Source organism: Streptomyces sp. NPDC059255, assembly GCF_042752355.1.
Classification (GTDB): Bacteria; Actinomycetota; Actinomycetes; order Streptomycetales; family Streptomycetaceae; genus Streptomyces.
The window spans coordinates 1-57,671 of sequence record NZ_JBHYZP010000026.1 but is presented as its reverse complement, the minus strand read 5'-3'; the positions used below and the strand labels follow the sequence as shown (position 1 = coordinate 57,671).

The following is a 57,671-nucleotide window of genomic DNA, read 5'->3' as shown; positions in this document are numbered from 1 at the left end:
CGGCGGCCGGAGCCGCCCGCCCCGGACCTGGCGGCATGGGCCGGGCGGAGACCCGGGCCGGGCGGCAGGACGGGGGTGTCGCGCCGGGTCACCAGCGTCATGTTCTCGCCGGAACCGGTTCCGGAGCCGGACGCGAAGGCGGAGACCGCGCCGGCACCGGACGCCGGGCCGGTCCCCGAGGCGGCGCCCGGCCCGGAACCGTGGCCGGCGGCCGGTCCCGTCCCCGGGTGCGCGGGCTTCGACAGCCCCGGCAGCTCGGGAAGTCCGGCCGCCCGCGCCGCCGACTCCTCGTGCCGTACGGGCGGGACGGGCACGGCCGGCTTCGCCCCCGACAGCGCGGCCTCGCGGTCGGTGACCAGGGCCAGCGCCCTGCGCCCCGCGACCGTGCCGATCTTGTCGGCGAGGGCGCCGCGCATCCCGATCGACGCCTCCAGCTCGGCGCGGGCCCGGTCCAGGCTGCCGACGCAGAGCGCGAGCACGCCCAACTCGTGGTGGAAGTACGCCTCTTCCGCGACCTCTCCGGCCATCCTGGCGGCCTCGGAGCCGGCCCGCAGCGCCCGTTCCCAGGCGCCCCAGTGCAGCCCCGCGAGGAACGCGGGCGCCGCGCTGCGGGCCAGCAGGACCGCGGCGCTGGGGTGGCCCGCCTCCGTGCCGGGCACCAGCGGGCCCATCGCGGCGAGAATGGCGTCCGCCTCGGCGGCGGCGCGCTCGGGGGTGACCGAGGGGTGCCCCGCCCACCAGGCGTAGTGCTGGGCGGCGGTGAGGGCGTGGGCCACGGCGTCGTCGCCGTACCCCTGCGCCTCCAGCTGCGCGGCGACTCCGGGCGCGAGCCGGTAGCGGCCGCCGACCGGGGTGAGCAGCCCGCAGCTCATCAGCTCGCCGAGGGCGGCGTCCGCGTGGGTGTCGCCCACCAGCGCGGGCAGGTGCGCCTGGTGCGGGACCTCACCGCCGAGCGCGACCGCGAAGCGCAGTGTGGCGCGCGCGGACTCGCTCAGCCGGGCGGCGAGCGGGGCGGCGGGCGCGGCCCCCTCACCGAGGGTCGGCAGCGGGACGTCGTAACCACCGGGGACGGCCGGCCCGGCGGGCGGCGCGCTCTCGGCGCCCGGGGCGCCGGAGGTGCGCTCCGGCGTGCGCTCGAAGGGGCGCACGAAGGGCTCGAACTCGTCGACAGCGTCGGCTCCGGCGCGTACCTGGTCGCGCTGACGCAGCAGCGCGCCGGCCTGGACGAAGCGCAGCGGCAGCCCCTCGGACTCGAACCAGAGGTCACCCGCCCAGTTCGCCTCCTCGTCGGTGAGGGGCCGTTCGACGACATGCTCCAGGAGTTCCAGCGAGGAGCCGCGACCCAGACCACCGAGGACGACCTCTTCGAGGCGCGCGTCCGGCGAGGGCACGGCGGTCTCGGGGGTGGCGGCGCACAGGTAGGCGCACTCCGGGGTGGCGGCGAGGAGTTCGTCCAGCGCCTCGCCGCCCAGTTCCAGGTCGTCGAGGACCACGATCGCGCCGATGTCCCCGACGCGTGCGAGGAGTTCGGCACGGTCGGGGCGGACGAGCGGCGAGCGGTGGACGGCCGCGTACAGCTCGTACAGCAGCTCGGTGGCGGTGCGCCGGTATCCGGAGAGCCGTACGACGCCGTCGGGCGCGAGCTCCGCGCACTCCGCGCCCACCGCCTCGATCAGCGCGGTGCGCCCGGAGCCGGCGGGCCCGGTGAGCCGTACGGAACGGCCGCGTCCCAGCAGTTCCGCCAGCCTCGCGCGCTCCTCGCGCCGCTCCAGCAGCGGGAGTGCGGGTGCGGCGGGCCCCGGTGGTACGGGTGGCCGGCCGGCCCGCTGGACGTCGGCGCGCTCCTCGGCGGTGCGCCGGGCGGGGGCGGTGTGTTCCCGTCCCGGCGGGCGGAGTTCGATCTCGCTGCCGTCGACGGGGTTGACCGTCAGGAGGAGGTCGCCCGAGACCAGCTGGACCGTACGGACGGGCTGCGCCGGGGTGATGGGGCCCGCGCCCTTGATGTGGGCGACGGCCGGGGGCGCGCCGGCCGCCGGGGCCGGGGAGACGCCGGGCGTGATCTCCAGGCGGGGCGGGCGCGGCGGCTCGGCCGCCGCGCCGCCGGTCCTGGCGGATTCGCCCTCGTGCACGCTCACCACGGCGCGTTCGGCGCCGTACCGCCCGCCACCGGACAGGGGATCACCGGGCGCGCTGTCACCACGCGGGGTGTCGTTCCGCGCGCCGTCGCCGCGCCCGTCGTCGTCACGCGCGATGTCGCGCCGGCCGTGCTCCTCCGGCCCCCGGTGTATCGGGTCCATCGGGTCCATGGTGAAAAGCCCCCCAGATCATGGCGTGCCGTCGCCCCCGGCCTCACACGCCCATCTGCTGCTTCTGGTCCGGTGCCTGCTCTGTAGGGTCCGTCGATCCGCTGTCGCCCGACCCTAAACCTCCGCCCAGTATCTACGAACAGCCGGGGTGGCACCGTGTTCTGGACATCACGGTCTCGTGAGGATTGTGCGTGGGGTGGTCGCGCGTCCCGCCGGGGACCCGGCCGGTGTGGGGCCGGGTCAGACCCGAGGGAGCGATTCTGCGGCGATGCCGCCCTCGATGGCGAGGATGCGGTGCAGTCGGGTGGCCACCAGCAGACGCTGCATCTGCGGCGGGACACCCCTCAGCACAAGCCTCCGGCCACACCGCCCGGCGCGTCGGTGGGCTCCCATGATGACGCCGAGTCCGGTGGCGTCCCAGGAGTCCAGTTCGGTCAGGTCCAGCACCAGGTCGCCGGCTCCGTCGTCGACGGCCGAGTGCAGGACCGTACGGGCGTCCGCCGCGCTGCGTACGTCGAGGCGGCCCCCGACGACCAGCTCGGCGTGGTCGCCCCTGATGTGCATATGCTCTCCCCGAGGATGCTTCCGTGCTCCGGTCGGTATCTGTCTGTTCTGCTCTGGTCTGGTCTTGTCCGGTCTGATCTTGTCCGGTCTGACTTGCGGTTCTGTTCAGGTCTTCCAACAACTGACTGCGGGACGGCCCGAGAAGTTGCCGTTCGTTGGCGAACCGATACCGAATTCACCCCGTGGGGTGAGGGAAACGGCGGACCTCAGTGCTTGTAGAAGCCCTGCCCGCTCTTCCGGCCGATGTCACCGGCGTCCACCATCCGGCGCATCAGCTCCGGCGGTGCGAACTTCTCGTCCTGCGTCTCGGCGTAGATGTTGCCCGCCGCGTGGAGCAGGATGTCGATCCCGGTCAGGTCGGCGGTGGCGAGCGGGCCCATGGCGTGGCCGAAGCCCAGCCTGCACGCGGTGTCGATGTCCTCGGCGGACGCGACGCCCGACTCGTAGAGCTCCACGGCCTCCATGACGAGCGCGGAGATGAGCCGGGTGGTCACGAACCCCGCCACGTCACGGTTGACGACGACACAGGTCTTGCCGACCGACTCGGCGAACTCCCGCGCGGTGGCGAGGGTTTCGTCGCTGGTCTTGTAGCCGCGTACCAGCTCGCACAGGCGCATCATCGGCACCGGCGAGAAGAAGTGCGTACCGACGACGCGCTCCGGGCGCCCGGTGACCGCCGCGATCTTGGTGATCGGGATGGCCGAGGTGTTGGAGGCGAGGACGGCGTCCTCCCGTACGAGCTTGTCGAGCGCCCGGAAGATCTCGTGCTTGACGTCGAGCTGTTCGAAGACGGCCTCGACCACGATGTCCGCGTCGGCCACGGCGTCCAGATCGGTCGTCACGGTGATCCGCGCGAGCGCCGCGTCGGCGTCGGCCTCCTCCAGCTTGCCCTTGGCGACGAACTTGCCGTACGAGGCCCGTATGCCGGCCACGCCCTTGGCCAGGGCCCCATCGGTCACATCACGCAGGACGACGTCCCAGCCCGCCTGGGCCGAGACCTGCGCGATGCCGGACCCCATGAGTCCGGCTCCGACGACGGCGAGCTTCCTGGCCACAACGCACCCCACGTTTCCCGTTCGGCATCTGTTCAGCTTTAGCGCGTATTTACTTACGCTGTCCCTGCCGGAGGTTAGCGGTCACGGAGCGCCGTGTAACGGCGAAGAGATGCGCGTCACGTCTCACATGACGGACATCACACCGACGCGCCCCGTCCGCGCACACCGCCCTCACACTTCCGCCCGGCGTGCGCCCCCATCACGCGGCGCGCGCGGCGTACTTGAGCGCCGCCTCCCCGAGGAAGGCCGACGCCCGCGCCGGGCCGCCGCCCGCCGGGGCCGGTGGCTGATTAGGCTGGCCGAATGGTCAAACTGACGCGCATCTACACCCGTACCGGCGACCAGGGCACGACGGCGCTCGGCGACATGAGCCGTACCGCGAAGACCGATCCGCGGATCGCCGCGTACGCCGACGCCAACGAGGCCAACGCCGCCATCGGCACCGCGATCGCCCTGGGGCAGCTCCCGGAGGAGGTCGTGAAGGTCCTGGTCCGCGTCCAGAACGACCTCTTCGACGTGGGGGCCGACCTCTCGACGCCCGTGGTGGAGGCGCCGGAGTTCCCGCCGCTGCGGGTCGAGCAGGCGTACATCGACAAGCTGGAGGCGGACTGCGACCACTTCCTGGCGGGCCTGGACAAGCTCCGCAGCTTCATCCTCCCCGGCGGCACCCCCGGCGCGGCGCTGCTCCACCAGGCCTGCACCGTGGTGCGACGGGCCGAGCGCTCGACGTGGACGGCGATGGAGGCGCACGGCGAGGTGATGAACCCGCTGGCGGCGACGTATCTGAACCGCCTCTCCGACCTCCTGTTCATCCTGGCCCGCGTGGCCAACAAGGAGCTGGGGGACGTGCTCTGGGTGCCGGGCGGCGAACGCTGACGCACCCGCGGCTCAGCGTTTCGTCAACCGCTCGGGGCGCTCCGCCCGGGCCGGGTCGCCGGAGTCCGCCGGGGGCTTCTTCGGCCAGAGCGCGTACGTCAGGGCGATCACCCCGTGGATCCCGGCCGCCCGCAGCGCGGTGCCCTGCCAGGCGGTCAGGGACCCGGTGTCGTTCGCGTCGCCCACGTACGCGATCGCGAGCTGGAGCAGCCCGATCGCGATCGCGGCGGCGAGCAGCGTACGGAGCCACAGCGTGGCCTCGTGACGGGCGCGTGCCGCGCCGTACCGCGGGGGCTTCGGCGGGCGCGGGGCGCCCGCGAGACGGTGCGCGGCATGGCCGTCGAGCCATGTCACCGTGTAGTGGCCGTAGGCGACGGTGTAGCCGATGTAGAGCGCCGCGAGACCGTGTTTCCAGTCCGGTTCCGCGCCGTTCCTCAGGTCGACGGCCGTGACGACGAGCAGGACGACCTCCAGCAGCGGCTCCAGCAGCAGGACCGCCGCGCCCAGACGCCTCATCCCCGCCAGGTAGCGCAGCGCGAGCCCGCCGGCCAGCAGCACCCAGAAGCCGACCTCGCAGATGACGATCAGCGTGACGATCACGGTTGACCTCCCCTTTCCCTCGTTCTCCCCAGCCTCCCGGCGCCATCCGCGCCCCGCGTCGTCGGCGGTGACGAGAGGGAACTGCATCCTTCGGTGTACGTCGAGGGAGCGCGGGCTCCGCCGGAGTGTGGAGGCCGGGGCGCGGCGGGCCGTGTTGGATGGAGGGGTGATCGCCTCCCCGCCCCGGCTCCGCTCCCCCGGGCGCCGCGCGCCGCGTCTCCCGCGACCGCACCGCGACGACGTGCTGATCGCCGCGGCCGGGCTGTGCGGCGGGCTGGTCCTGTGGGGCATCGGGCTGGACACGAAGGCGGTGGGGCTGCTGCCTGGGGCGTGGGTGCTGGTGCCGCTGGTCGTGACGGCCGGCCTGGAGCTGCTGCGCAGGACCGCGCCGCGGGTGGCGCTGATCGCGGGGACGGTCGCCCTGGTCGCGGACCAGTTCACGGCGGGCAGCATCGCGACGGTGCTGATGTTCACGGACATCATCTACGCGGCCGTGGTGTACGGAACCCCGGCCGCCGCCCGCCGTATCCCCCGTACCACCGTGTTCGTCACGGTGGCGATGACCGTCGGGTTCACCGCCTGGCTCCAGACGGTGGAGTCCCTGCTGATCGGTGTGGCCACCGCACTGGTCGCTTTCGCCCCCGCCTCCACCGGCGCCCTCGTACGCAACCATCGCGAGGCCGCCGAGACGGCCCGGCTCCGGGCGGAGCAGACGGCGCTGCTGGCGGAGATCGACCGGACGCAGGCGGTGACCGCGGAGCGCTCGCGGATGGCGCGTGAGCTGCACGACATGGTCGCCAACCATCTCTCGGCGATCGCGATCCACTCGACCGCCGCGCTCTCCCTCGACGACGCGCGCACCAGCCGGGACGCGCTCGCCGTCATCCGGGAGAACAGCGTGGCGGGGCTCGCCGAGATGCGGCGGCTGATCGGGCTGCTGCGGGAGGGCGACGGGGAGCGGGAGCCGGCCGCCGCGCCGGCCCTGGACGCGCTGGACGCCCTGCTGGAGCAGGCCCGTACCAACGGCGCCCCCAGCGGGCTCCGCTTCACACTGACCGACCGGCGCGACGCCGGGCGGCAGGACGGAGCGGGCGCGGAGGCGGCGGGCGTGGGAGGCACCGGGTCCGGGGGCGCGCTGCCGGCACCGGTCGAGCTGGCCGCGTACCGCATCGTCCAGGAGTCGCTGACCAACGCGCTGAAGCACGCGGCGCCCGGGACCGTCGCCGTCGAACTGGGGCGCACGGGCCGCACCCTGGACGTACGGGTCACCAGCCCGTTCGGCGACCGGCCGGGGCCGCGCGCCCCGGGGTCCGGCGCCGGCCTGGTGGGGATGCGCGAGCGGGTCGCCCTGCTGGACGGGGTCTTCGAGGCGGGCCCGGTCACCACCGGGGACGGGGCGGACAAGGTCTGGGTGGTACGGGCGGAACTGCCCGTCGCACCGGCCCGGCGGGCCGGGGAAGGGAACACGACACGATGACGATCCGGGTTCTGGTCGCGGAGGACCAGTCGGCGGTACGGGCGGGGCTGGTGCTGATCCTGCGCAGCGCACCCGACATCGAGGTGGTCGGGGAGGCCGCGGACGGCGAGCGGGCGGTCGCGCTCGCCCGTGAGCTCCGCCCCGACCTGGTGCTGATGGATGTGCAGATGCCGCGCCTCGACGGGGTGTCGGCGACCCGGCGGGTGGTCGCGGAGGGGCTGGCCGACGTCCTCGTGCTGACCACGTTCGACCTGGACGAGTATGTCTTCGGGGCGCTGCGCGCGGGCGCCTCCGGCTTTCTGCTGAAGAACGCCGAGGCGGGTGAACTGCTCACCGCCGTACGGACGGTGGCGCGCGGCGAGGGGCTGATCGCGCCCGCGGTCACCCGGCGGCTGATCGCGGAGTTCGCGGCGCCCCGGCCGGTGCGGGCGCCCGGCGGGCCCGATCCCGCGATCCTGGACGTGCTGACGCGCCGTGAGCGCGAGGTGCTCTCCCGGCTGGGTGAAGGGCTGTCGAACGCGGAGATCGCACGGCGGCTCGACATGGCGGAGGCCACGGTGAAGACCCATGTGAGCCGGGTCCTCGGCAAGCTGGAGCTGCGCAGCCGGGTCCAGGCGGCCGTGCTCGCCCAGGAGTTGGGCGTCTGAGGAACCCCGGCAGGCGGATGCGCCGGGACCTCGGCTTTGGTCTGGACCTATTGACGAGTGGTCCAGACCTTCTTACTCTCACCGCACACACCGCGGTGAGCCCCGCGGTGTGAGCCCGTCCGGTACGTACTCCGGTTCTCACCCCAGGAGCGCGCCTTGAACACCCGACTCATCCGCCATCCCCACAGATCCAGAGACAGAGACCGGGGCAGAGACAGAGGCAGACGCGGTTCCCGCAGCGTCGCCGCCCTGACCGCCCTGCTGCTCCCCCTCGCGGCCCTGGTCGGTCTGGCCACCCCGGCCCAGGCCGCCACCTCCGCCACCGCCACGTACACCAAGGTCTCCGACTGGGGCACCGGCTTCGAGGGCAAGTGGACGGTGAAGAACACCGGAACCACCGCCCTCAGCTCGTGGACGGTCGAGTGGGACTTCCCCTCCGGCACCGCCGTCACCTCCGGCTGGGACGCCGACATCACCGGCTCCGGCAACCACTGGACCGCGAAGAACAAGTCCTGGAACGGGACGCTCGCGGCCGGCGCCTCGATCAGCTTCGGTTTCAACGGCTCCGGCGCCGGCTCCCCCACCGGCTGCAAGCTCAACGGCGCCTCCTGCGACGGCGGCCCCAGCGTGCCGGGCGACAACCCGCCCTCCGCCCCGGGCACCCCGACCGCGAGCGACATCACCAACACCTCGGTCAAGCTGAGCTGGAGCGCGGCCACCGACGACAAGGGCATCAAGAACTACGACGTGCTGCGCGGCGGCTCGAAGGTCGCCACCGTCACCGGCACGACGTACACGGACACCGGACTGAGCGCGGGCACGGACTACTCGTACACCGTCCAGGCGCGCGACACCGCCGACCAGACGGGCCCGGTCAGCGGCGCCCGCGCGGTCCGTACGACGGGCTCCACCGACCCGGGCAACCCGGGCGCCAAGGTCAAGCTCGGCTACTTCACCGAGTGGGGCGTCTACGACCGGAACTACCACGTCAAGAACCTGGTGACGTCGGGGTCGGCGAGCAAGATCACGCACATCAACTACTCGTTCGGCAACGTCACCGGCGGCAAGTGCGTCATGGGTGACAGCTACGCCGCGACCGACAAGGCGTACACCGCCGACCAGTCCGTCGACGGCGTCGCCGACACGTGGGACCAGCCGCTGCGCGGCAACTTCAACCAGCTGCGCAAGCTCAAGGCCAAGAACCCGAACATCAAGGTCCTCTGGTCCTTCGGCGGCTGGACCTGGTCCGGCGGCTTCGGCCAGGCCATGCAGAACCCGGCCGCCTTCGCGCAGTCCTGTTACGACCTGGTGGAGGACCCGCGCTGGGCCGACGTGTTCGACGGCATCGACCTGGACTGGGAGTACCCGAACGGGTGCGGCCTGTCCTGCGACACCAGCGGTCCGGCCGTCTTCAAGAACATGATGCAGGCGATGCGCGCCAAGTTCGGCGCGAACAACCTGGTCACCGCCGCCGTCACGGCGGACGCCTCGGCCGGCGGAAAGATCGACAAGGTCGACTACGCGGGCGCGGCCCAGTACATGGACTGGTTCAACGTCATGACGTACGACTTCTTCGGCGCCTTCTCCGCGCAGGGCCCGACGGCCCCGCACTCCCCGCTCACCTCGTACCCGGGCATCCCGCAGGCGGGCTTCAACTCCGCCGAGGCGATCGCCAAGTTCAAGGCGCAGGGCGTGCCGGCCAAGAAGCTGCTGCTCGGCATCGGCTTCTACGGACGCGGCTGGACCGGGGTCACCCAGGCCGCCCCCGGCGGCACCGCGACCGGACCGGCACCCGGCAGGTACGAGGCGGGCATCGAGGACTACAAGGTGCTCAAGACCAGCTGCCCGGCCAACGGCACGGTCGGCGGCACGGCGTACGCGTACTGCGGCACGAACTGGTGGAGCTACGACACCCCGGCGACGATCCGGTCCAAGATGACCTGGGCCAACCAGCAGAGCCTGGGCGGCGCGTTCTTCTGGGACTTCACCGGGGACACGGCCGACGGTGAACTGGTGACGGCGATCAACAGCGGACTCGGCTGACCGCTCGCTCGCACATCCGACTCACACGGATGACCACGTACCACAGGGGCGGTGCCGCGCACGCGGTGCCGCCCCTCTCCCGCGCCCATGGAGCGACGTCCGCTCAGGCGCCTTCCGCTCAGGCGATGTCTTGCTCAGGCGACGTTCACACGCTGTCCCGGCGGCGCCGCCTCCAGCCAGGCCAGAAAGCCCGTGAGCGCGTCGTCACTCATCGCCAGCTCCAGCTTGACGCCGTCGTGCGTACAGCCCAGGATCACCGCGTCGGAGAGGAGCGCCAGCTCCTCCTCGCCCTCGGGGGCGCGGCGGGCCAGCACCTCGATGGCGGAGCGCTCCAGCGTACGGCGGGGGCGCGGGGCGTACGAGAAGACCCGGAACCAGTTGATGCGGTCGCTGTTGTAGCGGGCCACCCCGTACACCCAGCCCTTGCCGGAGAGATCCGGCTCCTCGGGGACGTTCCACCGCAGACTGCAGTCGAAGGTGCCACCGGAACGCTGGATCAGCCGTCGGCGCAGCCCGAAGACGAAGAGCCCCACCGCAACCAGTACGACGACCAGTCCGCAGACAAGCAGAGCGAGGACCATCAACACCGACCTCCTCGCCTCATCCAGTTACCGGAACAGGAACCGCATACCGCTGTACCGCACCCGCATCGCCTCAGCCGCGACCCGGTCCGGAGTGGTCCGGAGCGAGCCGCGGCTGAGGGTGAATCCGTTGCGACGACCCTTAATGGGCCGCCACCGCACGCAGCCGGACGGCGGCGCGACGCTCGGCGGCGTCGTCCTCGCCCGACTTGGCACGCTCCAGCGCCAGCTCCGCGCGCTGGGTGTCGATCTCGTCCGCCAGCTCGGCGATCTCCGCGAGCAGCGACAGCTTGTTGTCGGCGAACGACAGGAAACCGCCGTGGACAGCCGCCACGACCGTTCCGCCGTCACTCGTACGAATGGTCACCGGGCCCGACTCCAGCACACCGAGCAGCGGCTGGTGACCGGGCATGACGCCGATGTCGCCGGAGGTGGTACGCGCGACGACCAGCGTGGCCTCGCCGGACCAGACCTGCCGGTCCGCGGCGACCAGCTCGACATGCAGCTCAGCAGCCATGGGTGGCTCCTCGGGTCACCACCCGGCCGTATCGCCGGGTGTTGGCTTCAATTCTATGGGGTGTCGATGAGGGCATCGGAGGGGGGCGGGACGAACCCGCCCCCCTCCCTGAACCGGAGGCTCAGGAAACGCCGAGTTCCTTGGCCTTGGCCTTCAGGTCGTCCAGGCCACCGCACATGAAGAACGCCTGCTCGGGGAAGTGGTCGTACTCCCCTTCGCAGATCGCGTTGAACGCGGCGATCGACTCGTCGAGCGGCACGTCGGAACCGTCCAGGCCGGTGAACTGCTTGGCGGCGTGGGTGTTCTGCGACAGGAAGCGCTCGACGCGACGGGCACGGTGGACAACGAGCTTGTCCTCCTCGCCCAGCTCGTCGATACCGAGGATCGCGATGATGTCCTGGAGGTCCTTGTTCTTCTGCAGGATCCCCTTGACGCGGCTGGCCGCGTCGTAGTGCTCCTGCGAGATGTACCGCGGGTCCAGGATGCGGGACGTCGAATCCAGCGGGTCCACCGCCGGGTAGATGCCCTTCTCCGAGATCGGACGCGACAGCACGGTCGTCGCGTCGAGGTGCGCGAAGGTCGTGGCCGGGGCCGGGTCGGTCAGGTCGTCCGCGGGCACGTAGATCGCCTGCATCGAGGTGATCGAGTGACCACGGGTCGACGTGATGCGCTCCTGGAGCACACCCATCTCGTCCGCCAGGGTCGGCTGGTACCCCACCGCGGACGGCATACGGCCGAGCAGCGTGGAGACCTCGGAACCGGCCTGGGTGAAGCGGAAGATGTTGTCGATGAAGAGCAGCACGTCCTGCTTCTGCACATCGCGGAAGTACTCCGCCATGGTCAGCGCGGAGAGCGCCACCCGCAGACGCGTGCCCGGCGGCTCGTCCATCTGGCCGAAGACCAGCGCGGTCTTGTCCAGCACGCCGGACTCGGTCATCTCGTCGATGAGGTCGTTGCCCTCACGCGTGCGCTCACCGACACCGGCGAACACGGAGACACCGTCGTGCAGCTTGGCCACACGCATGATCATTTCCTGGATGAGGACCGTCTTGCCGACGCCCGCACCACCGAACAGACCGATCTTGCCGCCCTTGACGTACGGGGTCAGCAGGTCGACGACCTTCAGGCCGGTCTCGAACATCTCGGTCTTGGACTCGAGCTGGTCGAAGGCCGGGGCCTTGCGGTGGATCGGCCAGCGCTCGGTGACCTGCGCCTCGCCCTCCGGGTCGTTCAGGATCTCACCGAGGGTGTTGAACACCTTGCCCTTGGTGATGTCACCGACGGGCACGGTGATGCCGTTGCCCGTGTCGGTCACCGGGGCCTGGCGGACCAGACCGTCGGTGGGCTGCATCGAGACCGCGCGGACCAGGCCCTCGCCCAGGTGCTGCGCGACTTCGAGGGTCAGCGTCTTGAGCTTGCCGTCCTCGGCCGGGTCGGCCACCTCGACGTGCAGCGCGTTGTAGATCTCCGGCATCGCGTCGACGGGGAACTCCACGTCGACGACCGGGCCGATGACCCGGGACACGCGGCCTGCGGCCGTGCTCCCCGGGGTGGCCGCCTCAACTGTGGTCGTCATTAATTTTCACTCCCCGCGGTCGCGTCGGCCAGGGCGCTCGCGCCACCGACGATCTCGCTGATTTCCTGGGTGATTTCGGCCTGGCGGGCCGCGTTGGCAAGCCGGGAGAGGCTCTTGATGAGATCCCCGGCGTTGTCGGTCGCCGACTTCATCGCGCGGCGGGTGGCAGCGTGCTTGGAAGCAGCGGCCTGGAGCAGCGCGTTGTAGATACGGCTCTCGACGTAGCGCGGCAGCAGGGCGTCGAGGACGTCCTCCGCCGACGGCTCGAAGTCGAACAGCGGCAGGACCTCGGCCCCCCGCTTGAGGACCTCGGCGGACTCCTCCGCGGTGCTCGGGGTGAGCGCCAGCGGAAGCAGCCGGTTCTCGATCGGGGTCTGCGTCATCATCGAGATGAACTCGGTGAAGACGATGTGGATCTCGTCCACCCCGCCGTGCGTCGTGTCCTTGGTGATCGCCTCGATGAGCGGGGCGGCCACCGCCTTCGCGTCGGCGTAGGTGGGGTTGTCCGTGAAGCCCGTCCACGAGTCCGCGACCGGACGCTCACGGAAGCCGTAGTACGCGACTCCCTTGCGACCCACGATGTAGGTCTCGACGTCCTTGCGCTCATTGATGAGCCGGCTCGTCAGACGCTCGGCCGCCTTGATCGCGTTCGAGGAGTAGCCGCCGGCCAGACCGCGGTCGCTCGTGATGAGCAGGACCGCGGCCCGGGTCGGACGCTCGACCTCGGTCGTCAGGGGGTGCTTGGTCGTGGAGCCGGTCGCCACCGCCGTCACCGCGCGGGTGAGCTCGGTCGCGTACGGCGTCGATGCCGCCACCTGGCGCTGCGCCTTGACGATGCGCGAGGCGGCGATCATCTCCATCGCCTTGGTGATCTTCTTGGTCGCGGTGACGGATTTGATGCGACGCTTGTAGACCCGGAGCTGGGCTCCCATGAGTCAGGTCCCTTCCGTCGTCACTTGGAGGCGTTGACGGCCGGCGCGTCGTCCCCGAGGAGCTGCCCGTCCGACGTCTCGAACTGCCGCTTGAAGGCGGCGATGGCGTCCCCGACGGACTGCAGCGTGTCGTCGGACATCTTGCCGCCCTCGGCGATGCTGGTCAGCAGCTCCTTGCGCTCACGGCGCAGGTGCTCCAGCAGCTCGCTCTCGAAGCGGCGGATGTCCTCGACCGGTACGTCGTCCATCCGACCGGTGGTGCCGGCCCAGACGGAGACGACCTGCTCCTCCATCGGGTACGGCGCGTACTGGGGCTGCTTCAGCAGCTCGACCATGCGCTTGCCACGCTCCAGCGACGCCTTCGAGGCCGCGTCCAGGTCGGAACCGAAGGACGCGAACGCCTCCAGCTCGCGGTACTGGGCGAGGTCCACGCGGAGCCGGCCGGAGACCTGCTTCATGGCCTTGTGCTGGGCGGAGCCACCGACACGGGAGACCGAGATACCGACGTTCAGCGCGGGCCGCTGGCCGGCGTTGAAGAGGTCGGACTCCAGGAAGCACTGGCCGTCGGTGATGGAGATGACGTTGGTCGGGATGAACGCGGAGACGTCGTTGGCCTTCGTCTCGACGATCGGCAGACCCGTCATCGAACCGGCGCCCAGCTCGTCGGAGAGCTTGGCGCAGCGCTCCAGCAGACGCGAGTGCAGGTAGAAGACGTCGCCCGGGTACGCCTCACGGCCCGGCGGGCGGCGCAGCAGCAGGGAGACGGCGCGGTAGGCGTCGGCCTGCTTCGAGAGGTCGTCGAAGATGATGAGGACGTGCTTGCCCTCGTACATCCAGTGCTGGCCGATGGCCGAACCGGTGTACGGCGCCAGGTACTTGAAGCCGGCCGGGTCGGACGCGGGGGCGGCGACGATGGTCGTGTACTCCAGCGCGCCGGCCTCCTCCAGCGCACCGCGTACGGACGCGATGGTGGAGCCCTTCTGGCCGATGGCGACGTAGATGCAGCGGACCTGCTTCTTCGTGTCGCCGGAGCGCCAGTTGTCACGCTGGTTGATGATCGTGTCGACGGCCAGGGCGGTCTTGCCCGTCTGGCGGTCGCCGATGATGAGCTGGCGCTGGCCGCGGCCGATCGGCACCATGGCGTCGACGGCCTTGTAGCCGGTCTGCATGGGCTCGTGGACCGACTTGCGGACCATGACGCCGGGGGCCTGCAGTTCGAGGGCGCGGCGGCCCTCGGTCGCGATCTCGCCGAGGCCGTCGATCGGGTTGCCGAGGGGGTCGACGACGCGACCGAGGTATCCCTCGCCGACCGCTACGGAGAGGACCTCGCCGGTACGCGTGACCGGCTGCCCCTCCTCGATACCGCTGAACTCACCGAGGACGATCGCACCGATCTCGCGCTCCTCAAGGTTGAGGGCGAGACCGAGGGTGCCGTCCTCGAACTTCAGCAGCTCGTTCGCCATGGCCGAGGGAAGTCCCTCGACCTTGGCGATACCGTCGCCGGCCACGCTGACCGTACCGACCTCCTCGCGCGAGGCCGCGTCCGGCTTGTACGACTGGACAAAGTTCTCCAGCGCGTCCCGGATCTCCTCCGGCCGGATCGTGAGCTCCGCCATCTGGGTTCCCTGCTCTCCTTGTTGGGCCCGAAGTTTCTTGGGGGTCTGCGTTCTTGCCTCTGGGGGCGACCCCCAGGAATCTTCTGCAATTCTCTGCACGGCCCAACCGGGCCGCTGTCCTGCTCTGTAGCTCTGTAGCTCTGAAAACCTGCCGGCGTCAGCCGGCCAGCCGCCGGGTCGCCTCGTCGAGACGCTCCGCGACCGTGCCGTTGACGACCTCGTCACCGACGCGTACCGACACCCCGCCGAGGACCTCGGGGTCCACGTCGAGGTTCAGGTGCATCGGGTGGCCGTACAGCTTGGCCAGGGCCGCGCCGAGGCGCTGCTTCTGTCCTTCGGTGAGCGGTACCGCCGAGGTGACGACCGCGACCATCCGGTCCCGGCGCGCCGCGGCGAGCCGGGAGAGGGTCTGGAGACCCGCTTCCAGGCTACGTCCCCGGGGCAGCGTCACAAGACGCACTACCAGGCGTTCCGTGGCCGGATTGGCCCGGCCGCCGAGCAGGCTGCCCAGCAGCCCGGTCTTGGCGGTGGCCGTCGCCGCCTGGTCGGTGAGCGCGGATCGCAGCGCGGGGCTGGACTCGACGATCCGGCCGAACCGGAACAGCTCGTCCTCGACATCGTCCAGACCGCCGGCCCGCTGGGCGCCGGTCAGCTCGGCGACGGAGGCCAGCTCCTCGATCGAGTCGACCAGGTCGCGCGGCTGTGACCAGCGGCTGCGGACCATGCCGGTGACCAGGTCGGCGGTGGAACCGCCCACCTGCCCGCGCAGCAGCGAGCCGGCCAGCTCGGCCTTGGACTCGCCGGTCCGCGCCGGGTCGGTCAGGACCCGGCGCAGCGACACCTCACGGTGGAGCAGCGCCGTGACCGCGGCCAGCTCGTCCGCGAGCTTCACGACGTCGACCGACGTGGAGTCGGTCAGCGCGTCGAGACGCTCACGTGCGGCGGACTGCGCCTCGCGGCTCGCCCCGCGCACCGTCATCGGGTGGCCTCGGCCTTCGAAGCGCCGTCCTCGAGCTCGTCGAGGAAGCGGTCGATGGTGCGGCTCTGCCGGGCGGAGTCCTCAAGGGACTCGCCGACGAGCTTGCCGGCCAGGTCGGTGGCGAGCTTGCCCACGTCCTGACGGAGCGCGCTGGCCGCGGCCTTGCGGTCCGCCTCGATCTGGGCGTGCCCGGCGGCGATGATCTCTTCCCGCTGCCGCTGCCCTTCCGCCTTCATCTCCTGGATGATGGCGGTGCCCTGCTCGGTCGCCTCCTGGCGGAGCCGGGCGGCCTCGTGCCGGGCTTCGGCGAGCTGGGCCTTGTACTGCTCCAGGACGCTCTGGGCCTCGGTCTTGGCGGCCTCCGCCTGCTCGATCCCGCCCTCGATGGCCTCGCGGCGCTCGTCCAGAACCTTGTTGATGTTCGGGAGGAGCTTCTTGGCGAGGAAGCCGAGGACGATGACAAAGGCGATCAGGCCGATGACAAGCTCGGGGATCGGCGGGATGAGCGGGTTTTCCGCTCCCTCCGCCGCGAGCTGAACCATGGGGTTCACATCAGTGCCTTTCGTCTAAAAGCTGGTGGTCGCGGTTTCGTCTTACGGGTAGACGAAGGGCATGACCAGACCGATGAGGGCCAGCGCCTCACAGAAGGCGAAGCCGAGGATCTGGTTGGCGCGGATCAGACCGGCAGCCTCGGGCTGACGGGCCAGGGCCTGCGTACCGTTACCGAAGATGATGCCGACGCCGACGCCGGGGCCGATGGCGGCAAGTCCGTAACCGACGGAGCTGAGGGAGCCGGTGACGGCGGCAAGGGTCTCAGTGGCAGCCATGCTGATTCTTCCTTCTCTTTCACGGACCGGTGGGGGTTGGCCACCGGACGTCTGCGGGATCTGAAGTAGTGGGCGTTCAGTGGCTCTCGGCGAGCGCGCCCTGGATGAAGCTGCACGTCAGGAGGACGAACACATAGGCCTGAACAGCCTGGATGAACAGCTCGAAGGCGGTCATCACGATGACCATCACGAACGAGACACCGGCGTAGGCGATGCCGATCCCGTTCAGCAGGTACCAACTGGCGATCGTGAAGAGCAGCAGCAGCGTGTGGCCCGCGAACATGTTGGCGAACAGTCGCACCGCGTGGGTGAACGGCCGGACGAGCAGGTTCGAGAAGAGCTCGATGGGCATCGACAGGGCCAGGACCGGGCCGAGCGACTTGTCGTAGCCGGTGAAGTTCTTGAAGGCGCCGACGAAGCCGTGCCGCTTGAAGGTCAGCGAGACCCACGTGACATAGACGATGGCGGCCAGGCCGACCGGATACGCGATGATCGATGTCACCGGGAACTGGGCGACCGGGATGACCGACCAGAGGTTCATCATCCAGACGAAGAAGAACAGCGAGACGACGAGCGGAACGTACTTCTCGCCTTCCTTCTTGCCGATCGTCTCGTAGACGACGCCGCGCCGGATGAAGTCGTAGCCGGCCTCACCGATCATCTGGAGCTTGCCGGGCACCACCTTGGGCTTGCCGAAGGCGGCCCAGAAGAAACCCACGATGATGATCGAGCCGAGCAGCGCCAGCAGCATCGTCTTGTTGAAGTACACGTTGCTGTCCGCGTTGCCGAAGATCGGCTCGAACAGGAACGAGTGCAGGCCGGGTGCCGGAAAGCCACAACCGTCGAAGATGTGGCAGTCGGTCTCGAAGGCGAGCACCTGCGTCGGGTCAGCACTCACCGCGGGCTCCTTCAGCATGGCGCATAGGTACGGCAACCTCGTTGTGTCGGCGCGGCGCGCGGCCGCGGTTCGGCACTGGACTGGTGTGACGGATGTGGGAACGGCGGTCGGGCGTTGAGCCTCGCGTAGGAACAGGCGTCAGCTCGGATGCCCGCGCCCGCAATGCCGCAGTTGGCACCGGACGATAGCAGTTTCCCGAACGGGCACTTATCCCGGCCCTACCCCTCACGCCGAGGACCCTGACTTCTCGGCCTTTCCGGCCGTCGAGGACTCGGGTTCGACGTAGAGGATCTTGGCCTTCATGTGGGCACGCGCCTGTGCGGCGATCCAGACGAGGGTCGCCACGACGAGCGTGAAGGCGAACGCCTTCGGTTCGAACAGTGTCGTGTTCTTGAACAGGCCGACAAAGATGACCAGCAACAGGAGCTGAGCCGTGTAGAGCATCAGACCCATCGCCTGGAAAAGGTGCGGAAGTGACTTGGCCGTGCGTTCGAGCACCACGAGCCCGATACCCATGAAAACGATCACCACCAGTGTGCCGACCGCGGCTCCCAGCGCCCCCTTGCCGCCCGCGACCACACCACTGACGGCCGCGGCGATGACGCCGACGGCAGCGGTGGGCACGGCGGTGTGAAGGAGGTTCCGGACGTCGTTGGACGGCATGGCGGCAGCTCCGCTGAATGGGTGGGGCAGGTGGTGTCGTCACAGACGAGCGTAGGCCCGGTCCGAGAGAGAGTTTCTCGGGCCAACGGACCGTCGCACTACGGTCCTTCGGCTCTGTCGCCGGGTCTCGTGAACAGTATCACAAACTATTTGATGAGGTCTTTACCATGGTGGTGTGCGGACCGTCACACATGAGAGTGAGCCCGCGCGTGTGTGCAGGACAACGGGTCACCTTGTCTGGTATTGGGTCCCGGCGGGGGAAATGAGGGGCAGCTCACTGCCGCGAGCCGGCCTTCCTGCGATCGGGTAGACGCGAACGAGCGCCGATGGCGGTCGCCCCGTTGACGCCGGCCGGAACGGGCGTGCGAACTTCAGCGGGCGGCTCGTGCTCGTGTGCGTGGGCACAGGCGGCTCCGACCGCCGCACCGTCCGCGCCCCCCTCCGCGCCTTCCAGGGCCTCGGGCGCCTCCACGGCCGCCGCCGTACGCCTGCGGCGCCGGTAGCGCGGCGGTACGTACGCCTGCGCCCACAGCGGCGCCCGCGGGGTGAAGCGCGGCAGCAGCAGCAGGACCAGGCCCACCGCGCTCAGCGCCACCACGACCAGCAGGATCCACATCGACGCCGAGTGCACCGAGTACGCGACCACACCGAACGCGATCAGCGCCGACCAGAAGTACATGATCAGCACCGACCTGCTGTGCGAGTGGCCGATCTCCAGCAGCCGGTGGTGCAGGTGGCCGCGGTCGGCGGCGAACGGCGACTTGCCGTTCCAGGTGCGGCGTACGACCGCCAGCACCAGGTCGGCGAACGGGATCGCGATGATCGTCAGCGGCAGCAGCAGCGGGATGAAGACCGGCAGCGCCGCGTGGGTGGCCTGGCGGGTGGAGCCCTCGAAGATCTTCAGCGCGTCCGGGTCGACCTGGCCGGTCACCGAGATCGCGCCCGCCGCGAGCACCAGGCCGATCAGCATCGACCCGGAGTCGCCCATGAAGATCCGCGCCGGATGCATGTTGTGCGGCAGGAAGCCCACGCACATGCCGATCAGGATCGCCGCGAAGAGCGTCGCGGGGGCGGCCGCCTCGATGCCGTACCCGTACCAGATCCGGTACGTGTACAGGAAGAACGCCGCGGCGGCGATGCAGACCATGCCGGCCGCGAGACCGTCGAGACCGTCCACGAAGTTGACCGCGTTGATGGTGATCACCACCAGCGCCACGGTCAGCAGGGTGCCCTGCCACGAGGTCAGCGCGACCGTGCCGACACCGGGCACCGGGATCCACAGGATCGTCAGACCCTGCATGACCATCACACCGGCGGCGATCATCTGCGCGCCGAGCTTGATCAGGGCGTCGATCTCGAACTTGTCGTCCAGGACACCGATCAGCCAGATCAGCGCGGCGCCGGAGAGCAGCGCGCGCGGCTCGTTCGACAACTCGAAGACCCCGTTGAGGTTCTGCAGGTTGTCCGCGACGAGCAGTCCGGCGCACAGGCCGAAGAACATGGCGATACCGCCGAGCCTCGGCGTCGGTTCGCGGTGCACGTCGCGGGCGCGGATCTCCGGCATCGCTCCGGTCGCGATGGCGAACTTCCGCACCGGCCCGGTCAGCAAATAGGTCACCGCGGCCGTCACGCAGAGCGTCAGCAGGTAATCACGCACGGGCTGCCCCACAGGAATCGCTGGCCATCTCAGCCCCACACATTAGCCCGCGCCGGACCTCGGGACGGAAATCCGGTCGCCTATGAGCCAGGACACGGAGGGGGAGCGGAACGGTTGCACGAGTTCCCCGTACGGAAAGTTCCATTCAGGAAACGGTCGGATACGGCGGGAAACGGCCCACCAATTCCCTGACCGTGTCACGGAGCGCGCCGCGAGCCGTAGAGGCCCCAGCGGCCCCCTGAGCGTCCTCCCGCACCGCCGAGGCGATGACGGCCCCGGCCCGCCCCATCTCGCCCTCACGCATGCCCTGAGTGGTCACGGCGGCCGTACCCAGCCGTACGCCACGCCCGTCGGCGGACGGCAGCGCGCAGGTGTCCACCACCACACCCGCCGCCGCGAGCCGGCCGCGGGCGGTTCTGCCGTCCACGCCGAGCGGCGCGGGATCGACGGTGAGCAGATGGGTGTCCGTGCCGTCCGTGGTGATCCCGAACCCCTCCTCGGCCAGCGCCTCGGCCAGCGCCCGCGCGTTGGCGACGACCTGGTGCGCGTACGTGGCGTACGCCGGCGTGGCCGCCTCCCCGAAGGCCACCGCCTTCGCGGCGATGGTGTGCATCTGCGCGCCGCCCTGCGTGAACGGGAACACGGCGCGGTCGACGCGCTCCGCGTACTCCGCGCCGCACAGGATCATCCCGCCGCGCGGACCGCGCAGCACCTTGTGCGTCGTCGCGCACACGACGTCCGCGTACGGCACGGGGCTGGGCGCCGCGCCCCCGGCGACCAGCCCGATGGGGTGCGCCGCGTCGGCGATCAGATAGGCGCCCACGTCGTCGGCGATCTCCCTGAAGGCCGCGTAGTCGATATGGCGCGGATAGGAGATCGAGCCGCACACCAGCGCCTTGGGGCGGTGCGTCCGCGCCAGGTGACGCACCTGCGCGTAGTCGATGAGCCCGGTCCGCGCGTCGACCCCGTACCCCACGAAGTCGAACCAGCGTCCCGAGAAGTTGACGGGAGAGCCGTGCGTGAGGTGCCCGCCGTACGGCAGCCCCATGGCGAGGACGGTGTCCCCGGGCCGCAGCAGCGCGGCGTACGCCGCGAGCACGGCGGACGACCCGGAGTGCGGCTGTACGTTGGCGTGCTCGGCCCCGAACAGCGCCCGGGCCCGTTCGACGGCGACCCGCTCGGCGGCGTCCACCAGCTCGCAGCCGCCGTGGTGGCGGGCGCCGGGGTAGCCCTCGGCGTACTTGTTGGCGAGCGGGGAGCCGAGCGCCGCGAGCACGGCGGGCGAGGTGAAGTTCTCGGCGGCGATGAGCTGCAGGCTGTCGGCCTGGCGCCGCGCCTCGCCGAGCATGATCTCCGCCATCTCCGGGTCCTGGCGCCGCACGACCTCCAGCGCCGCCTCCGGCGCGCTCCGGGCCGGGCGGGGGCCCGCGTGCGGCTCCGCGTGGGGTTCGATGACGACCGGCATGACGGGCTCCGGGCCTCGGTGGGGGCGTGACGCCTTCCAATGTAGGCCGCGGGGACCCGGCCCGCCCGGTGGTGCGGGGAGGGGACCCGGCCCGCCCGGTGGTGCGGGGAGGGGGCCCGGCCCGCCCGGTGGCGCGGGACGCGCCGGTGTGGCTACGGCTTCGCGGGTACGCCGGTGAGCGCCGTGACCACCGGGTCGAGGGCCTGGTGGATCTCCTCGCCGATCGAGCGGAAGAACGTGATCGGCGCCCCGTACGGGTCGTACACCTCGTCCGCCTCCGCCGTCGGCGCCAGCAGCCAGCCGCGGAGCGCCGCCGCGGCGCGCACCAGGGCGCGGGCGCGCTCCACGACGCCCTCGTCCAGGGGGTCCGGGAGCGTCGCCGGGTCTATGGCCCGCACCAGGCGGGTGAACTCCTTCAGCGTGAACGTGCGCAGCCCCGCCGAGTGGCCCATCGAGATGACCTGGGCGCGGTGGTCGCGGGTCGCGGTGAGGACCAGGTCCGCGCGGATGACGTGCTCGTCGAGCAGTTCGCGGCCGACGAAACCGGAGGCGTCCGCCCCGAAGTCGGCGAGGACGGCCTCCGCGTTGGCCTCCATGGGGGCGCCCTCGTGCCCCCAGGTGCCCGCGCTCTCCACGATCAGGCCACCGATCAGCCGCTCCCCCAGGCGGGCGCTCAGGGCGTGCCGGTTGAGCCGCTCGGTGATGGGCGAGCGGCACACGTTGCCGGTACTGACGTGGAGGATGCGGAAGGTGGTGCCGGTGGTCGAGGTCTCCGCTATGCCACGCCCCTCAGGGGCGGTCAATTGGCCACCTCGAGGTCGGGTACCACCTTGCGGAGCTCCTCGGCGTCGAGGGCGCCGGCCCGCAGCAGCACCGGGACCTTGCCGGTGACGTCGACGATCGAGGACGGCACGTTCCCCGGCGTCGGGCCGCCGTCGAGGTAGACGGAGACGGAGTCCCCGAGCATCTCCTGGGCCGCGTCGCAGTCCTCGGGGGCCGGGTGTCCCGTGAGGTTGGCGCTGGAGACGGCCATCGGGCCGACCTCGGTGAGCAGTTCGATCGCCACCGGGTGCAGCGGCATCCGGATCGCGACCGTGCCCCGGGTGTCGCCCAGGTCCCACTGGAGGGACGGCTGGTGCTTGGCGACCAGGGTCAGGGCGCCCGGCCAGAACGCGTCGACCAGTTCCCACGCCTGCTCGGAGAAGTCCGTGACGAGGCCGTGCAGGGTGTTCGGGGAGCCGATCAGGACGGGCGTGGGCATGTTGCGGCCCCGGCCCTTGGCCTCCAGCAGGTCGGCGACGGCCTCGGAGCCGAAGGCGTCCGCGCCGATCCCGTACACGGTGTCGGTGGGCAGCACGACCAGCTCACCGCGGCGCACGGCGGACGCGGCCTCCCGCAGCCCCGTGGTGCGGTCGGTCGCGTCGTTGCAGTCGTATCGCCGAGCCATTTTAGGAAGCCTCCTCGTGCGCGAACACGGTCTGGGTCATCGAAGCGGAAGGGTCGTGAGGTACGGAAGGGGCACGAGGCACAGGCGTGGCGTTCGCCGACGCGGTCAACGAGAGGGTCACGGCAGCGCCTTGCGTGCCGTGGCGAAGCGCGGACGCTTGTTCAGGTCCGGGTGGTCCGCGGCGTCCGCCCAGCCGGACTCCTCGCTGAAGATCCACGGGACCTGGCCGCCCTGCGTGTCCGCGTGTTCGACGACGACGAGGCCACCGGGCCGCAGCAGCCGGTGCGCGGTGCGTTCGATGCCGCGGATGGTGTCGAGGCCGTCCTCACCGGAGAAGAGGGCCATCTCCGGGTCGTGATCACGGGCCTCGGGGGCCACGTACTCCCACTCGGTGAGCGGGATGTACGGCGGGTTGGAGATGACCAGGTCGACCTGGCCGTCCAGCTCGGGCAGGGCGCTCAGGGCGTCACCCTGGTGCACCGTGACCCGGGACCCCTCCGCGTTCTTCCGCGTCCAGGTCAGGGCCTCCTCGGACAGCTCCACCGCGTGCACGCGCGAGCGGGGCACCTCCTGCGCCATGGCGAGCGCGATCGCGCCGGAGCCCGAGCACAGGTCGACCACGACGGGCTCGACGACGTCCATCGCCCGTACGGCGTCTATGGCCCAGCCGACGACCGACTCGGTCTCCGGACGGGGCACGAAGACACCGGGGCCCACCTGGAGTTCCAGATAACGGAAGAAGGCGCGTCCGGTGATGTGCTGGAGCGGTTCGCGGGCCTCACGGCGCGCCACGGCCTCCCAGTAGCGGGCGTCGAAGTCCGCGTCCTTGACGCGGTGCAGCTCTCCCCGCTTGACGGCGTGCACGTACGCGGCGAGCTCCTCCGCGTCGAAACGCGGCGAGGGCACGCCCGCGTCGGCCAGCCGCTGGGTGGCCTGGGCCACCTCCGCGAGCAGCAGGCTGCGCCGCTGGGAGTCGCTGGGCCCCCCAGAATGTGGCTGCACGCTGGTTCCTCCGGACTGCGAGTGCGGTCACCGGGGGCGGTGACCGCGGATCCTGTTACTGGGCGGCTGCTAGCTTCGCGGCGGAGTCGGCGTCGACACACGCCTGGATGACCGCGTCCAGGTCCCCGTCGAGCACCTGGTCCAAGTTGTACGCCTTGAAACCGACGCGGTGGTCCGAGATCCGGTTCTCCGGGAAGTTGTACGTACGGATCTTCTCGGACCGGTCGACGGTACGGACCTGGCTGCGCCGGGCGTCCGCCGCGTTCTTCTCCGCCTCCTCCTGGGCCGCGGCGAGCAGCCGCGAGCGCAGGATACGCAGGGCCTGCTCCTTGTTCTGGAGCTGGCTCTTCTCGTTCTGGCAGGAGGCGACGACTCCGGTCGGCAGGTGGGTGATGCGTACGGCGGAGTCGGTGGTGTTGACGGACTGGCCGCCGGGTCCCGAGGAGCGGTAGACGTCGATACGGAGATCGTTGGCGTGGATCTCGACGTCGACCTCCTCGGCCTCGGGCGTGACCAGCACACCGGCGGCCGAGGTGTGGATACGGCCCTGCGACTCGGTGGAGGGCACGCGCTGCACGCGGTGCACGCCGCCCTCGTACTTCAGCCGTGCCCAGACGCCCTGTCCGGGCTCGGTGGCGCCGTTGCCGCCCTTGGTCTTGACGGCGACCTGGACGTCCTTGTAGCCGCCCAGCTCGGACTCGGTGGCGTCGATGATCTCGGTCTTCCAGCCGACGCGCTCCGCGTACCTCAGGTACATGCGCAGCAGGTCGCCGGCGAAGAGGGCGGACTCGTCGCCGCCCGCGCCGGCCTTGACCTCAAGGATGACGTCCTTGTCGTCGCTGGGGTCGCGCGGGACGAGGAGCAGGCGCAGCTTCTCGGTCAGTTCCTCGCGCTGCTTCTCCAGGGCCTTGGCCTCGGCGGCGAAGTCGGGGTCGGCGGCGGCGAACTCGCGGGCCGTGGTGATGTCCTCGCCGGTCTGCTTCCAGGAGCGGTACGTGGCGACGATCGGGGTCAGCTCGGCGTAACGCTTGTTGAGCTTGCGCGCGTTGGCCTGGTCGGCGTGGACCGACGGGTCGGCGAGCTGCTTCTCCAGACCGGCGTGCTCGCCGATCAGTTCCTCGACCGCCTCGAACATTCGGGGGCTCCTGTGTTTCTCGCGTGACTCGCGTAGCCCACGTGTCTCGCGTGGCTCGCGTAAAGAAGATGCTGCGGCAGGTGCTTCGCCAGTGCTGCGGGACGCCAAAGCGCCGGTCCCGGCGCCCCGCGCGTACGGGGCGCCGAGGACCGGCGCAGGTGGCTCGCTACTTCTTGGCGGAGCCGGCGGCCTTGCCGAAGCGGGCCTCGAAGCGGGCCACGCGGCCACCGGTGTCGAGGATCTTCTGCTTGCCCGTGTAGAACGGGTGGCACTCGGAGCACAGGTCGGCACGGATGGTGCCGGACTCGATCGTGCTGCGGGTCGTGAACGACGCACCGCAGGTGCAGCTGACCTGGGTCTCGACGTACGCGGGGTGGATGTCGCGCTTCAAGGGGTTCTCCTAGTTCGGGAGGGCACCGGGTCGTACGCGCTGATTGCGCGGACGTGAACCGGGGCCGACGTACCAGTCTGCCAGGACCGGCCGTATCTCCCAAAACCGGGGGGCGCTCGCACGTATTCCCGGGCGCCCCGGGCTTCCCCGGCTTCCCCGGCTTCCCGGGGTTTTCGGGGTTTTCGGGGTTTTCGCCGTGTCAGCCGGTGTTGACGACGCTGTGGGCCGAGCCCTTGTCGCCCGCCGAGTCCCTGGTGGCGGAGGCGGGGACCGGCCTGTCCTGCTTGAGGGCCGTCCAGACCTGCTGCGCGGCGGCCGGGAGGGGCAGGACGCGGTTCGGGTCCGCCGGGTCGTAGCGGACCGGGAGGGTGACCATGTGGACGTCCTGGGCGCCGAGGTCCTTGAGCCCGCCGGCGAACCCGACCAGTTTGTCGACCGTGTCGAGCTGGGAATCGGGGGTGATCGCACGGGTGGCGGTGTCGGCGAGGTCGTAGAGCTTCTTCGGGTCGCTGAACACGCCGACGCTCTTGACCTGCTCGATCAGCGCCTTGATGAAGGACTGCTGGAGCTGGATCCGGCCGAGATCACTGCCGTCCCCGACGCTGTGGCGGGTCCGTACGAGACCGAGGGACTGCTCCCCGTTCAGGGTGTGGGTGCCGGGGGCGAGCTTGAGGTGGCTCTTGGGGTCGTCGATCGGCCGCGTGGTGGTGATCTTCACGCCGCCGAGCGTGTCGACGAGCTTCTTGAAGCCGGTGAAGTCGACCTCGATGTAGTGGTCCATGCGCAGTCCGGACATCTGCTCGACGGTCTTGACCGCGCAGGCCGGGCCGCCCACCTCGTACGCCGTGTTGAACATGGCGAGCCGCTGCCCGGCCACGGCGGTGCCGTTGGAGTCGGTGCAGGTGGGGCGGTCGATCAGGGTGTCGCGCGGTACGGAGACGACGCTGGCCCGGCGGTGGCCCTTGTAGACGTGGACGACCATCGCGGTGTCCGAGCGGGCGCCGCCGCCGTCCTGGCCGTACTCCGCGTTCGCGCCGGAGCGGGAGTCCGAGCCGAGGACGAGGATGTTCTCGGAGCCGTTGCCGGAGCCGGCGGGGCGGTCCCGGCCGAGCTGGGCGTTGATGTCGACACCGTTCAGGTTGCCGTTGAGCTTGAAGTAGACGTAGCCGAGCCCGGAGCCGCCGACGAGGACGAGGGCCGCCGCGGACCACGCGGCGACGACGGCGGCGCGGCGCCGCCTGCCCGGCTTCCTGCGGCGCCTGCCGCGGCCTCGTATTCGGCTGCTGATCCCGTCGCCCATGGTCTCCCTCTGTCCGTAGTGCGGGTCCCGCTACCTCCTGCCGTGGTGATGAGGCGCACTATGTCGCCACTTGTACAGACAGTGAAGCACCAAGAAGGGTTGCACAGCATGCGGTGGGGATGTCCGGAAAAGCAACGCGGCCGGACGGCGGCCCGGCGGCGGCCCCGCCGCCGGGCCCCTGCTCCGTGTACCGCCGCCCACCTGGGCATTCGGCGCACGGACCGGACCGGGGGCCGCCCGGGGGGCGTCCAGGGGCCCGCACGGGGCGTGTGGGATAAGTCTCCGGCGGGGCTCCCCGCCCCGTACGACGACGAACCCGTACGACGACGGGGGCCGCGGGCGGGAACCCTGTGAACGAGGCCGCACGAACGGGAACCGCCCCGTCACGGGAGGTGACGGGGCGGTTCTCGCCGTACGTGTACGGGACGCTGCGGGTCCGGTCAGTCGTTGCCGTTGGAGCCCGGGGTCGTCTTCTGGATCTGGAGCAGGAACTCCGCGTTGGACTTGGTCTTCTTCATCTTGTCCAGGAGGAGTTCGATCGCCTGCTGCTGGTCGAGCGCGTGCAGCACCCGGCGCAGCTTCCACACGACGGCCAGTTCCTCGCCGCCGAGCAGGATCTCCTCCTTGCGGGTGGAGGACGCGTCCACGTCGACCGCCGGGAAGATGCGCTTGTCGGAGAGCTTCCGGTCGAGCTTGAGCTCCATGTTGCCGGTGCCCTTGAACTCCTCGAAGATCACCTCGTCCATGCGCGAGCCGGTCTCGACGAGCGCGGTGGCCAGGATGGTCAGCGAGCCGCCGTCCTCGATGTTGCGCGCGGCACCGAAGAAGCGCTTCGGCGGGTAGAGCGCGGTCGAGTCGACACCACCGGACAGGATGCGTCCGGAGGCGGGCGCCGCGAGGTTGTACGCGCGGCCCAGACGGGTGATGGAGTCCAGCAGGACGACCACGTCGTGGCCCAGCTCCACGAGGCGCTTGGCGCGCTCGATGGCGAGTTCCGCGACGGTGGTGTGGTCCTCGGCCGGGCGGTCGAAGGTCGAGGAGATGACCTCGCCCTTGACCGACCGCTGCATGTCGGTGACCTCTTCGGGACGCTCGTCGACGAGGACGACCATCAGGTGGCACTCGGGGCTGTTGACCGTGATCGCGTTGGCGATGGCCTGGAGGATCATGGTCTTGCCGGTCTTCGGCGGGGCCACGATCAGACCGCGCTGGCCCTTGCCGATCGGTGCGACGAGGTCGATGATCCGCGTGGTCAGCACGCCCGGGTCGGTCTCCAGACGGAGCCGGTCCTGCGGGTAGAGCGGGGTCAGCTTCTGGAACTCCGGGCGGCCGCGGCCGGATTCGGCCCCCATGCCGTTGGCGGAGTCGAGGCGGACGAGCGCGTTGAACTTCTCGCGGCGCTCGCCGTCCTTGGGCTGACGGACGGCCCCGGTGACGTGGTCGCCCTTGCGCAGGCCGTTCTTGCGGACCTGGGCGAGCGAGACGTACACGTCGTTGGGGCCCGGCAGGTAGCCGGAGGTCCTGATGAACGCGTAGTTGTCGAGGATGTCGAGGATGCCCGCGACGGGGATCAGCACATCGTCGTCGGCGACCTGGGGCTCACCGGGGCCGAACTCCTCGCGCCCGCGGCGGCCTCGGCGGTCGCGGTAGCGCCCGCGCCGGCCGCGCCGGCCGCCCGCCTCGTCGTCGAAGTCGTCCTGGGGAGCGTTGCTCTGGCCGCCGTGCTGCCCCTGGCCGGCACCGCGGTTGTCGCGGTCGCTCCGGCCGCCCTGCTGCCGGTTGCCGCCGCCCTGCTGCTGGCCGCTCTGGCCGCCCTGCTGGTCGTCGCCCTTGCCCCGGCGGTCGCGCTGCCGGTCGCGGCGTCCCTCGCGGTCCCGGTCGCCGCGCTGGCCGCGGTCCTGGCGGTCGCCGCGGCGTCCGTCGGTCTCGCCCTGGGTGACGGTGCCGGCGGAGGCGGCCACGGCCGCCTCGGTCCGGGCGTCGGGGCGCTCCTCGACCTTGACGTCGGCCGGGGCGTCCACCGCGGCCTCCGCCTTCGTGTCGGGGCTGCCGGCCTGCGCGGTGGCCCTGCGGCGGCGGCGCTCGCCCGCGGGCTGGTCGTCGCTGGCGGGCTGGCCGGGGATGTCGATCTGCTGCTGGGTCACGGCCTGTTCGGCCTGGACGCCCTGCTTGACGTCCTCCCCGCCCGACGCGGCGGCTTCGCCCGTACGGGCCTTGGAGGTTGCCCGGCGCTTGGGCTTGGTCTCGGCGTCGGCGCCGCCGTTGGCACCGGCGGTGGTCTTCGCCGCCGCTCCGCCTCCGGCCTGTGCTTCCTTGATGACCTCGATCAACTGGCTCTTGCGCATCCGCGCGGTGCCCCTGATGCCGAGGCCCGACGCGACCTGCTGCAACTCGGCCAGGACCATGCCGTCAAGGCCGGTGCCGGAGCGGCGGCGCCGTGTGGTGGTGCCAGTGGCAGCACCTTCGGCGGGCGCGGTGGTGTCGACAGTGCTGTCGGCAGTCACGCCCATCAGATCGGTGGTGTCGCTCACGAAGGGTCCTTCCCTGGAGCGGACGTCGGCCTTCTGGCTCGGCGACCGGTTGTGCTGCCGGCTGCGGTCCCATGTGGTGGACCGTGCCGGGGCGGTGGTCCCGCCGGGTACGGCGGAGAAATCTGCAAACGTGCAAACAAGCGATGGGTCCGGCCCGAGGTCCCCCTGCTCGGCCCTCCGCTGGGAAAAACGGGGGGTGTCGTGCCGGTTCCGGTGCGTGCTCAAAACTGCTCAGGCAGGCTGCTCAGGCAGTTGGGGAGGCTCCCGGAAGAAGGGCGGTCCCGATGTGGGACACGATGCACCGCGCCTGAAAGACGTCGGCTGCAGACTTGAGGTTAACACTACCGGCTCCAACAAACATTCCCCCTCTCATTCACCGGCAATCTCTTCTGGCTGTTCCTGGCTGTTCTCGCCAGGAGCTCCATGAGCTCCGGAGCTCCACGGGCCCTACGCACCGAGCGGCAGCACGCTCGCGCCCGCCGCGTCGAGGGTGAGCCGGTTGGCGGCCCACCCCTCGCCCGCCAGCCGTGCGACCTTGTCGGCCGCACCGTCCTCGACCAGCGCGAGCACCGTGGGGCCCGCGCCGGAGACGACCGCGGGGACGCCGTCCGCGCGCAGTCGGTTGACCAGTGCGACGCTCTCCGGCATCGCGGGGGCCCGGTAGTCCTGGTGGAGACGGTCCTCCGTGGCGGGCAGCAGCAGCTCGGGGCGCCGGGTCATGGCCTCGACGAGGAGGGCGGCGCGACCGGCGTTGGCCGCCGCGTCCACATGGGGGACCGTACGCGGCAGCAGGCCGCGCGCCGTCTCCGTGAGGACCGCCTTGGCGGGGACGAAAACCACCGGAACGATGGAACGGACCGGGTCCATCCTGATGGCGCGGGCGGCTCCCCCGTCCATCCAGGCGAGGGTGAAGCCCCCGAGCAGACAGGCGGCGACATTGTCCGGATGACCCTCGATCTCGGTCGCCAGCTCCAGCAGCGCCGCGTCGTCGAGCCGGGCGTCCCCGCCTATGGTGACGGCGCGGGCCGCGACGATCCCGGCGCAGATCGCGGCCGAGGAGGAGCCCAGGCCGCGGCCGTGCGGGATGCGGTTGGCACAGACGACCTCCAGGCCGCGCGGCTGTCCGCCGAGCAGGTCGAAGGCGGTGCGGAGGGACCGTACGAGCAGATGGTTCTCGTCGCGGGGAAGCGTCTCGGCGCCCTCACCCGCGATGTCGACATGCAGCCCCGAGTCGGCGACACGGACCACCACGTCGTCGTAGAGCCCCAGCGACAGGCCCAGGGCGTCGAAGCCAGGGCCGAGGTTGGCGCTGGTGGCGGGGGTGCGCACCCGTACGGCGGCGGCGCGGAACGCGGGACCGGCCATCGCTCTGACGACTCTCCTTGTGACTGCGGTACTGGGCTACCGGCTTGCTGACGTGCTGGCGTGCTGAGGTGTCGCGGTGTCGGTGCCGCGGCCGATTCGCGTGTCCGCGTGGGGTTCCGGGGTGTGCGGGAGGAGGTTTCGAGAGGACGTACGGAACGCCAGCGGCCACGACGGCGGCAGCACCGCGGCATATGCGGCGGGGCGGATTGGGTACAGCTTATCGAAGGATGGATCGGTGGCGACATAGGGCGCACAGGAGGCGCACGATGCGTGTCGCGTGCCTGCCTGTGCGCCTATGTCGGTCATGTGTACTTCCCGCCGCCGCACGAGTGGCGGGCGACGGCGGGATGCCGTCGGCGGTGTGTCAGGCGAGGCCGAGGCGGGCCGCCGCGGCGACCGCGTCGACCGGCACGGTGACCGGCTGAGGCGCCCCCGCCACGGCCCAGTCGGGGTCCTTGAGCCCGTTACCGGTGACGGTGCAGACGATGCGCTGGCCGGGGTCGACCTTGCCCTCGTCCGCGGCCTTGAGCAGTCCGGCGACGGAGGCGGCCGAGGCGGGCTCCACGAAGACGCCCTCCTGGGAGGCCAACAGCCGGTAGGCGGCGAGGATCTGGCGGTCCGTCACCTCGTCGATGAAGCCGCCGGACTCGTCGCGGGCGGCCAGCGCGTACTGCCAGGAGGCCGGGTTGCCGATCCGGATCGCGGTGGCGACGGTGTGCGGGTCCTTGACGATCTCGCCGCGCACGATCGGCGCGGAGCCGGACGCCTGGAAGCCCCACATGCGCGGCGTGCGCCCCGCCACGCCGTCGGCGGCGTATTCGGTGTAGCCCTTCCAGTACGCCGTGATGTTGCCGGCGTTCCCGACGGGCAGCACATGGATGTCCGGGGCGTCGCCGAGCGCGTCCACGATCTCGAACGCGGCGGTCTTCTGGCCCTGGATACGGACCGGATTGACCGAGTTGACCAGCGCCACCGGGTAGTGGTCGGAGAGCGAGCGGGCCAGCGTCAGGCAGTCGTCGAAATTGCCCTCGACCTGGAGGATCTTGGCGCCGTGGACCAGCGCCTGGCCCATCTTGCCGATGGCGATCTTGCCCTGGGGCACCAGGACGGCGCAGACCATCCCGGCCCGTACGGCGTAGGCGGCGGCCGAGGCCGAGGTGTTGCCGGTGGAGGCGCAGATGACCGCCTGGGCGCCCTCCTCCTTGGCCCGGGTGATGGCCATGGTCATGCCACGGTCCTTGAAGGACCCGGTGGGGTTGGCGCCCTCGACCTTGAGATGAACCTCACAGCCCGTACGCTCGGAGAGCACCTGCGCCGGGACGAGCGGCGTACCGCCCTCGCGGAGAGTGACGACCGGCGTCTTCTCCGTCACCGGGAGGCGGTGCCGGTACTCCTCGATGATGCCGCGCCACTGGTGGACGCCCTCTCGGCTGCCACTGCTGGTCAGGCCATTGCTGGTCATGGGTCCCTTACTCCCCTTCAACACGCATGATGCTGGCGACACCGCGCACGGTGTCGAGCTTGCGCAGTGCCGCGACGGTCCCGGAGAGGGCCGCGTCGGCCGCGCGGTGGGTGACGACGACGAGGGCGGCCTCGCCCGCACCGTCCTGCCGGCCCTTCTGACGGACCGTGTCGATGGACACGCCGTGCTCGGCGAAGACCGTCGCGACCTGGGCGAGCACACCCGGTTTGTCGGCCACGTCGAGACTGATGTGGTAGCGCGTCACCACGTCGCCCATGGGGCTGACGGGAAGCTGGGTGTACGCGGACTCCCCGGGCCCGGTGGCCCCGGCGAGCTTGTTGCGGCAGACGGCGACGAGGTCGCCGAGGACGGCGGAGGCGGTCGGGGAACCGCCCGCGCCGGGGCCGTAGAACATGAGCTGCCCGGCCGCCTCGGCCTCGATGAACACCGCGTTGTACGCCTCGCGCACGGAGGCCAGCGGATGGCTGAGCGGAATCATCGCCGGGTGGACCCGCGCGGTGACGGAGCGGCCGTCGGCGGCCCGCTCGCAGATCGCGAGGAGCTTGACCGTACAGCCCATGCGCTGCGCGGAGGCGAGGTCGGCGGAGGTGACCTCCGTGATGCCCTCGCGGTGCACGTCGTCGAGGCGTACCCGGGTGTGGAAGGCGATCCCGGCGAGGATGGCGGCCTTGGCGGCGGCGTCGAAGCCCTCGACGTCGGCGGTCGGGTCGGCCTCCGCGTACCCGAGGGCGGTGGCCTCGTCGAGCGCCTCGGAGTAGCCGGCGCCGGCGGTGTCCATCCGGTCGAGGATGAAGTTGGTCGTGCCGTTGACGATGCCGAGGACGCGGTTGACCTTGTCCCCCGCCAGCGACTCGCGCAGCGGCCTGACCAGCGGGATGGCGCCCGCGACGGCCGCCTCGAAGTACAGGTCGCGGCCGTGCCGCTCGGCGGCGTCGTAGAGCGTGGTGCCGTCCTCGGCGAGCAGCGCCTTGTTGGCGGAGACGACGGAGGCGCCGTGCTCGAAGGCGGTGGTGATCAGTGTCCTGGCGGGCTCGATGCCGCCGATGACCTCGACCACCACGTCGATGTCGCCCCGTTTGACCAGGGCGGTCGCGTCGGTGGTGACCAGCGCGGGGTCGATGCCCGCGCGCACCTTGCCGGGGCGCCGGACGGCGACCCCGGCCAGCTCCACCGGGGCGCCGATCCGCGCGGCGAGGTCGTCGGCGTGCGTCGTCATGATGCGCGCCACCTCTGAGCCGACCACACCACAGCCCAGCAGCGCCACCTTCAGCGGACGCGTACGCATCATCCGACCTACGCCTTTCATCCGATTTCATCCGACGCGACCGACACGGCCACGCGGAAGCGTGATTGCCCACCAGTCTCACTCACCGGACGAAGGTTTCCGCTCCTCGTCCAGATTGCGAGACATGTATTTCAGTGACCGACATCGAGACGCAGCAGATCTTCCTCCGTCTCGCGCCGGACGATCACCCGGGCCTCGCCGTCCCTGACGGCGACGACCGGCGGCCGGAGCGCGTGGTTGTAGTTGCTCGCCATCGAGCGGCAGTACGCGCCGGTGGCGGGCACGGCGAGCAGGTCGCCGGGGGCCAGGTCGGCGGGGAGGAACGCGTCCCGTACGACGATGTCGCCGCTCTCGCAGTGCTTGCCGACGACGCGGGTCAGCATCGCCTCGGCGTCGGAGGCGCGGGAGACGAGCGCCACGCTGTACTCGGCGTCGTAGAGCGCCGTACGGATGTTGTCGGACATGCCACCGTCCACACTGACATACGTGCGGAGCCCTTCGAGCGGCTTGATCGTGCCCACCTCGTACAGCGTGAAGGCCGTCGGACCCACGATGGCGCGGCCCGGCTCCACGGAGATGCGCGGCGTACGGAGCCCGGCGGCCTCGCACTCGCGGGTGACGATGTCGCTGAGCGCCTTGGCGATGTCGTGCGGCTCGCGCGGGTCGTCCTCGGAGGTGTACGCGATGCCGAGGCCGCCGCCGAGGTCGATCTCGGGCAGTTCCACACCGTGCTCGTCGCGCACCTCGGCGAGGAGCTGGACGACCCGGCGGGCGGAGACCTCGAAACCGGCCATGTCGAAGATCTGCGAGCCGATGTGGGAGTGGATGCCGGTCAGTTCGAGGCCGTCCAGCTTGAGGGCCCGGCGGACGGCCTCGGCGGCCTGTCCGTCGGCGAGGGCGATGCCGAACTTCTGGTCCTCGTGGGCGGTGGCGATGAACTCGTGCGTGTGTGCCTCGACGCCGACCGTGACCCGGATCTGCACGGGCTGCCGCCTGCCGTGCCGCTGCGCGATGTGCGCGACCCGGACGATCTCCTGGAAGGAGTCGAGGACGATCCGGCCGACCCCCGCGGTGACGGCGCGCTCGATCTCCTCGGTGGACTTGTTGTTCCCGTGGAAGGCGATGCGCTCGGCGGGCATCCCGGCGGAGAGCGCGGTGGCCAGCTCGCCGCCGGAGCACACGTCGAGGTTGAGCCCCTCCTCGTGCAGCCAGCGTACGACGGCGCGGGAGAGGAACGCCTTGCCCGCGTAGAAGACGTCCGCGTCCGCGCCGAAGGCCTCGGACCAGGCGCGGCAGCGGGCCCGGAAGTCCGCCTCGTCGAGGAAGTACGCCGGGGTGCCGAACTCCTCGGCCAGCTTGGTCACTTCGATCCCGGCGACGGTCACCACACCGTCCTCCGCGCGGCGCACCGTACGCGACCAGACCTTCTCGTCCAGGGCGTTGAGGTCGGCGGCGGGGGCCGTGTAGTGGCCCTCGGGGAGTACGTCGGCGTGGCGGGGGCCTGCGGGGTGTGCGGAACGGCTCATGTGCGTGGCTCTCTTGGCTTCTCTTCAGAGGGGTGCGGAACGGCGTTCACGGGTGCGTGGTGCACGGCTGCTCCGTTCACAGGTGTTCCGGGGCGTCGACGCCGAGCAGGGACAGGCCGCCTGCCAGCACCGTCCCGGCGGCTTCGGCGAGCGCGAGCCGGGACCGGTGGGCGGCCGAGGGTTTCTCGTCGCCGAGGGGCAGCAGGTGGCGGGCCCCCTGGAAGCGCAGGAACGCGTCCGCGGTGTGTTCGAGATGGCGGGCGAGCCGGTCGGGCGCGCGCAGCCGGGCGGCGGCCCCCAGCACGGCCGGGTGGTCGCCGAGGAGGGCGAGGAGCGGGACCGCGGGGTCCTCCACGGGTCCTGCGTGCTCGTTGCGCTCGTCGTGCTCGTTGCCCTTGTCGCGCTCGTCGTGCTCGTCGTACTCGTCGTACTCGTTGACGGGGTCCGCCGGGGTGAGGGCGAGCCGGGCGGCGGCGCGCGCGGTGGCGCGCGCGCGGGCGTACGCGTAGCGCACGAGGAAGAGGCCGTTGCTCTCGCGCTGTACGAGCAGCGCGCGGGCGGCTTCCGGGCCGGTGTACGGCCGGTCGTGCGCGGCGGGCCGCAGCAGCGCCCAGCGGGCGGCGTCGGGGCCGAGCCGGGCGTACAGCTCCTCGGTAGTGGTGCCCGCGGCGACGGGGACGGGGCGCAGCGCCTCGGCGGCGCCGGGGACGACGGCGGCGTCGGCGCCCTGGGTACGGAGCAGCCGCACGGCCGTACGGGTCCACAGGGCGGCCCGTGGCTCCTCCGTGGCCGCCAGGGCGACGGTGGTCCCGGCGAGCGCGTCGCCGTGTCCGTAACGGGCCCCGGCGCGCCGGATCGTACGGAGCAGGCCGGTGTGGGCGCCGGCGCGGCTGCCGGCGGCCAGGGTGAAGTTCAGGAAGCCGGGCCCGGTGATCTCGACGTGGGCGATCCCGGCGCCGGGCGCGGTGCGCAGGAGGGTGGTGCGCAGGATCTCGGCGACCTCGCGGGGCGGGCGTCCCGCGGGGCCCGCGAGCCGGAGCGCGACATTGGTGGCGTAGTCGCCCCGGCCGCCGGGGCGGGGGCGCTCGACCGCGACCCGTTCGGGCACGGGTCCCGGCAGGGCGTCGTCCTCGACCGCGCGGCACACGGCGTGCAGCACGGTTCGGGAGAGCTCTGCGGGGGTCACGGGTCAAGGGTAGGTCCTGGGTGGGGGCTCTCCGCCAACCGGTTTCGCCATGCGGTACGGGTGGTCGGCCGGGGGCCGTCGGTGCGGGGGGCGGGTCGGTGCGGGCCGTCGGTGCGAGGGGGCGGCCGCGGGTGGTTCAGCCTCGGGTGGAGCCCGCGTGGCCGGCGCCGTGCCTGCCGTCCAGGGACGGCGGGCCCTCCTGGCCGCACAGCCGGCGTACGAGCCGGACCAGGTCGGCCGGTTCGAACGGCTTGGCGAGGAAACCGTCGACACCGGCGGCGACGCCGGTGTCCACCTCGTACGGCGTGCAGGCGCTGACGATGGCGATCGGCAGCCGGCTGGTGCGGGGGTCGGCGCGCAGCCGGGCGGCGGTGCGCAGGCCGTCGAGGCGTGGCATGACCACATCGAGGGTGATGACGTCGGGGGCGACCTCGTGGACGACGTCCAGGCATTCGGCACCGTCGGCCGCGGTCACGACCTCGAAGCCCTCAAGTTCGAGATTGACCCTGATCAGTTGCCTGATGACCCTGTTGTCGTCGACAACGAGCACCCGGCCGGACGCTCCAGACACAACTCGAGAGTAGGTCCGAAGCCGGTGCCGCGTCCGGGTTTTGCCGACTTCCGCCCGCGTGGACGACGCGGGCGCGGCGCCCGAGCGGGCGCCGCGCCGGGAAGGGCGGTCAGCCGTCGCGCGCCCCCTTGGAGCCGCCATAGAGTCATGTCCCATGGAGCAGAACGAAGTCGTCCTCAGGGCCATCGGCATTCTCACGCAGTCCGCGGAGTGGATCCGCTCGGCCGACCGCGGCGCGGGGCCGGGGGCCGGTGCGGAGCCCGGGACAGAGCCGGGGACGGAGCCGGGGGCGGGCAACGGCGCGGGGCAGATCGGCTCGCTGCTCGCCGAGGTCTTCCCCTCGTTCACGGTCTCCCCCGAGGCCACCCCGCTGGAGGCGGCGCACTCGGTGACGGAGGCGGCGCTGCCCCCGATCATGCAGCTCATCGGGGCGTTCACCTTCGTCTTCACGGAGCTGGCGCGGGTCCATGACGCGGGCCGTACGGACATCACGTCGGAGGAGCTGCTGCGGGAGCTGGCGCTGCGGATGTCCCGGCCGGACGATACGGGCCGGTGACGCGAGGCCGGTGACGCGGGGCCGGTGAGCGAGGGCCGTGGGACGGGGCCGGTGAGCCGGCCGCCGCGGATGTCCTACGGCCGCCCCTCGTGGCGCGGGAGCAGGGCCGTCGCCGCCAGGGGGATCGCGGCGAGGACCAGCCAGGGCACCGCCACCGGCAGGCCCGCGTCGAGCAGGGAGCCGGTGGCCGCGCTGCCGGCCAGGACGACCAGGCCGGAGACGGACGACAGGGCACCGATGTAGAGACCGAGCCGCCCGGGGTCGGCCAGGTCGGGTACCCAGGCGCGGGCGGCCGGGGCTATCAGCATCTGGCCGAGGGTGAGCAGGGCCGTGAATCCCGCCACCGGCGCCAGCCCCCCGGCGCCGGTCAGGGCGGCGGGGCGGGCCACCGCCACGACGGCGAAGCCGGCCGACAGCAGGACCAGGCCCGCGGCCATGGAGCGGCGCAGCCCGAGCCGGTCGGCCGCCCAGCGGGTGACGGGGAGCTGCGCGGTGACGACCAGCAGCGACGACAGCGCGAAGAGCCAGGCCAGCGGCGCCTGGGAGCCCGTCGCGCGCTCCACCTCGGCGGGGACGGCCAGATAGAGCTGGTTGTACGCGAGGAGGTACGTGCCGTACGCCAGGCACAGCGCGAGGAAGCGGCGGTTGCGGAGCAGGGCCCGGACGCCGCCGCGGCCCCGGGTGGGCGCCCGGCCCGGTATGTGCTGCGGCAGCAGCCACCAGTGGCCCGCCAGGACGAGCAGGAAGATCACGGAACCGGCGAGGCAGACCGTACGGAAGTCCACCGCCAGCAGCAGCGCCCCGAGCAGCGGTCCGACGAAGGCACCCGCCTGGCCGGCCACGGTGAACAGCGCGAGCACGCCGGTACGGGGGCCGCCGCCCGCCTCCTCCCTGACCACGGCCTGGCGGGCCACCTCGGACTCCACGGCGGGCGAGAAGAGGGCGGCGGCGAAGCCGACGAGCAGCACGGCGCCGATGACGGACCAGGACCGCTCGGCGAAACCCAGCCAGGTGAACCCGGCGACGCGCAGCACGCACCCCGCCAGCACCACGGGCCGTACGCCGTACCGGTCGGCCAGGGCGCCGCCGACGACGAACAGGCCCTGCTGGCTGAAGGTACGCAGCCCGAGCACCAGGCCGACCAGCCAGCCCGCCATGCCGACGGCCCCGCCGAGGTGGTCGGCGAGAAACGGAAGGACGGCGAAGAAGCCGACGTTGAAGGCGAGCTGCGTCAGGATCAGCAGACGGAGCAGCGGGGTGAGCCCGCGCCACACACCGAAGCGGAACCGGATCCGGGAGCCGAAGCGGAACCAGAACCGGAACCGGGCGCCGGAGCGGGAGTCGGGGTCGGAGCCGGGGCGGGCGGCCCCTGGTGGCTCGGTGCCGGGGGCCGGTGGCGTGGCCCCGGTCGTCCGCGGGCCGGCCTGGGGCGCGGGTGGGTCGGCCTGGGTCATCGGGTTTCCTCCGGGGCGGCCATCACGAATATGGAGGGCGACGACGTTCCGGGCCCGGTCGCCGGGGGCTCGGCGTCGGTCATCGGGCTTCCCTCGACGCGGCGATCGCGAGTACGGACCCGGATGCCGCCCGCCGCCGACACGGCGAGGGCGCCGAGCAGGGCCAGCACGGCGGCGGGCGCGAAGACCGCCCACGGGGCGCGCTCCGCGTACGGCAGGTTCTCGGCGAGCAGCAGGCCCCACTCGGGGGACGGCGGCTGCGCGCCGAGCCCGAGGAAGCCCAGGGAGGCCAGGGCGAGCGCGACGGCGGGCAGCCGGAGCAGCGCGTGCCGGGCCACCGGCGGTACGACGGCGGGCAGCAGCTCGCGGCGGAGCAGATGGAGCGGGCCCGCGCCGAGCGCGCGGGTGGCGGCCAGGTGGGTCGTGGCGCGTTCCTGGAGCAGCAGCGCGGAGGCGTGCGCGGCGAGCGGCGCCCAGGCGACGGCGGCCACCGCGAGTGCCGGGGTGACCGGGCCGCTGCCCGCGGCCCCGGCGACGAGGAGCCCGGCGAGGACGGGCGGCACCGCGTTGACGGTGTCGACGGCGGCGCCGGACACCTTCGGTACGAGGCCGAGCAGGACGCCGAGGAGCAGCGCGGCGGCGCTGACCGCCAGCGCCAGCGCGAGGGTGGTCAGCGCGCCGTGCCCGATCCGGGCCAGGACGTCGCGGCCGAGGGCGTCCGTGCCGAACGGATGCGCCCAGGACGGCGCCCGGAGCCGGGCCGCGGGGTCCAGCGTCAGCGGGTCGCGGGTGAGTCCGGCCCCGATGACGCCGAGCAGGAGCGCCCCGTACACCAGCGGCAGGGCGCGGCCCGCGGGCGGCGCGGGCCGGTGGAGGGACTGGAGCGCGCCGTCCCGCAGCACGGGGCCGATCAGGAGGCGCCCCGTACCGCGCGCGAGGCCGCCCGCGGCGGCGGCGAGCAGGAGCAGGGCGAGGGTGCCCGCCTGGAGTACGGGCAGGTCCTGGGCGATCGCGGCGTCGAGGGTGAGCCGGCCGAGGCCGGGGATGTCGAAGATCTGCTCCACGGCGACCGAGCCGCCGGTGAGGCCGACGACGAACAGGCCGAGGTTGGGCAGGAGTCCGGGGAGGCAGCGGCGCACCGCCTGCCGGGCGATCCGGTGGCCGGGGAGGCCGCGCGCGGCCGCCGCCGTCGCCCAGGGTTCGGCGAAGGCGCCGGGCAGCGCGTCGTCCAGCATCCGGCCGAGCAGCGCGCCGGCGGGCAGGCCGAGGGCGAGCGCGGGGAGCACCAGCCACCGCGGTCCGTACCAGCCGAGCGCGGGCAGCCAGCCGAGCTGTACGCCGACCACGGTGGCCAGGACGGAGGCCGTCAGGAACTCGGGCAGCGCGGCGAGCATCGCCGCCGCTCCCCCGGCCCGTGGCGCGCCGGGCGTGCGCCGCGCGCCGCGCCGGAGCGTACGGGCGCACACGGCCGCGGCGGTGACGCCGGCGACCGCCATCGCGACGGCCATCAGCAGCAGCGAGACGCCCATCGCCTGGACCACGCCGGGCAGTACGGCGGAGCCGGAGATCCAGGAGTCGCCCGCGTCGCCGCGCAGGAGACCGCCGAGCCACTGCCCGAGGAGGTGGAGGGGGCCCGCGCCGAGGCCGAGTTGGTCCCGTACGGCGTCGAGCACCTCGGGGGTGGGGTCGCGCTCCGCCGAGCGCGCCTTGAGCACGGTCAGCGCGGGATCGGTGCGCGAGAGCCAGGGCAGCAGGCCGATGGCGCAGAGCAGACCGGCCGCGAGGGCCGCCCGCCAGAGGAGGGGGAGGCCGGGGAGCGAGGTGACGCGCGGCAGGAGGGTGGCGCCGGGGCGCGGCCGGTCGGGTGCGCGCCCGGTCGGGAAGCGGTGCATGCGGTCCGTCCCGGTCAGCGTCGGGTGCCGGGGGCGACGACGGCGCGCTCGTACGGGTCGAGCACCACGCCCCGTACGGAGGTGGCGACGCCGAGGACATTGCGCTGGTGGATGAGCGGAACGACCGCGTCCGTACCGAGGATCCGGGCCTCCGCGGCGAGCACGGCGTCCTGCCGCCGCGCCGGGTCCGCGACCGCGTCGGCGGCTGCGACGGCGCGGTCCACTTCCTTGTCGCAGAGCAGCGCCAGGTTGTACGTGCCGTCACAGGTGTAGTCACTGGCGAGGACGGAGACCGGGTCGCCCGTGTCGAGCATGGTGTTGCGCGCGCCGACGAACGCGTCGAACTTCCCGGCCAGCGCGTCGCTCTCGATCCGTGAGGACTCCCGTACGGTCAGCTCGACGGTGAAGCCGGCCTTCTCCAGCTGCTGTTGGAGGACCTGGGCGACCTCGGGCAGCTCGGGCCGGTTGTCGTAGGTGGCGAGGCGGACGGTGGTGCCCTTGACCTCGGCGGCGGTGGCTGCCTTCGCGCGTCCGGCGGGCTGTTCGCGCTTGCCCGCCGCCCAGTTGAGGGCGGGGCCGAAGATGCCCTGGCCGCGGTCGGCGTACCCCTCGTAGACGTTCTTGGCGAGTACGGAGGTGTCGACCGCCCGGCGGGCGGCGGCCCGTACCGTCGGATCGGTGAAGGCGCCGGAACGGGTGTTGAGGAAGAGGCTGGTGGTGCGGGCCGTGGGCACCTCGCGCGCGACGCCCTTCGGGAGGGAGGCGGCCTGCGAGACCGGTACCGCCTCGGCGATGTCCTCCTCGCCGGTGCGCAGCGCGTTGGCGCGGGCGGTGCCGTCGGCGATGAACTTGGCGTCGATGCCGGACGCCTGGGACCGGCCGTCCCAGTAGTCGTCGAAGCGGTCGAGGGTGGCGGAGGCGGAGCCGTTGACCTTGGTGATCGTGAACGGTCCCGTGGCGTGGCCGACCGGGTCCGGGGCGCCCCCCTGCCCGTACGCCTTCGGGGAGAGCACGGCGAGGCTCGGCCCGGCCAGCCGCAGCGGCAGTACGGGGTCGGCGGTGGCGGTGGTGACGCGGACGGTACGGTCGCCGGTCGCCCGCGCGGTGAGCCGGACGCCCGAGAGGGCGGTGGGTATCGGGGTGGCGGCCGCGGCGCGGGTGAGGGCGTCGGCGACCGCGGCGGCGGTGACGGGCGCCCCGTCCTGGAAGCGGGCGTCGCGCAGGGTGAAGAGCCAACTGCGGCCGTTCTCCCGGCTCCAGGACTCGGCGAGGGCGGGCGAGGCCGCGCCGTTGCCGTCGAGCCTCGTCAGCCCCTCGGTGACGCCGAGCCGGCTGAGGAGGGTGGCGTCGGCGCCGTACGGGGAGAGGTTCTCGGACGGCGGGAAGGCCAGCGCGATGCGCAGCCGCGCGCCGTCGGCCGGGCCCGAGCCGGAGCCCGGCGCGCCCGAGGAGCCGCCGTCGGCGAAGCAGCCGGTGAGCAGCGGGGCGAGCAGGGGAGCGAGCAGCAGACCGGCGACCGGACGGCGGCGGTGGGCAGGGCGCATGGTCCTCGTTCTCTACGCGACGGACAGCCGGGGATCGGCCGGGGGGGGACCGGCCGGGGGCCAGGCTGGGGATCGGCCCGGCGGACAGCCGTCTGGACAGCCTGGTGCGTGTCCTCGGGCACGGGCGGGCAAGGGCGAACGAAAGATTACATGACAATCGTTTTCATCGGGGTGCCGGGATCCCGAGAGGGACGGGGATCTCGAAATGAACCGTGCCCGCCGGATCGCCCGCCGCAACCTCCGCGGCATCACGCTCGTCGCACACCACTTTCCCGAGCGACCGCCAGAACGGCTCGGCGCCGGTGACCGAGGGGTCGGTGTGCAGATAGACGGAGCGGTAACCGCCGTCCGCCGCGGCGAAGTCCAGCAGCTCGCGCACGAGCGCGCGGGCGAGCCCCCGGCGCCGGTGGCCGGGGCGCACGTACACCCGGCGCAGCTGCGCGGTCTCCCCGGAGGGGTAACGCTCCGCGAGCCAGCGGGGGTTGGGCGGATGAGCCGGCCCCCGGGAGTCGAGGGCGGCGGTGGCGACGACGGTTCCACCGCTCCCCTCCGGCCCCTCCCCCTCCTCCACGGCGACCAGCAGGGTGTGGCGCGGGGGGACGAGATAGGCGGCCTCGATGTCGATGATGTCGCCGTGCCAGCGCGGCACGTACCCCGAGCGGAAGTCGTGGTACACGGTGTCGAGCATCACCACGCGGGCGGCGTCGGCGTCCTCGGGGGTGGCTGTTCGAATGCGATAGCTGGGCACTTGCGAATGATATGCAGTAAGCCTCGGGGGACGGTCACCGGGATCTCCATGTCATGCGTCACCGGCGTCATGGGGGACCGGCGTCATGGGGGACCGGCAGTTGTCCGTCACCGGCCCGTGGCACCGTGCCGAGGAACCGCACATGAGGGCGGCCCGTCCCGCCGTCGTCCCGGGTGACCGACGCCCGTACCCCGTAGACGTCCGCGATCAGCTCCTCGGTGATCACGTCGCCCGGGGGCCCGCCGGCCACCACCCGGCCCGCGCGCAGGACCACGACCTCGTCGCAGTACATCGCGGCGAGGTTCAGGTCGTGCAGGGCGATGACGGTGGTGACCGGGAGCGTGACGACCAGGTTCAGCAGATCGAGCTGGTGCTGGATGTCGAGGTGGTTGGTCGGCTCGTCCAGCAGGAGTTCCCGGGGGTCCTGGGCGAGGGCGCGGGCGATCTGGACGCGCTGGCGCTCGCCGCCGGAGAGGGTGTGCCAGGACTGGCCCGCGCGGTCCGTCAGACCGGTGCGCTCCAGGGCCGTCCGTACGGCGTCCTCGTCCCCGGCGGACGGCGGCGACCAGGCGCGGCGGTGCGGGACACGGCCGAGGCGTACGACATCGCGGACGCTCAGCTCGACCTGGGTGTCGGTCTGCTGCTCGACCACCGCGACCCGGCGCGCGACCGTCCTGCGGCCCGCCTCGGTGAGGGTCCTGCCGTCCAGGGTGACGACGCCCGAGGTGGGGGCGAGGACTCCGGAGACCAGCCTCAGCAGGGTGGACTTGCCCGAGCCGTTGGGGCCGAGCAGCCCCACCGTGGAACCCGGCGCGGGCGTGAGGGAGACCCCGTCGAGGATGAGGCGGCCGCCGGCGGCGCGGGAGACCCGGTCGGCGCTCAGTCCCGTGGGGACTGATGTCCGAGCGGGGACGGGCGCGGGGGCGGGGTCGGGGGTCGGGTGGGTCATCGGGTCCTCCGGCCTCGGTACAGGACCAGGACGAACGCCGGCACCCCGATGAGCGAGGTCACCACACCCACCGGCACCTCCTGCGGGTCGAGCACCGTACGGGCCAGGGTGTCGACCCACACCAGGAAGACCGCCCCGGTCAGCGCGGTGACCGGGAGCAGCCGGCCGTGCCCCGGGCCGACCAGGGCGCGGGCGGCGTGCGGCAGGACGAGTCCGACGAAGCCGATCGCGCCCGCCGAGGAGACCAGCGCGGCCGTCAGCAGCGCGGTGACGGTGAGCAGGACGAGGCGCGTACGGGCCACGGAGACGCCGAGGTGCCCCGCGGCGTCCTGCCCGAAGGCGAACGCGTCGAGCGTGCGCGCGTACCCGCCGCACACCACCAGCGCCACCAGCAGGACGGCGCCGCAGACCTGGACATCGGTCCAGCCCGCGCCGCCGAGCGAGCCGAGCAGCCAGAACAGCACCCCGCGGGTGGTCTCCGCGTCGGCGGCGGTCAGGACGACGAAGGAGGTGAGGGCGGAGAAGAGCTGCATCGCGGCCACCCCGGAGAGCACCACCCGGTCGGTCGTCCCGCCGAGCGTGTGGCTGAGCAGCAGCACCATCCCGAACGAGCAGAGCGCGCCGAGGAACGCCCCGCCCGAGACCGACAGCGCCCCTCCCCCGACCCCGAGCACGACCACCAGGACCGCGCCGGTGGAGGCTCCCGAGGAGACGCCGAGGACGAAGGGGTCGGCGAGCGGATTACGGAGCAGGGACTGCATGATCGCGCCGCACACCGCGAGCCCGGCGCCGCAGACGGCCGCCAGCAGGGTACGCGGCAGCCGCAGGTTCCAGACGATGCCGTCGCGGATCGGGGTGAGACGCGGCTCGCCCCGGCCCAGGTGGGCGCCGACGACCGACCAGACGTCTCCGACACGGATGTCGGCGGGCCCGATGGTGATCGCCACGGCGACGGAGAGGGCGAGCGCGGCGAGGCCGCAGGCCCACCCCACCGGGCGGACCCAGACCGCGGCCCGCCGGACCTCGCGGGAGCCGCCGGGGTCCAGCGGCGCCGGGCTCCCTTCGGCAGACGCCCTCGACGCCCGTTCCGCGGTGGTCACTTGGCGGGTGCGTACGCGCGCAGCGCCGCCGCCACCTGCTCGACGCCCTCCACGGTGCGGATGCTCGGGTTCATGGCCTGGCCGCTGAGGCGTACGTACCGCTGGTGCTTCACCGCGTCCATGGCCCGGGTGACCGGGTTGGTCTCCAGGAACTCGATCTTCTTCGCCGCCGACTCGGCCGTCTGCGACTTACGGGTGAGATCGCCGATGACGAGGAAGGCGGGGTCGCGGTCGGCGACCGTCTCCCAGTTGATCTGCGGCCATTCGTCGTGGGTGTCGTCGAAGACGTTCTTGGCGCCGACGGCGTCGGTGATGATGCCGGGAGCGCCGCAGCAGCCGCCCATGAAGGGGGCCTCGGAGTTGGCGAACCAGTACAGGACGGTGGTGTCCTTCGCCTTCTTCGCGTCGATCCCGGCGACCGCCTTCGCCATCCGGTCCTTCAGCCCCGCGACGAGCCGGTCACCGCGCTCCTCGACGCCGAACACCGTGGCCAGTTCGCGGATCTCGCCGTAGACGTCCTCCATGGTCAGCGGCGTCGCCCGGGATCCGTCGGTGTCACCGGTGTTGTCCTTGGCGCAGTCGGACGGCGAGACGTACGCCGGTACGCCCACCTTCTCGAACTGCGCGCGTGTGGCCACGCCGCCCTTGCCCAGGGTGGACTCGAAGGAGGCGGCGACGAAGTCGGGCTCGGCGTCCAGGACCTTCTCGAAGGAGGGGCTGTTGTCGGCCAGCCGCTCGACCCCGGCGTTCGCCTTCCGCAGGCTCTTCGGCAGCGGGTCGGTCCAGGTGGCGGTGCCGGCCATGCGGTCGCCGAGGCCGAGGGAGAGCATGATCTCCGTGGTGCCCTGGTTGAGCGAGACGGCCCGCTCGGGCGGCGCGTCGATCCGTACCTCCCGACCGCAGTTGGCGACGGTACGGGGATAGCCGGCGGCCCGGGCGGAACCGGTACCGGAATCAGAACCGGATGCGGAATCAGCTCCGGAGTCCGAGCCGGTACCGCAGCCGGTGAGCAGCAGGGCGCCGGCGGCGAGGAAGGGAGTGGCACGGCGGGCGAGGCGTGCGATCGGCACGGAGTCGTTCCTCTGCGTCGAGGGCTCATGCGCGGAGCCCGGTCGTACGGTGCTCCCCCGCCACAGGACGCGGACGGAGGCCGCCAGCAGGTCTTCGGACTCGGGGTCACCCGGACGGAGGCGCCTTCCCGGACTGCTGTCCAGTGGCCGATGCCCCGCCCGTCGCCCTCACCGCTGCGCGTCAGCTCCGGATTCCCACCGGATTCCCTGACCCACGTACATGGGTTCGACTGGCCTCGGCAAGCTATCACAGGCGGTTTTCCGCCCCACACCAGCACTTTCCGGCGCTTTCCACCCGGCGGCGATCGACGGGAACGGGCGCGGCGGACAATGAGGCATGCCGGAAACCTCGCCCGTGAGTGTCGCTCTGATCGACGACCATCCCGTGGTCCTCGCGGGCATCGAGTCCTGGTACGCGGCGTCGGAGCGGCCCATCGCGGTGACCGCCAAGGGGCCGGACCTGTCGGTGGCGACGACGGGGCCGGGCCGGGACGCGGACGTGGTGGTGCTGGACCTGCAGCTCGCTCACGGGGTGCCCGCCTACCCCGAACTGCGGCAACTCGTCGCGGGCGAACGGCAGGTCATCGTCTACACCATGCAGGACAGCCAGGAGACCGCGCTGACCTGCCTGGACCTGGGGGCGTTCACGTACCTCACCAAGGCCGAGGGCGAACGGCACCTCATGGCGGCGACGCTGGCGGCGGCCGACTGCCGCCCGTACACACCGCCCGCGCTGGCCGGGGCGTTCGGCAGCGACGCCCGCAAGGGGCGGCCCGCGCTGACGCCGCGCGAGGTGGAGGTGCTGCTGGAGTGGTTCCAGTCGGAGTCCAAGGCGATGGTCGGGGCGAGCCTGGGGCTCTCGGTCCGTACCGTGAACACGTATCTGGAGCGGGTGCGCATCAAGTACGCCAACGCGGGGCGGCCCGCGACGACCAAGGCGAACCTGGTCGCGCGGGCCATTCAGGACGGGCTGACGTCACTGGACGAGCTGTGACCCCGGTCCGCGGATGCGGTCGCGGACACAGGCACAGACGCGGACGCGGACGCGGATGACGACGCGGACGACGACGCGGTGAGCGCGTCCTCGGGGGCGTCGGCCGGGGCGTCGAACGGGCCGTCGACCGGGCCGTCGAGGGTGCACGACGCCTCCACCAGCAGCCGCCCCTCGCTGCGCACCGTGCGCACCCGTACCCCCGGCTCGGTCGGTTCGGGGATCTCCGTCGGCCCGGTCGCCGGGCAATCGGTCACCACACTCACCCGCACCAGGCCGCCGCCACGCACGACCGTGGCGCGGGCGTCGCGCTCGGCGGTCGCGAGCGCGGCCAGCACGGGCTCGGTGAGCGCGCGGCGCAGCCGCCGGTCGACCGGGGCGCAGGCCCCGCGCACGGCGAGCTGTACGTCGACGCCGTGGCGTTCGGCGACGTCGATACCGGCGCGCAGTTCGTGGAGCAGCGGATCGTGCGCGTGGTCGCGTTCCGCGAAGAGCCGTCTGAGCCGGGCGGCCTCTACGGCGGAGCGGCGCCGTACCGCCTCGTCCCCCGGGTCGAGCGAGCCGCCGGCGAGCCCGGTCAGCAACGGCATGACGGAGCGGTCCAGTTCGGCGTAGCGGGCCCGCTGGTCGGCGTGGACCTGCGCGGCGACTGCGGCCTCCGTACGGACGCGCTCCTGCTCGCGCGCCGTGGCGCTCGCGGCGGCGGCGCAGTCACCGAGCGAGCGGGCGAGCATGGCGGCGGCGACCTGGAAGGTGCAGATGGCCAGGGCGCTGACGGCCATGCCGGAGGCGGCCTGCCGGGTCGGCACCCCCGCGAGCAGCAGCTGCGCCAGGGTGAGGACGAGATGGCCGCCGATGAAGACGAGCGTCGGCCGCAGCCCGGCGTCGAAGAGCAGCAGCACCCCGAACCAGCCGATCTCCAGGAACGTCCAGTGCGGGGTCCCGATGAAGTCCGCCACGGGCAGCCGGCTGGTGGAGACGGCCGACGCCACGAGGGCGCAGGTCAGGCCGAGCACCACCCACGGGCGCGGCCGGCCGCGCCCGTCGGCGCCGAGCAGCGCGTCCGCCATGATGAGGAGGGTCAGCAGGGTGAACGCGGAGAGCTGGATCCAGGGCTGGTCGTAACCGCGCAGGCTGCCGAGGAGGGCGGGCAGCGCCAGCCCGAGGTGCACGGCGGTGAGGATGAACAGCCCGGCCACACGCAGGCCCGCGCGCATGTCCCGGGCGATCCGGCCGGTCAGCGGATCGGCGGCCGGGATGTCCACCGGGACATCGGCCGCGACGTCCGCCGGGACGCCGGCCGCGTCAACAGCGCCCGGAGTGCCCGCCTTCGGCTGGTCAGGCACGGGGCCACTCCAGCCGTACGGTCGTGCCCTCGCCGGGGCGGGAGACGATCACGGCCCGGCCGCCCGCCGACTCCATCCGCTCGACGATCGAGCGGGCCAGCCCCCGCCGGTGGGCCGGCACACCCGCCGGGTCGAACCCACCGCCCTCGTCGCGGACCACGAGTGCGACGGCGCCGGTGACGGTGTCGGTGTCGGTGGCCCGGGTCGCCGTCACCGTCACGGCGCGGACGCCCGCGTGCCGCTCCACGTTGCGCAGGGCCTCCCCCAGCGCGCCGCGCAGCGCGACGGCCACGGGCGGCGGGACGGTGCCCAGGGAGCCGGTCGTACGGTCGAACGCGGCGTGGACGGAGAGGAGATGGCCGTCGAGTTCCGCGACCAGCTCCCGCGTCAGGTCGCTCGGACCCGCCGCGCACGCCTCCGACATGTCCCCGGACCCCGCAGACGACTCGGACGCCCCGGACGACGCGGACGCGCCGGACGCCCCGACCGCCGCCACAGGTGCCCGCGCGGCCGCGAGCCTGCGCAGGTCCTTGCCCGCCTGGGTGCGGACCACGTCCGGGCTGAGCGACCGGCCGTGCGCCGAGACCATCAGCAGGGTGGCGCACGCCGTGTCGTGCAGCGTGGCGAGGTGCTCCCGCTCGGCCGACCGCTGGGCCTGGGCGACATCGTGCCGCCGCCGCGCCTCGGCGGCCCGCGCGCCCGCCGCGTCGGCGGCCCGGCTGCCGCGCAGGACCAGCCGGAACATCCCCTGGCAGAGCAGGGCCTGGACGAAGAGCCAGGCCACGTTGGGCAGCGCGTACGTCCAGCCGTCGGGGCGGTCGATCACCGCGCCGGCCAGATCGACGGCGGCGAGCAGCGTGGCCGTCGTCAGCGCGAGGCGCGCCGGGTGCGTGAGCTGGTAGCCGACGGCGACGATGCTGACGACGACCAGCACCCACGTACTGCCGTACCGGGTCTGGGAATCCGGGATGGTCAGCGCCTGCGTGAGACAGACCGCGCCGAGCGCCCCGAGGTCGGCGACCAGGATCCGGCGCGGGTGCCGGCCCGCCAGCGCCAGCCGATAGTGGAGCACGCTCCAGACGATGACACCGGCGGAGATGACTGCGGCGGCGGGCATCCCGTCGACGGGCATGGCCGGTACGGCGAGCACGGCACCGGAACAGACCACGACGACGCGGATCCGGTGGGCGTACCGGAACGCGAAGGCGACGAACTCGCGCTCGGCGGGTCCGGGAACGCGCTCGGCCGGTACGGGAACGCCCTCGGCGGGTCCGGGAACGCGCTCGGCCGGTACGGGAACGCCCTCGACCGTCCCGGGGGCGCGTGCGTCCCGGCCGGGGACGTCTTCGCCGGGGCCGGGGGCGCGCGCGTCCGGTGGACGCTTCCGGTTCCGGCGTGTCACCGGAAGTCCCCCTAAGGGACCGGGGTTTCCCTCATTCGCCTCATGCACCACTCGGCGTCACACCTGTCACATTGTCCGTGCCGATTGTCGGTCGATTGACCGTCACACGTCGAGTGTGTCCGGCGATAGCGTTTCTCCGGTCAGGGTTCTGACGTCTCGACCGTTCTCAGGGGGGAGCGGTCTCCGTGGCCGTACGTACCCCTGCCTCATGGGGGTGGGCAGGGGTACGTACGGATTCATTCGAACGGCAACCCGGCGTAGTTCTCCGCCAGTTCCGCCGCGGCGTGTGGCGAGGACGCGATGCGGTCGAGCTGCGACAGCTGCAGACGGGTCTCGAAGCCGGACTGCGCCGGGTCGGTGTGCAGGGTGGTCGTCATGAAGTACGAGAAGTGCTCGGCCCGCCATACCCGCCGCAGACAGGTGTCGGAGTACGCGTCGAGCGCCGCGGATGAGCCGCTCTCGTACAGCTCGGCCAGGGCGCGCGCGAGAACGATGACATCGGCCGCCGCCAGATTGAGCCCTTTGGCCCCGGTCGGCGGGACGATGTGCGCAGCGTCCCCGGCCAGCAGCACCCGGCCGTACCGCATGGGCTCCGTAACGGAACTACGCATCGGCAGTACGGACTTGGCGGTGACGGGGCCGCGTGCCAGCCGTCGGCCCGGCTCCGGGGCGAGGGCGAGGCGGGCGTCCAGCTCGTCCCATATCCGCGCGTCGGGCCAGTCGGCGGGGTCGGTGCCGTTCGCCACCTGGAGGTAGAGACGGCTGACGGCCGGGGAGCGCATGCTGGCGAGGGCGAACCCGCGCGCCGAGTGGGCGTAGACCAACTCGTCGTGGACGGGCGGCGCGTCGGCCAGTATGCCGAGCCAGGAGTACGGGTACGTCCGCTCGTACGTCGTCCGCACCCCCTCCGGTACGGCCTCGCGCGTCACCCCGTGGAAGCCGTCGCAGCCGACCACGTAGTCGCAGGTCAGGGTCTGCTCGCGGCCCTCGTGCAGATAGCGGACGGCCGGCGCGCCGGTGTCGGAGCCAGTCACCGCGAGGGCCTCGGCGCCGAACAGCAGCGGCCCGCCCTCGGCGAGCTGGAGGGCGATCAGATCCTTGACCACCTCGGTCTGCGCGTACACCGTCACCGTGCGCCCGCCGGTGAGGGACGGGAAGTCGATACGGTGCGCCCGCCCGCCGAAACGCAGCTCCACGCCGTCGTGGACCAGCCCCTCGCGGTCCAGCCGGGCCCCGGCCCCGGCGGCGCGCAGCGCGTCCACGGTGGGCTGCTCCAGGATGCCGGCGCGCTGGCGCTGCTCGACATAGGCGCGGTCGCGGCTCTCCAGGACCACACTGCCGATGCCGGCGTTGTGCAGCAGGCGCGCCAGCAGGAGACCGGCGGGGCCGCCTCCGACGATGCCGACCGAGGTGTGCATCAGCTTCTCCGCTCAGTGGTCACTGTTGATGGAGTTCGCCTGGTGAAATATCGTTCACGTACACCGGGCCATGAGTCTGCTTTCACCGGGGACACATGTCAACGCCCCGTTCCGCCGAAGTCCGGGCGACCGGAAGACCGGAGAGCCGATGCCGTCCACGCCCGTCCCCGCGCCACCCGGCGAAGCGCCCGCCGAGGCCGTGAAACCGCTGATGCGCGGTATCTCCGTGCTGCGCGCGCTCAGCGACGCCGACGGCCGGGCGGCCATCGGCGCCCTGGCCCGCACCACGGGTCTCGCCCGCGCCACGCTCGACCGGATCCTCGCCACGCTGGCCCGCATGGGGTACGTACGGCTGACCGGTCACGAGGCCGTGCTCGCCCCGCGCCTCATGGAGCTGGGCAACGCCTACCTGTCCGCCACCCGGTTGCCGGAGCGGCTCGGCCCGCTCGCGGAACGGCTCGCGGACGAGCTGGACGAGTCGGTGTCGCTGGCCGTGCCCGACGGCGACGGCATCCGCTTCGTCCACCAGAGCACCCGGCGGCGCGCCATGTCGCTGACCTTCCGCATCGGCGACCTGCTGCCCGCCGAACGCACCGCGCCGGGGCCGCTGTTCGCGGCGGGCTGGTCGGAGGAGGAGTGGGAGCGGTGGCGGGCGCGCCGGGCCGGGGACCCCGAGGACCGGGGCTTCCCGGCCGTACCGCCGCTGCCCCCGGAGCCGGGGTCGAGGTCCGGGTCCGGGTCCGGGCGCCGGACGGGCCACGCCCGGCGCTTCGAGGAACTGGCGGCGCGGGCCCGGAAGGACGGCTGGGCGATGGACGACCAGCTCATCGAACCGGGGCTGATCGCCCTCTCCGTACCGGTACGCGCGCTCCACGCCCCGGCGGACGCGCGGCCGGTCTGTGTCGCGAGCGTGGTCAGCCACACCAGCCGGCACAGCGCGGCGTCGCTCCGGGAGACGCTGCTGCCCCGGCTGCGCGCGGCGGTGACGGAGATGGCCCAAGAGCTGGCCCGCCCGCCTCACATGCCCCGCCCGCCTCGCCCGCCGGAGGAACCCCGCCCGCCGGAAGTGCCCCTCCCCAGTCGCGCCGACGGCCGCCCGGAAGGCCCCGGGCTGGCGAGTTGGACCGCCGCGTCCAAGCAGGAGCTGGGCCGGGAGTTCATCGAGTCACTGGCCCGCGGGCTGACCGTACCGACGGCGTTCGGCGAGGGCCGGGACGCGCTGACCCTCAGCGCCGTCGCCGAGGCCACCGGCCTGGCCAGGGCCACCGCCCGGCGCGCCCTGATCACCCTGGAGCACCTGGGGCATGTCACCGCCGCTCCCGACCGGACCTTCCGGCTCACCTCGCGGGTGCTGTCGCTCGGCTTCCCCGCCCTGTCCCGTACGACGCTCCCCCAGATCGCCGCGCCTCATCTCGCCGAGCTTTCGGGGCGCGTGGACGACTCGGCGTCCCTGGCGGTGCTGGTGGGCGACGACGTCCAGTACACGGCGCGGGTGGCGACGCGGCGCATCATGAACGTCAACATCACCACGGGCACCCGCTTCCCGGCGTACGCGACGTCCATGGGCCGGGTCCTGCTGGCCGGGCTGCTGGCGGATCTCCCGTACGACGAGCTGACGGCCCGCCTCGCGCGCGCCGAGCCGCGTCCGCTGACCCGGCACACGGTCACGCGCCCCGCCGAACTGGCCACGCTCCTGGAAGGGGTACGCCGTGCGGGGTACGCCCTGGTGGACGAGGAGCTGGAGGAGGGGCTGCGTTCGATCGCGGTGCCGGTCGTGGACCGTACGGGCGCGGTCGTGGCGGCGCTGAACGTGGCCATGCACACGAGCCGCCGCGATGTCGCGGCGTGCCTCACGGAGGTGCTCCCGGAACTGCGCGCGACGGCGGCACGGGTGGAGGCGGACCTGGACGTCGTGGGCCGCTTCACCCGGGTGCCCGCGGTGTGAGACGGGGCGGGACGGCGGTGGGACGGGGCGGGACGGCGGAAGGACCCGCCGGTCGGCGAGGTGCCTGACCGGAGGGTCCTTCCGAGGGGGCGCGCCGGGTCAGTGCCCGTTGCGGTTGTTGCCGTTGTTGCCGTTTCCGTTGTTGTTGCCGGCGTCCTGGTTGCCGTTGTCCTGGTTGCCATTGCCGTTGCCGTTGCCGACATCACCGGCACCGTCACCGTTGTCACCGGCGCCCGCGTTGGCCGCGCCCTGGTCACCCGCGCCGGCGTTCGCCGCGTCACCGGCGCCCGCCACGGCACCCTCGTCACCGGCACCGGCGTTGGCCGCACCCTGGTCACCGGCGCCCGCGTTGGCGGCACCCGCGTCGGCCGCGCCGCCGTCGACACCCTCGTCGCCCGCGCCCGCGTTGGCGGCACCGGCGTCCGCACCGTCACCCGCGCCGCCGTCGGCCGCACCGGCGTCGTCACCGGCACCCGCGTCGGCCGCGCCGCCGCCGCCCGCGTCCCCGGCGCCGATCTGGGCACCGACCGCGGCCAGCGCGGTGGTCACCGGCTGGAAGAAGGTCTCGCCGCCGACGGTGCAGTCACCGCTGCCGCCGGAGGTCAGGCCGATGGCGCCACCGTCCGCGGTGAACAGCGGCCCGCCGCTGTCGCCCGGCTCGGCGCACACATCGGTCTGGATGAGGCCGTTGACGATGTCACCGTTGCCGTAGTTGACGGTGGCGTCGAGACCGGTGACCGAACCGTCGGCCAGCCCGGTGGTGCTGCCCATCCGGATGACTTCCTGGCCCACGGCCGCCTCCGCGGCGGCGGCGATGTCCACGATCTGGCCGTCACCCGTGTCGACCGTGCTGGCGACCTCGGTCGCCGGGTCGTCGTACGCGGCGAGGGCGAAGTCGCCGCCGCCCGCGAAGGTCGCGTCCGCGATGGTGGCGATCGGCTGGCCGTCCTGGGCGTCCGCCCACTCCGCCGCGGCGACGCCGCAGTGCCCGGCCGTGAGGAAGCCGGGGGCGCCGTCCGCCGTGACGACGTTGAAACCGAGGGAGCAGCGCGCGCCGCCACCGAAGATGGCGTCACCGCCCGCGGCCAGCGGCTTGAACTCCCCGGCGGTCCGCTTGATCCGGGCCACGTCCGAGCCGAGCGACTTGACCGTCGACTCGATCTGGTTCCAGCCCGCGTCGGTCACGGTGCGGTCGGCGAGGACCTGGATCTGGTTCGTCCTGGGGTCGACGGACCAGGACGTACCCGGGATGGTCGCCTCCGCCTTCAGCGTCTGCGAGGCGGCCTTGAGCTGGGCCGTGCTGTTCTTGACGTTTCTGACGACGGCACCGGCCTGCTTGACCTGGAGCTCGACCTTGTTGTTGTCACCGACGACGTTGATGACGATCTGCTGCTTCTCGGAGTCGTAGTACGACCCGCCGAACGCCTCGCCCAACTGGGAGGCGATCTGCGAGGCGAGATCCCCGGCAGCTGCCGCGTTCACCTTCTTCGGCGTCGGCTCCGGCTCGCCGCCCTGTGAGGCATTGGCGTTCGGCAGCAGAATCGCGGCCGCCGCAACGGCTACAGCGCCACCCCCGGCGAACACGATCTTCCGCTTGGGTATGCGTTTGTGGCTCAACTCAAGACCTCCTGTGGGGACGGAGTCCGCTCGCCGGCAGCAGACGGAAACGCTCTGGCCCTGAATACGGAGAGGACCCGAGGGGCGTTCAACACAACTTCCCCGCAACCGAGTTCACCCCCTCCGCTACCCGCCCCACACCCTCACCCCCCGATCGGACACACTCCCCCAAAGGCCATATATCGATGACCCGCCATCGGCGGATGCGTCCACCGAAATACGGCTATACCCAGCACACCGCCGACGGCGGAGCCGACCCTCGAAAAAATCTCGCACCGCCCCTGAACCCACCCGCCGACCCCCGCCCGAACGACCGGAATTTCCACACCACGGCGCCTGTCCCGGCCTCGCACCACACGGATGGATAAAGCCCTGACCTCCTTCTCCCTGCCCGCCCGGTGAACTCCTGGGATTTCCCCCGAATACCCGGCTATTGATCGGCAACTGCGACGACTTCGGGATGTATCCCGCGATCCACAGGGCGGTCATTGAGTCGATCAAGCAGGAAGTCACCAGCTCTGACGATCCAGCACATCTTGCGCCGGAGGCCCGATCCGGTCGTCACAACGCGTACGGCCGCGCGCTGGAGGGCAAGGACCCCTATCCGGAGCGCAAGGACGACACCCCGTACGGCCTCGGCCTGGACTACGTGACCGGCCTCGGCCCGCGCCACAAGGACTTCACCAACGGCGACACGATGGCCGACCGGGTGCAGTCCATGGAGAGCATGAAGGACATACGCCGGCAGACGGTCGAGCAGTGGGAGTCGACAGGAGAGACGCAGGGCAGCGCGGCTTTCTCCATCTCCGAGTCGGGCAAGATCGGCGCGGCGAAGAAGCTGGTCGGCGAGGACCTGCCGGCCATCGTGACCAATGACCCCGACCATCTCGGCGAGGCGTTCATGAGCTCGTACAACGTCAAGTACGAGGTTCGTGGCACCGACCCGGACGGATCACTGGTGGTCCAGTACACCCTGGACAACACCACCAGCACCGAGTCGGCACTGCACTTCATCGGCTACTACGACTGGCTGAAGTACGCGGAGATCGCGGACGGCCCGATCACGAGTGCCGTGAGCCAGACCGTCACCTGGACCGAACGCATCCCGGGGAAGAGCCGGTGAGCACCGCACGCCCGAAGCACCGGACCAAGCTCATGGCCGCCACCCTCACGCTGGGCGCGGTCGCGGTGATGTCACTGACCGCCGGATGGTCGCAGGACCAGGGTCTGTGCGGTCCCGCTCCGGTCGAGGATGTCTTCACGAGCGATCTGTACGGAACCTACGCGGGCCCCCACGAGGCTCGCCTCACGCTGCGCGACAACGGCGACAACACGGTCGGCTTCACCGTGACCGATTGGCCCGACAGCAGCGATCCCGACATCCTCGGGAAGAAGCCCGCCACCTTCGACGGTCACGGCACCTGGCGGATCGAGGCCGATCCGGACCAGGGCGACCGCATCGGCCTCCAGTTCGAGGACGACCGGGAGCACACGCCGGCTGCCCGTCAATCAGCTTCGGGTCGGCAAGCGGGACGGGCGCATCGTGCTCTTCGACCAGCTCGGCGACCCCGATGTGTGCCGGGTGTTCGAGCTGCCCCGTTCTTCGTGACCGCCGGCGCTCACCGCCGGCGCTCACCGCCGCCGTTCACGCACTACAGGGTGTCGAAGTCCCCTGCCGCCATGCCCGCCTTGAACGCCTGCCACTCGCCGGGGGTGAAGCAGAGGTGGGGGCCGGAGGAGTTCTTCGAGTCGCGGACGGCGACGCCTCCGGCGGGGAGGGCGGCGAGTTCGAAGCACTGGCTGTCGCCTGCGGTGAAGCTGCTCTTCTGCCAGGTGAGCGTGGCGGGGCCTATCGAGTAGAGATCGGAATGTGGAAAAGATCGCGGATCCGAAGGCCGTGTTGAAAGCGGCTCTGGGTGGGCGCCGCGATATCGAAAGGGGCTTCGACCGGTTGGGGCAGAGAGTAGCTCTGGAGAAACTTGTGAAGCTCCCCGCGTACCGGCACCGGCTCGACGAATTGGGCACAGCAATGCGGAGATTACGCATTCTCTGAGCGACTACCCGGTGCCTGTCCCGCATTGACGCGCGGAACAGGCACCGCCGGACGATCAAGCCTTGCCGGACCTCCGCCACGGCGGACGGCCGGTGCGGGACGCCAGGCGCGGAGGTCCTCGTCGGTAAGACCGTGCTCGCCCTGTTTGGCCGCGTGGTACCCGGCGAAGAAGTCGCGGGGGAACCGCTGTAGGTGGGGTCGTACTCGTCGTGCCACTGCATGGACGGCACCATCGGCGAACTGCTTCGGGACCGAACCGGCGAGAGGGTGCGATGATCGCCGCGTGACCGTCATACGTATCGGACATGTCCTGGCCCTCGCCGCGGCTGCCGTGCTGTCCACCGGCTGCAGCAGCTTGAGGGAGGAACTGGACCGCGAGCGCAACCCCGCGAGAACGGCGACGCCGGAGCCGGCACCACCCGAGGATCGCCCTTTGCCGACCCTCGCCCCCACCACGCCTCCCACGGCTTCGACGCCTTCCACCCCCGCCGCGACCTGCCCGGAGTCGGGCGTACGGATCACGCCCGGCCTGGTCCAGGGTGCGATGGGGCTGCGCGCCATGACCGTCACCTTGACCAACTGCGGCACGCGCCCGTACGAGTTGAACGGTTACCCCGCCGTCCGCGTCCTGGACGAGGACCGCGCCCCGTACGACATCGAGGTCCTCAAGGGAACGGACGGCATCCACATGGCGGGCCCCGCTCCCGACCCCGCGCCCGTGACCCTGAAGCCCGGCGAGTCGGCCCGGTCGGGCCTGACCTGGCGCATGATGTCGCCCGACACGTCGACGACCTACCTGGAGATCACCGCGGCCCCCGGGGAACGCCCCCAGACCATGGAGACGCTCGACGGCCCCCTCGACCTCACGGACACCGGCCGGCTCGGGACGAGCCCCTGGCAGAAGTCCGACTGACGGCCTCCCCGCACTCCACCCGGGTGCAGGTCGCGGATGGGGCGACCGGGCGAGGGAGAACAAGAAAGAGCGGGAGTCAGTGAGGTTCTTCGAGTTGGCCACCGATCAGGTGACGGCCGCGAAGCGCAACGAGCGAGGCCCCCGGGCTGTTGATCGAGATGTCTGACGTCTC

At 72.0% G+C, this 57,671-nt stretch carries 51 protein-coding genes and 1 riboswitch (1 of these 52 running past the window's edge); of the genes, 9 read left to right on the top strand and 42 right to left on the bottom strand.

All coding sequences use genetic code 11. The features are described 5' to 3' along the window. The 3 genes from ACFXKG_RS26715 to ACFXKG_RS26705 all read right to left on the bottom strand — a co-directional run. Window positions 1-2,297, bottom strand: partial view of an ATP-binding protein gene (locus tag ACFXKG_RS26715; RefSeq protein WP_384844060.1) — the 5' portion only. It extends 580 nt beyond the left edge of the window; 2,297 of the gene's 2,877 nt are visible here — the first part of the coding sequence; its start codon is at window positions 2,295-2,297; its stop codon lies off the left edge, out of view. Window positions 2,298-2,546: 249 nt separating this feature from the next. Continuing rightward, window positions 2,547-2,870, bottom strand: coding sequence for an STAS domain-containing protein (locus tag ACFXKG_RS26710; RefSeq protein ID WP_066956508.1), 324 nt, complete (start codon window positions 2,868-2,870; stop codon window positions 2,547-2,549). A 206-nt stretch (window positions 2,871-3,076) separates the two neighbouring features. Next, window positions 3,077-3,925 (bottom strand): 3-hydroxyacyl-CoA dehydrogenase family protein, encoded by an 849-nt coding sequence (locus tag ACFXKG_RS26705; protein ID WP_384844057.1) that lies wholly within the window; start codon window positions 3,923-3,925, stop codon window positions 3,077-3,079. 303 nt (window positions 3,926-4,228) lie between these two features. On the opposite strand from ACFXKG_RS26705, the gene ACFXKG_RS26700 reads away from it, so the two are divergent. Beyond that, window positions 4,229-4,801, top strand: a complete 573-nt coding sequence (locus ACFXKG_RS26700; RefSeq protein ID WP_384844054.1) for a cob(I)yrinic acid a,c-diamide adenosyltransferase — start codon at window positions 4,229-4,231, stop codon at window positions 4,799-4,801. A 12-nt stretch (window positions 4,802-4,813) separates the two neighbouring features. Here the strand turns inward: ACFXKG_RS26700 and ACFXKG_RS26695 are convergent, their stop codons facing one another. Further along, window positions 4,814-5,401, bottom strand: coding sequence for a hypothetical protein (locus ACFXKG_RS26695; protein ID WP_384844051.1), 588 nt, complete (start codon window positions 5,399-5,401; stop codon window positions 4,814-4,816). A 166-nt stretch (window positions 5,402-5,567) separates the two neighbouring features. Here ACFXKG_RS26695 and ACFXKG_RS26690 point away from each other — a divergent pair, with 166 nt between their 5' ends. The 3 genes from ACFXKG_RS26690 to ACFXKG_RS26680 all read left to right on the top strand — a co-directional run bounded on the left by ACFXKG_RS26690 (window position 5,568) and on the right by ACFXKG_RS26680 (window position 9,568). Beyond that, window positions 5,568-6,878, top strand: a complete 1,311-nt coding sequence (locus tag ACFXKG_RS26690; protein ID WP_384844048.1) for a sensor histidine kinase — start codon at window positions 5,568-5,570, stop codon at window positions 6,876-6,878. Beyond that, the gene (locus ACFXKG_RS26685) at window positions 6,875-7,525 is read left to right on the top strand and encodes a response regulator (protein WP_384844045.1); all 651 of its coding nucleotides are present in this window, start codon (window positions 6,875-6,877) and stop codon (window positions 7,523-7,525) included. Before ACFXKG_RS26690 ends, ACFXKG_RS26685 begins: the two co-directional genes overlap by 4 nt. Before the next feature lie 156 nt (window positions 7,526-7,681). Next, complete coding sequence (locus ACFXKG_RS26680) at window positions 7,682-9,568, top strand: glycosyl hydrolase family 18 protein (RefSeq protein ID WP_384844042.1); 1,887 nt, start codon at window positions 7,682-7,684, stop codon at window positions 9,566-9,568. A 134-nt stretch (window positions 9,569-9,702) separates the two neighbouring features. Here the strand turns inward: ACFXKG_RS26680 and ACFXKG_RS26675 are convergent, their stop codons facing one another. The 25 genes from ACFXKG_RS26675 to ACFXKG_RS26555 all read right to left on the bottom strand — a co-directional run bounded on the left by ACFXKG_RS26675 (window position 9,703) and on the right by ACFXKG_RS26555 (window position 36,501). Continuing rightward, on the bottom strand, window positions 9,703-10,149 hold the full coding sequence (locus ACFXKG_RS26675; protein ID WP_365811397.1) for a DUF2550 domain-containing protein: 447 nt from the start codon (window positions 10,147-10,149) through the stop codon (window positions 9,703-9,705). 142 nt (window positions 10,150-10,291) lie between these two features. Next, window positions 10,292-10,666: a F0F1 ATP synthase subunit epsilon gene (locus ACFXKG_RS26670; protein WP_382892810.1), complete on the bottom strand. Its 375-nt coding sequence runs from the start codon at window positions 10,664-10,666 to the stop codon at window positions 10,292-10,294. Between the two features lie 121 nt (window positions 10,667-10,787). Next, a complete protein-coding gene (atpD, locus tag ACFXKG_RS26665) occupies window positions 10,788-12,242 on the bottom strand; it encodes a F0F1 ATP synthase subunit beta (RefSeq protein ID WP_384844038.1) in 1,455 nt (484 codons plus the stop codon). Then, entirely contained in the window at window positions 12,242-13,174 is a 933-nt protein-coding gene (locus ACFXKG_RS26660) for a F0F1 ATP synthase subunit gamma (RefSeq protein ID WP_365811391.1), read from the bottom strand. The genes atpD and ACFXKG_RS26660 overlap by 1 nt, the downstream gene beginning before the upstream one ends. 20 nt (window positions 13,175-13,194) lie before the next feature. Beyond that, the gene (gene atpA / locus ACFXKG_RS26655; RefSeq protein ID WP_365811389.1) at window positions 13,195-14,790 is read right to left on the bottom strand and encodes a F0F1 ATP synthase subunit alpha; all 1,596 of its coding nucleotides are present in this window, start codon (window positions 14,788-14,790) and stop codon (window positions 13,195-13,197) included. Between the two features lie 157 nt (window positions 14,791-14,947). Continuing rightward, on the bottom strand, window positions 14,948-15,763 hold the full coding sequence (locus tag ACFXKG_RS26650) for a F0F1 ATP synthase subunit delta (protein WP_384844261.1): 816 nt from the start codon (window positions 15,761-15,763) through the stop codon (window positions 14,948-14,950). A 2-nt stretch (window positions 15,764-15,765) separates the two neighbouring features. Then, on the bottom strand, window positions 15,766-16,320 hold the full coding sequence (locus ACFXKG_RS26645; protein WP_384844034.1) for a F0F1 ATP synthase subunit B: 555 nt from the start codon (window positions 16,318-16,320) through the stop codon (window positions 15,766-15,768). 42 nt (window positions 16,321-16,362) lie between these two features. Then, window positions 16,363-16,596, bottom strand: coding sequence for an ATP synthase F0 subunit C (atpE, locus tag ACFXKG_RS26640; RefSeq protein WP_329829493.1), 234 nt, complete (start codon window positions 16,594-16,596; stop codon window positions 16,363-16,365). Window positions 16,597-16,672: 76 nt separating this feature from the next. Further along, on the bottom strand, window positions 16,673-17,494 hold the full coding sequence (gene atpB, locus ACFXKG_RS26635) for a F0F1 ATP synthase subunit A (RefSeq protein WP_384844031.1): 822 nt from the start codon (window positions 17,492-17,494) through the stop codon (window positions 16,673-16,675). Window positions 17,495-17,719: 225 nt separating this feature from the next. Continuing rightward, window positions 17,720-18,157: a hypothetical protein gene (locus tag ACFXKG_RS26630; RefSeq protein ID WP_365811384.1), complete on the bottom strand. Its 438-nt coding sequence runs from the start codon at window positions 18,155-18,157 to the stop codon at window positions 17,720-17,722. 274 nt (window positions 18,158-18,431) lie between these two features. Beyond that, window positions 18,432-19,814 (bottom strand): MraY family glycosyltransferase, encoded by a 1,383-nt coding sequence (locus tag ACFXKG_RS26625; protein ID WP_384844028.1) that lies wholly within the window; start codon window positions 19,812-19,814, stop codon window positions 18,432-18,434. 145 nt (window positions 19,815-19,959) lie between these two features. Continuing rightward, window positions 19,960-21,174: a serine hydroxymethyltransferase gene (glyA, locus tag ACFXKG_RS26620; protein ID WP_384844258.1), complete on the bottom strand. Its 1,215-nt coding sequence runs from the start codon at window positions 21,172-21,174 to the stop codon at window positions 19,960-19,962. Window positions 21,175-21,431: 257 nt separating this feature from the next. Next, entirely contained in the window at window positions 21,432-22,082 is a 651-nt protein-coding gene (locus ACFXKG_RS26615) for a protein-tyrosine-phosphatase (protein ID WP_384844025.1), read from the bottom strand. Further along, the gene (locus tag ACFXKG_RS26610) at window positions 22,079-22,726 is read right to left on the bottom strand and encodes an L-threonylcarbamoyladenylate synthase (protein ID WP_365811377.1); all 648 of its coding nucleotides are present in this window, start codon (window positions 22,724-22,726) and stop codon (window positions 22,079-22,081) included. Before ACFXKG_RS26610 ends, ACFXKG_RS26615 begins: the two co-directional genes overlap by 4 nt. Before the next feature lie 117 nt (window positions 22,727-22,843). Continuing rightward, a complete protein-coding gene (gene prmC, locus ACFXKG_RS26605) occupies window positions 22,844-23,728 on the bottom strand; it encodes a peptide chain release factor N(5)-glutamine methyltransferase (protein ID WP_365811375.1) in 885 nt (294 codons plus the stop codon). A gap of 55 nt (window positions 23,729-23,783) precedes the next feature. Beyond that, the gene (prfA, locus tag ACFXKG_RS26600) at window positions 23,784-24,863 is read right to left on the bottom strand and encodes a peptide chain release factor 1 (protein ID WP_384844020.1); all 1,080 of its coding nucleotides are present in this window, start codon (window positions 24,861-24,863) and stop codon (window positions 23,784-23,786) included. 166 nt (window positions 24,864-25,029) lie between these two features. Beyond that, on the bottom strand, window positions 25,030-25,254 hold the full coding sequence (gene rpmE / locus ACFXKG_RS26595) for a 50S ribosomal protein L31 (protein ID WP_365811372.1): 225 nt from the start codon (window positions 25,252-25,254) through the stop codon (window positions 25,030-25,032). 199 nt (window positions 25,255-25,453) lie between these two features. Further along, a complete protein-coding gene (locus tag ACFXKG_RS26590; RefSeq protein WP_384844017.1) occupies window positions 25,454-26,554 on the bottom strand; it encodes an LCP family protein in 1,101 nt (366 codons plus the stop codon). Window positions 26,555-26,994: 440 nt separating this feature from the next. Continuing rightward, window positions 26,995-29,085: a transcription termination factor Rho gene (rho, locus tag ACFXKG_RS26585; RefSeq protein ID WP_384844014.1), complete on the bottom strand. Its 2,091-nt coding sequence runs from the start codon at window positions 29,083-29,085 to the stop codon at window positions 26,995-26,997. A 447-nt stretch (window positions 29,086-29,532) separates the two neighbouring features. After that, window positions 29,533-30,450, bottom strand: coding sequence for a homoserine kinase (gene thrB / locus ACFXKG_RS26580; RefSeq protein ID WP_384844011.1), 918 nt, complete (start codon window positions 30,448-30,450; stop codon window positions 29,533-29,535). A gap of 364 nt (window positions 30,451-30,814) precedes the next feature. After that, window positions 30,815-31,912, bottom strand: coding sequence for a threonine synthase (gene thrC, locus ACFXKG_RS26575; protein ID WP_384844008.1), 1,098 nt, complete (start codon window positions 31,910-31,912; stop codon window positions 30,815-30,817). 7 nt (window positions 31,913-31,919) lie between these two features. Next, the gene (locus ACFXKG_RS26570) at window positions 31,920-33,221 is read right to left on the bottom strand and encodes a homoserine dehydrogenase (protein WP_384844005.1); all 1,302 of its coding nucleotides are present in this window, start codon (window positions 33,219-33,221) and stop codon (window positions 31,920-31,922) included. 128 nt (window positions 33,222-33,349) lie between these two features. After that, window positions 33,350-34,744 (bottom strand): diaminopimelate decarboxylase, encoded by a 1,395-nt coding sequence (lysA, locus tag ACFXKG_RS26565; RefSeq protein WP_384844002.1) that lies wholly within the window; start codon window positions 34,742-34,744, stop codon window positions 33,350-33,352. A 76-nt stretch (window positions 34,745-34,820) separates the two neighbouring features. Continuing rightward, window positions 34,821-35,930 (bottom strand): ArgS-related anticodon-binding protein NrtL, encoded by a 1,110-nt coding sequence (gene nrtL, locus ACFXKG_RS26560; RefSeq protein WP_384844000.1) that lies wholly within the window; start codon window positions 35,928-35,930, stop codon window positions 34,821-34,823. 136 nt (window positions 35,931-36,066) lie between these two features. Further along, window positions 36,067-36,501 carry a response regulator gene (locus tag ACFXKG_RS26555; protein ID WP_384843997.1) on the bottom strand — a complete coding sequence of 145 codons (435 nt, stop codon included), beginning with the start codon at window positions 36,499-36,501 and terminating at the stop codon, window positions 36,067-36,069. Window positions 36,502-36,655: 154 nt separating this feature from the next. On the opposite strand from ACFXKG_RS26555, the gene ACFXKG_RS26550 reads away from it, so the two are divergent. Further along, on the top strand, window positions 36,656-37,057 hold the full coding sequence (locus ACFXKG_RS26550; protein ID WP_384843994.1) for a hypothetical protein: 402 nt from the start codon (window positions 36,656-36,658) through the stop codon (window positions 37,055-37,057). 74 nt (window positions 37,058-37,131) lie between these two features. Here the strand turns inward: ACFXKG_RS26550 and ACFXKG_RS26545 are convergent, their stop codons facing one another. The 7 genes from ACFXKG_RS26545 to ACFXKG_RS26515 all read right to left on the bottom strand — a co-directional run bounded on the left by ACFXKG_RS26545 (window position 37,132) and on the right by ACFXKG_RS26515 (window position 45,814). Then, the gene (locus ACFXKG_RS26545) at window positions 37,132-38,511 is read right to left on the bottom strand and encodes an MDR family MFS transporter (RefSeq protein WP_384843991.1); all 1,380 of its coding nucleotides are present in this window, start codon (window positions 38,509-38,511) and stop codon (window positions 37,132-37,134) included. Next, window positions 38,508-40,403: an ABC transporter permease subunit gene (locus ACFXKG_RS26540; RefSeq protein ID WP_384843988.1), complete on the bottom strand. Its 1,896-nt coding sequence runs from the start codon at window positions 40,401-40,403 to the stop codon at window positions 38,508-38,510. Before ACFXKG_RS26540 ends, ACFXKG_RS26545 begins: the two co-directional genes overlap by 4 nt. A 14-nt stretch (window positions 40,404-40,417) precedes the next feature. Beyond that, entirely contained in the window at window positions 40,418-41,947 is a 1,530-nt protein-coding gene (locus ACFXKG_RS26535) for an ABC transporter substrate-binding protein (RefSeq protein WP_384843986.1), read from the bottom strand. Between the two features lie 163 nt (window positions 41,948-42,110). Beyond that, complete coding sequence (locus ACFXKG_RS26530; RefSeq protein WP_384843983.1) at window positions 42,111-42,695, bottom strand: GNAT family N-acetyltransferase; 585 nt, start codon at window positions 42,693-42,695, stop codon at window positions 42,111-42,113. A 67-nt stretch (window positions 42,696-42,762) separates the two neighbouring features. Beyond that, entirely contained in the window at window positions 42,763-43,644 is an 882-nt protein-coding gene (locus ACFXKG_RS26525) for an ABC transporter ATP-binding protein (protein ID WP_384843980.1), read from the bottom strand. After that, window positions 43,641-44,690, bottom strand: a complete 1,050-nt coding sequence (locus ACFXKG_RS26520) for a FecCD family ABC transporter permease (protein ID WP_384844255.1) — start codon at window positions 44,688-44,690, stop codon at window positions 43,641-43,643. The genes ACFXKG_RS26525 and ACFXKG_RS26520 overlap by 4 nt, the downstream gene beginning before the upstream one ends. A gap of 50 nt (window positions 44,691-44,740) precedes the next feature. Further along, window positions 44,741-45,814, bottom strand: coding sequence for an ABC transporter substrate-binding protein (locus tag ACFXKG_RS26515; protein ID WP_384843977.1), 1,074 nt, complete (start codon window positions 45,812-45,814; stop codon window positions 44,741-44,743). Window positions 45,815-45,881: 67 nt separating this feature from the next. Next, window positions 45,882-46,064, bottom strand: a riboswitch (cobalamin riboswitch). 105 nt (window positions 46,065-46,169) lie between these two features. On the opposite strand from ACFXKG_RS26515, the gene ACFXKG_RS26510 reads away from it, so the two are divergent. Further along, on the top strand, window positions 46,170-46,808 hold the full coding sequence (locus ACFXKG_RS26510; RefSeq protein WP_382892758.1) for a DNA-binding response regulator: 639 nt from the start codon (window positions 46,170-46,172) through the stop codon (window positions 46,806-46,808). Here the strand turns inward: ACFXKG_RS26510 and ACFXKG_RS26505 are convergent. The 3 genes from ACFXKG_RS26505 to ACFXKG_RS26495 all read right to left on the bottom strand — a co-directional run bounded on the left by ACFXKG_RS26505 (window position 46,775) and on the right by ACFXKG_RS26495 (window position 50,971). Next, the gene (locus ACFXKG_RS26505) at window positions 46,775-48,151 is read right to left on the bottom strand and encodes a hypothetical protein (protein ID WP_384843972.1); all 1,377 of its coding nucleotides are present in this window, start codon (window positions 48,149-48,151) and stop codon (window positions 46,775-46,777) included. The genes ACFXKG_RS26510 and ACFXKG_RS26505 overlap by 34 nt on opposite strands. Next, on the bottom strand, window positions 48,144-49,553 hold the full coding sequence (locus tag ACFXKG_RS26500) for a sensor histidine kinase (RefSeq protein ID WP_384843969.1): 1,410 nt from the start codon (window positions 49,551-49,553) through the stop codon (window positions 48,144-48,146). Before ACFXKG_RS26500 ends, ACFXKG_RS26505 begins: the two co-directional genes overlap by 8 nt. Window positions 49,554-49,789: 236 nt before the next feature. Then, window positions 49,790-50,971, bottom strand: coding sequence for a 4-hydroxybenzoate 3-monooxygenase (locus ACFXKG_RS26495; RefSeq protein ID WP_384843966.1), 1,182 nt, complete (start codon window positions 50,969-50,971; stop codon window positions 49,790-49,792). Window positions 50,972-51,119: 148 nt separating this feature from the next. On the opposite strand from ACFXKG_RS26495, the gene ACFXKG_RS26490 reads away from it, so the two are divergent. Beyond that, window positions 51,120-52,916, top strand: a complete 1,797-nt coding sequence (locus tag ACFXKG_RS26490; RefSeq protein ID WP_384843963.1) for an IclR family transcriptional regulator C-terminal domain-containing protein — start codon at window positions 51,120-51,122, stop codon at window positions 52,914-52,916. Window positions 52,917-53,015: 99 nt separating this feature from the next. On the opposite strand, the gene ACFXKG_RS26485 is transcribed toward ACFXKG_RS26490, so the two are convergent. Beyond that, entirely contained in the window at window positions 53,016-54,533 is a 1,518-nt protein-coding gene (locus tag ACFXKG_RS26485; protein ID WP_384843960.1) for a S1 family peptidase, read from the bottom strand. A gap of 460 nt (window positions 54,534-54,993) precedes the next feature. Between ACFXKG_RS26485 and ACFXKG_RS26480 the strand changes: the two genes are divergently transcribed. Then, a complete protein-coding gene (locus tag ACFXKG_RS26480) occupies window positions 54,994-55,656 on the top strand; it encodes a hypothetical protein (RefSeq protein ID WP_384843957.1) in 663 nt (220 codons plus the stop codon). Window positions 55,657-55,727: 71 nt separating this feature from the next. Here the strand turns inward: ACFXKG_RS26480 and ACFXKG_RS26475 are convergent, their stop codons facing one another. After that, window positions 55,728-56,024: a hypothetical protein gene (locus ACFXKG_RS26475; protein ID WP_384843955.1), complete on the bottom strand. Its 297-nt coding sequence runs from the start codon at window positions 56,022-56,024 to the stop codon at window positions 55,728-55,730. A gap of 161 nt (window positions 56,025-56,185) precedes the next feature. Beyond that, on the bottom strand, window positions 56,186-56,563 hold the full coding sequence (locus tag ACFXKG_RS26470) for a DUF397 domain-containing protein (protein WP_384843952.1): 378 nt from the start codon (window positions 56,561-56,563) through the stop codon (window positions 56,186-56,188). 306 nt (window positions 56,564-56,869) lie between these two features. Here ACFXKG_RS26470 and ACFXKG_RS26465 point away from each other — a divergent pair, with 306 nt between their 5' ends. Beyond that, a complete protein-coding gene (locus tag ACFXKG_RS26465) occupies window positions 56,870-57,499 on the top strand; it encodes a DUF4232 domain-containing protein (RefSeq protein ID WP_384843949.1) in 630 nt (209 codons plus the stop codon). The last annotated feature ends 172 nt before the right edge of the window (window positions 57,500-57,671 follow it).

Coding starts and splice junctions, on each gene's coding strand:
- ACFXKG_RS26550 (WP_384843994.1), top strand. CDS start 36,656: ATGGAGCAGAACGAAGTCGTCCTCAGGGCCATCGGCATTCTCACGCAG.
- ACFXKG_RS26590 (WP_384844017.1), bottom strand. CDS start 26,554: ATGGGCGACGGGATCAGCAGCCGAATACGAGGCCGCGGCAGGCGCCGC.
- ACFXKG_RS26525 (WP_384843980.1), bottom strand. CDS start 43,644: ATGACCCACCCGACCCCCGACCCCGCCCCCGCGCCCGTCCCCGCTCGG.
- ACFXKG_RS26630 (WP_365811384.1), bottom strand. CDS start 18,157: ATGCCGTCCAACGACGTCCGGAACCTCCTTCACACCGCCGTGCCCACC.
- ACFXKG_RS26700 (WP_384844054.1), top strand. CDS start 4,229: ATGGTCAAACTGACGCGCATCTACACCCGTACCGGCGACCAGGGCACG.
- ACFXKG_RS26710 (WP_066956508.1), bottom strand. CDS start 2,870: ATGCACATCAGGGGCGACCACGCCGAGCTGGTCGTCGGGGGCCGCCTC.
- thrC (WP_384844008.1), bottom strand. CDS start 31,912: ATGACCAGCAATGGCCTGACCAGCAGTGGCAGCCGAGAGGGCGTCCAC.
- ACFXKG_RS26490 (WP_384843963.1), top strand. CDS start 51,120: ATGCCGTCCACGCCCGTCCCCGCGCCACCCGGCGAAGCGCCCGCCGAG.
- ACFXKG_RS26495 (WP_384843966.1), bottom strand. CDS start 50,971: ATGCACACCTCGGTCGGCATCGTCGGAGGCGGCCCCGCCGGTCTCCTG.
- lysA (WP_384844002.1), bottom strand. CDS start 34,744: ATGAGCCGTTCCGCACACCCCGCAGGCCCCCGCCACGCCGACGTACTC.
- ACFXKG_RS26670 (WP_382892810.1), bottom strand. CDS start 10,666: ATGGCTGCTGAGCTGCATGTCGAGCTGGTCGCCGCGGACCGGCAGGTC.
- ACFXKG_RS26535 (WP_384843986.1), bottom strand. CDS start 41,947: ATGCGCCCTGCCCACCGCCGCCGTCCGGTCGCCGGTCTGCTGCTCGCT.
- atpA (WP_365811389.1), bottom strand. CDS start 14,790: ATGGCGGAGCTCACGATCCGGCCGGAGGAGATCCGGGACGCGCTGGAG.
- atpD (WP_384844038.1), bottom strand. CDS start 12,242: ATGACGACCACAGTTGAGGCGGCCACCCCGGGGAGCACGGCCGCAGGC.
- prfA (WP_384844020.1), bottom strand. CDS start 24,863: ATGTTCGAGGCGGTCGAGGAACTGATCGGCGAGCACGCCGGTCTGGAG.
- thrB (WP_384844011.1), bottom strand. CDS start 30,450: ATGGCCGGTCCCGCGTTCCGCGCCGCCGCCGTACGGGTGCGCACCCCC.
- ACFXKG_RS26610 (WP_365811377.1), bottom strand. CDS start 22,726: ATGGCTCGGCGATACGACTGCAACGACGCGACCGACCGCACCACGGGG.
- ACFXKG_RS26545 (WP_384843991.1), bottom strand. CDS start 38,511: ATGACCCAGGCCGACCCACCCGCGCCCCAGGCCGGCCCGCGGACGACC.
- glyA (WP_384844258.1), bottom strand. CDS start 21,174: ATGGCGGAGATCATGCTCGGCGAGGCGCGGCGCCAGGCCGACAGCCTG.
- ACFXKG_RS26540 (WP_384843988.1), bottom strand. CDS start 40,403: ATGCACCGCTTCCCGACCGGGCGCGCACCCGACCGGCCGCGCCCCGGC.
- ACFXKG_RS26660 (WP_365811391.1), bottom strand. CDS start 13,174: ATGGGAGCCCAGCTCCGGGTCTACAAGCGTCGCATCAAATCCGTCACC.
- ACFXKG_RS26480 (WP_384843957.1), top strand. CDS start 54,994: ATGTATCCCGCGATCCACAGGGCGGTCATTGAGTCGATCAAGCAGGAA.
- ACFXKG_RS26570 (WP_384844005.1), bottom strand. CDS start 33,221: ATGATGCGTACGCGTCCGCTGAAGGTGGCGCTGCTGGGCTGTGGTGTG.
- ACFXKG_RS26675 (WP_365811397.1), bottom strand. CDS start 10,149: ATGGTCCTCGCTCTGCTTGTCTGCGGACTGGTCGTCGTACTGGTTGCG.
- ACFXKG_RS26685 (WP_384844045.1), top strand. CDS start 6,875: ATGACGATCCGGGTTCTGGTCGCGGAGGACCAGTCGGCGGTACGGGCG.
- atpE (WP_329829493.1), bottom strand. CDS start 16,596: ATGGCTGCCACTGAGACCCTTGCCGCCGTCACCGGCTCCCTCAGCTCC.